The organism is Niabella hirudinis (assembly GCF_051201075.1).
GTDB classification, from domain to species: Bacteria; Bacteroidota; Bacteroidia; order Chitinophagales; family Chitinophagaceae; genus Niabella; species Niabella hirudinis.
Genome location: NZ_JBPEHJ010000009.1, coordinates 170,819 through 227,276, shown reverse-complemented (window position 1 = coordinate 227,276; position 56,458 = coordinate 170,819). Strand labels below are relative to the sequence as shown.

Genomic DNA, 56,458 nt, shown 5'->3' with positions numbered 1-56,458 from the left:
TACCCCTCGACTTGCATGTATTAAGCCTGCCGCTAGCGTTCATCCTGAGCCAGGATCAAACTCTCCGTTGTAAATGAGTTTGATTTACTGACTGTTTCAAAGTTATTTGAAGTCCGAAAACTCCAAATACAAATTAACGTGTCAAAAAATCCAAATGTATTTTGCTTTCTGACTTACCTTTCGTTGTCACACCTTAATGTGACTGAATTGTGCTATTGTTTCCATACTTTCAAAGAACTTTATCACTATCGCCAGAACTAACTGATCAACATGACTTTCGCTGATATCCAAGGACTCGAACCTCATCGCGCGCCTCAACGCTATACCATCTATCTTAAGAACTTATCCCCCTCTCTCCTCATCTTCGGGGTTGCAAAGCTACAAACCTTTTCTCATTCTAACAAAAATATTTTTGAAATATTTTTGACTTTTTTATTGTTTAACTCCCTGAAACCTAAGAACTTAAAAACCTAAACCGCGTTTCAATTGCGGAGTGCAAAGGTAGTGTTCTTTTTGTTTTCTTCCAAATTTATTTTTAAAATATTTTGGAAAATTTCAGCTTCTAACAACTTGTATTTTAAGAACTTATCAGTGTATCGAAGGGATATACTGTTTGATTTGGGAGTGCAAAGATAAGGGCCTTTTTTGTTCTGCCAAATTTATTTTCAAAATATTTCAAAATATCTTTGATCCCCTCTGCAAACCAATGCCTACTTTTTTAAAATCCCCTCCCGCAGGCTTTGCCTTAACAGCGCTTCTGCAAAGGCCCATATACGATCCGACCCCTCAGCAATGACTTTCTTCCTGCCCACCACCTGATCATAACGTACATCAAACTCCTTCCAGGTACCTCCATCATTTGACGCGTTCTGAAGCAAGGGTTCCAGCCGGTCCAGCGCCCGGGCAAATTTTGCCTCGGCAGTTTGCCCCGCTTCAAACTCTTCCCACAGCGCTATCAGCGCCGCCGCCTGCTCCCGGGGCAGTATTCCAAAAATCCGTTGGGCCGCCTTCAATTCCTCCGCTGTATTGCTGTGATTTTTTTTTGTATCGTAAAGGAATACATCACCGGCATCAATCTCAACAATATCATGAATCAGCACCATCTTCAACACCTTCAGCAAATCTACCGGTTCATTGGCATGCTCTGCCAGCACTATGGCCATCATCGCCAGGTGCCAGCTATGCTCCGCATCATTCTCCCTCCGGTCGCTGTGAAGCAGCCGGGTGCGGCGTAATATATACTTAAGCTTATCGATCTCTTTAATAAATGCTATCTGCTGCAGCAGGGATTCAATCATGGCTCATCCTTTTTTTAAACGCCTCTATAAATTGTTCAACCGCTTTTTGAGTGCCTGCATCGGTTATCTGTCCTTCCCCGTCCAGCTTGCCTCTTACCCCCTGTATCAATAATGTGGTAGCTTCCGTAAATGAAGCCCCCACTGTTTGCATAATCAATTTTAACTCCTCATGCCCCTTTGTGCCGCTGGCTGATGCAGTGATGAGCCCAACCGACTTGTCGGAAAATACGGTTGTGGACACACACCATTCAATCGCATTCTTTAACCCACTCGGAATACTGAAAACATACTCAGGCGTACAAATGAGTATTCCTTCAGCTTCTTCAATTTTTTTCCGCAATGAAATAACCGCCTCCGGCGGATCGGCAACGGCAGCCCGGGGATCAAAATGCGGCAAGCTCTTTAATGCATTGTAAAGATCCACTGTAAAAACGGATTTCGTTTGCGCCTCAAAGTACTGCGCCAGCTTTTCACTGCTGGAACCGGCACTGGCGCTGCCGATGAGTACTAATATATTTTTCCGCCGTTTCATTCGCTGTATTTTCTACTTCGTTGTTTTAACCGAATTTAATAAACATCCGGTCAAAATCCAGTGTTCTCTTTTTGAATCTCCGGATCAATAAACTGCAAAAATAATCATAACATGAAGTTTATCCGCCGTTTCATAAGGTAGTTGATTTGTGAGATAGCTGGTTCGTGAGGACACGAACCCGGACACACGAACCAATTCGGAAATATTCAATAGCTTAGCAGTTTAAATCGGATCTTCAATGTTAGAATTTATAAAACAACCCTGGCCCTGGTGGGTGGCGGGGCCACTAATAGGATTAATTGTGCCGGCATTGCTGTTGCTCGGCAACAAACCGTTTGGCATCAGCTCCTCGCTGCGCCATATTTGCGCGGCCTGTATGCCGGCAAACATCCCTTTTTTCCGGTATAGCTGGAAAAAAGAGATATGGAACCTCCTGTTTGTACTGGGTATTCTTCTTGGCGGCACGATTGCGGCTCAATTTCTTTCCGATCCGGAAGCGGTAAAAATGGCACCTCAACTGGCATCCGACCTGGAAAGGCAGGGCGTTACGGATTTTCATAACATGGTACCTGCAGATCTTTTCAACTGGCGCTCCCTGCTTACAGCCCGTGGGGCGATCCTGATGATTGCCGGCGGGTTCCTGGTAGGCTTTGGAACGCGGTATGCGGGCGGCTGTACCAGCGGGCATGCCATAATGGGTTTATCCAACCTTCAATGGCCCTCCCTGGTAGCCACTATTTGCTTTATGATTGGCGGTTTCTTCGCAGCCAATTTATTGCTCCCCTGGGTATTATCCCTTTAACCCCTAAAATTCAACCATGCTTAAAGAAGATAACAAGGCCCGTTTTCCCAAATTCCCGCAGGATGAGTTTACGGCTGCACCAGTTGGCGATGCAATAAAAAAGGGTACTCAATTGCGCTTTCTTATTGCGGGCATCATCTTTGGAATTGTTTTTACCAAGGCTGAAGTCATCAGCTGGTTTCGCATACAGGAAATGTTCCGCCTCCAATCCTTCCACATGTACGGCGTTATCGGGAGCGCGGTGGCGGTAGGAATGATCTCCATCTGGCTGATCAAAAAATTCAGGATCAAAACCATCGATGGAGAAAAGATCGAAATCGAACCAAAAAAATTCAATAAGGGACAGGTTTTTGGCGGACTGATCTTTGGTATTGGCTGGGCTCTTACGGGGGCCTGCCCCGGGCCTCTGTTTGCCCAGATCGGAACGGGAGCTACGGTTGTAACCGTTACACTATTAAGCGCCGTTGCCGGCACCTGGGTATATGGAAGGTTTAGAGAGAAACTGCCGCATTGAGTCATTTGGGATGCATACCATTCTTACCAACTTTTCTGGAGCCAGGTTTCAACCGCAAGGTGCGCAAGGAACTCGCGAGGTTCGCAAAGATATTTGACAACAGCCCGCTGTTGCGGGCATTGCGTATTAGCTGCGTCCCTGGCGTTAAAAAAAGATTACAAAAAATGTTATGCCCGCACGGCGACTTGCTTTAGCTACCCGGCCATTATTGCCCTGCATAATATTTCACTTTCAGCAACTGCCCCGCTTGCTCCCTGGTATTCCACGCGCCATGAATAGCCATCGCGGCACCCACTGCCGTAGCCTGTGATACGGAAGCGGCGTACACATCCAGCTCCGGAAAGACCCGGGCAATAAGATTCATAAACACTTCATTGTGGGCAAACCCTCCGTCTACATATAATTGTTTTACATCCTTATGCTGCAATACCAGTTCTGTAGAATGCTTTTGTTTTTTAACCAGGTGCCGGATCAGATCGTGATAGGCTTTGTCTACGGTGGCCTCGCCCAAAAACGTAAAATGTTCCGGCTCCGGCCCGGCATCCATCGTCTCCACCAGGTGCCGTTCAAAACGGATATTATGAAAATACTTCGGGTTCAAATGATAATATGCGGCAAGTTTTTTTACCTCTTCCTCATGCTCGTTGCCGGCAAAGAGCCGTGATGATTTTAACGGCGTACCGGTATAGGTAAGATAGGACAAACAATCCTGCTGCAATTCCTTTGTTGTTAACGGTGTTTTGTTAAACGGGTTCATCGATATGCTCCAGGTACCGGTAGACAACAATACAAAGGGTTCCTTTATCAGGTTCATATACGGGATAAAGGCTGCAGAACTATCGTGCAGCCCCACACCGCATTTCAGCAATTGCCCTCCCAGCTCCACGTTTATGGCTTTACCGGAAGAAAACAAGGGCGCCAGTTTACTGCGTACACCTTCATCTGTTACCCAACGATGGTAGTCGTTTTCATTAAAATTCCATAAAGCCGTATGACAGCCAATGCTGGTGATATCAGAAAACATTTTTCCATGAACCAGGAACCCGAGATACTGTGGTAAATGTAATGATGTACTGATCCCGCTAAACAGGTGCGGCAATTGTTCCTTGATGCGGTACAGCTGCAGCCCTGAATTCAGGTTGCCCAGGATGGGCGATGCGGTTTCTGTGGCAAACGCTTCCCTTCCCCCGTACCGGTAGTAAAACAGATCACTCAGATCTTCCGGAAACGGCTTTAGATAATTATACAGAGGCGCCACCGGTGCGCCTTCTGCATTTACGTGAACAAAACTGGCACCATAGGTAGAAAAGTTAACGGCCTTTACCTGTACCCGCGGGTCTGCCAGTTTAGCGGCCAGTTTATCCTTTACCCATTTGCCAATCAAAGCGATATCATCACAGGGAAACCCATCATCATCTCTTGTTTCATAAAAGTGCTGCACTTCTTCTTCAACAATTTCATAGTCTTCATTAAAAAAGAAAAATTTTTTATTCGTTTTGCCGATATCAAAAACTGCTATTCCCGGAATCGCGCTCATTTGTATGTTGGACGTTAGATATTAGACGTTAGATGCTAGACGCTGGATATTAGATGCTGGATATTAGATGCTGGATACCAGATGCTGGATACCAGATGTCAGATTCGAGATTTGAGTCGTTCACAAGAAGCGCCAGAGTGGTATCCAACCTGAAACGCCAAACATCAAACCTCAAACCCATCATCCCGGTTACAACCCCGTTGCCACTGCATTTTCGCCCCGCTCTTTTACGAGTTGATCCCGCACTTTCAACTGACGGAAGAGCGCGATAGGGTCCAGCGCCGCGCCGGCTCTTAGCCGCGCTTCAGCCAGGATGGGCCGCACATCCGTACGATAAGCCGCCTGCAGGATCTCCTGCGCCAGGGACACATCGTTTGATTCCCGCGCCGCTTCTAATTGTGCAGGATCTACCAGCAGCGCCTGGGTATAAGCGATCTTGATGGCTTCCACACTTTGCAGCAGGTCTTCCAGCGGATCTTTTACATTGTGGCTGGCGTCAATCATCCATCCCAGGTCCTTTGTATGATCCATTCCCCGGGCATCCATTCCATCTACCAGCTCCCTGAAAATAAGGAATAACTGGTAGGGTTTAATACTTCCCACGGTAAGATCATCATCACCATACTTGCTATCGTTGAAATGAAACCCGCCGAGTTTTTTCTCATTCAGCAGCAGCGACACGATCTGCTCAATATTGGCGTTGGGCAGGTGATGACCCAGGTCTACCAGGGTGTAGGCTTTGGTACCCAATTTGCTGGCAAAGAGGAACGACTGTCCCCAATCACCTACGGTTGTTGAATAAAAATTAGGCTCAAAAGCTTTGTATTCTACAAATACTTTCCAGCTTTCGGGTAATGCATTATAAATTTCTCCAAGGCTTTCCAACGTATTGTTAAAGGCTTTGCGGAAATTTAATTGCCCCGGAAAACAGGAACCATCCGCCAGCCATACAGTCAGTGATTCCGACCCCAGTTCCTCTCCATATTTGATTACTTCAATATTATGATCAATGGCCTGTTGACGCACGGCTTTATCCACATGCTGCAGGGAGCCGTATTTATAACTATGCGCCTGCCCCGGCTGATCCTGGAAGGTATTGGAGTTCATGGCATCAAATTTCAGGTCCAGCTGAGCTGCCAGTTTTTTTAATGCCGCTGCGTCCTTAGGAATATCCCAGGGAATGTGCAGGGAAATGGCGCCGCTGGACCGGTTAAACTGGTGCAGCAAACCTACATCTTCCAGCTTTTGTTCCAGCGTAGACGGCTCCCCCCTTCCGCCAAACCGGCCAAAGCGGGTGCCTCCGTTTCCAAGCGCCCATGAGGGAATGGCCACCTGAAAATCTGTAAGTTTTTTCAATATCGTATCTATCCCCGCTACATTCCCGGAGATGAATTCAAAATTTCGTTGATGTTGTTTCAGCAATGCATCATTATGCTGCTCTATCTGATTTTTTGTTAATAGCATAAAAAATACTTTTGATCTTAAAAAACGAGTTGACCGATTAGAAAATCATCAACTCTTGTATTGCTTGTTATATGAAGACGTTATTATCGTACAAATGCCGCGGCTACCCCGCCATCCACATTCAACACGTTGCCGGTAGATTTATTAAGCAGCCCGCTTACAAATACGAAACAGGCATTGGCTATATCTTCCGGAAGGATCACCTCATTCATCAGGGTACGTTTTGCATAGTAGGCCGGCAGTTCTTCCACCGTAATGCCATACGCTTTGGCACGCCCTTCGGCCCAGCCTCCGGCCCATATATTGGAATTGGCGATTACTGCATCCGGATTTACTGAATTTACCCGTATTTTATCGCCCCCCAGTTCCGCAGCCAGCAGCCTCGAAAGGTGTGCCTGTGCAGCCTTGGCAGAACCATAACCGGCATTATTGGGCCCTGAGACCATCGAATTTTTTGAAACAATATTGATGATATCGCCACCAATTTCCTGCTTACGCATAACGGCAACGCCCTGTTTGGAAACCATAAACTGACCTTTCACCAATATATCATACAAACGGTCCCACTCTTCAATGGTATGATCAGTGATGGATTTTGAAATACTGATGCCGGCATTGTTTACCACGATATCCAACCCGCCAAAGGCCAGTACAGCTGCATCTACCGCTGCACTTATCGAATCATTATTAGTGACATCCAGGACCACAGCAGCGGCGGCATCTTTGCCAAAATCTTTCCGGAATGCTGCGGTAGTTTCATTTACACGCTCTTCATTGATATCATTGATTACCACACAGGCGCCTTCCTGGGCAAATTTGCGGGCTATCGCCTTGCCGATTCCGCCTCCGCTGCCGGTGATCAGCGCGATCCGGCCGCTAAGTGGTTTGGGCTTAGGCATGCGCTGTAATTTTGCTTCCTCCAGCAACCAGTACTCAATATTAAACGCTTCCTGCCGGGGCAGCGATGTATATTCGGAAATGGCTTCGGCCCCGCGCATGACGTTAATGGCATTGGTATAAAACTCCGCAGCCACCCTTGCCGTTTGTTTATCTTTTGAGAAGGTGAACATGCCCACGCCCGGGTAAATGATCACAACCGGGTTGGGATCCCGCATGGCCGGACTATTGGTATGCTTGCAGGTGTTGTAGTAATCGGCATACATTTCCCGGTAGGCCGCAAACAATGGCGCTATCTTTTCTTTAATGGCAGCTACATTACCCAGGTCCTCTGCAGGTTCCAGGTTTAATACCAATGGGCTGATTTTTGTACGCAGAAAATGATCGGGGCAGGAAGTACCCAGCGGCGCCAGCCGGTCCAGATCATTGGAATTGATAAACTGCAGCACGCGCTCATCATCGGTAAAATGCCCCACCATCTTTGTATAGGAAGAACAGAAACCGCGTAAAACAGGCGCCAGGGCCGCCGCTTTATTTATGCGCTCCGCAGCCGGCAATGCGGCTAATTTTTCTCCGCCAAAAACAGGCTTTTCCCCTGCCTGCTGTTCGATATAATCCGCACACTTCTCAATCACCTCCAGGGTATTCACATAGCTTTCATAGGCCGTATTGCCCCAGGTAAACAAGCCGTGAGACCCTAACATAATGCCGCGGATCCCGGGGTTGTCATCCAGGCATTGTTTTAATTGCAGTCCCAGGTCAAAACCAGGTTTTTGCCAGGGCACCCAGCCGATGGTGCCGCCAAATAATTCTTCAGTAATCCTTTTGCCATCCCTGGCCGCTGCAATAGCGATAGCAGCATCCGGATGCAGGTGATCGATATGCCTGAAGGGCAGGAAACCGTGCAGCGGAGTATCGATAGAAGGTGCTTTAGATGCCAGGTCATAAATACAATGATTAAACAATTCCACCATTTCATCCTCATGCTCAATGCCCCTGTAAATTGCTTTCAGGCTCCGCAGGCGATCTACATACAAAGCCGCCAGGCCACTTTTTTTCAACGTACCAAGATCGCCGCCACTGCCTTTTACATACATGATCTCTTTGTCGTCATTGGTAAGCGGATCCTTTGCCGTTACCTTGCAGGAAGTGTTGCCACCACCGTAGTTGGTCAGGCGAAGATCTGCCCCCAACAAATTGGAGCGGTAAATCAGCAGCGCTACTTCATCGCCCGCCATTGCAGCAGCGGCAGCTTCATCCCATAAATAACTTACGTGTTTAAACATTTTCGTTTCTGCACTCATATACTAAATTCTTTTTTTATACTATTTTAATGAGTTTCCGTATCCAACCAGCAGCACGGATACCAGGATAATGATAATCCCCAACACTACGGTGGTAAAGGTTTTCCGGCTCACGCCCTTCCATTCTTTCAGAATCAGCCCCCATACATTGGCAATTAAAATAATAAACGCCATGTGCAGGATCCAGGAGCTGGGTCCATTGCCCAGTTTACTTTCTCCCATGCCGTAGAAGAAGAACTGCAGGAACCAGGTAGTACCCGCCAATGCGCAAAAGATAATATTTGAAAGTAAGGGCGTTTTGCGATTGGTATAATCTCCAAAACTTTTATTGCGTGCGTTTAATACCAGGCACCAGATGAGGTTGGTGGTTAGCCCTCCCCATAAGATGACCACGTAGGATACATTATTCTGATAAAGAAACTCTCCCTGCCCGGGGTGTGCAGCCTTCCATAATTCATTGGCAACATCCGCCATCGGCTTGCCGGCTTCAATACCGAAATTAAAGCAAGCGCTCAGTACACCCGAAACGATGGCCACCACCAACCCGAGGCCAAATTTGTATTCATCTTTCCCCGACAGATGATCATGCTCCTGGCCTGCCAGCTCCTTTTCCTTTCGCATACCGGCCTTACCAGAAATAATGATACCAATGATGCATACAAGCAAGCCCAGCATCACTACCTTACCCCAGCTGCTGCCGAACAACAATCCAATGGTATCCTTTCCATCAGCAGGATTTAGCTGGTAGTAGATAGCGGGGATCAGGGCTCCAAAAACCATACACAGCCCCAGGATAATGCTGCTCCCCAGCGATACGCCCAGGTAGCGGACACCCAGCCCATAGGTAAGTCCTCCGATTCCCCAAAGCAACCCGAAAAGATAGGCATACCCAATGGTAGCCCCACCCGCTGTGCTGATGATTTCGGAAAAATTGGGGATCGTTAACCAGGCAGCCAGCGGAGGTACAATTAACCATGAAAATATCCCGCCCACCAGCCAATACGATTCCCAGGACCACCCCTTTACTTTCTTATAAGGAATGTAAAAACTACCGGAGGCAAATCCCCCGATAAAATGAAATATAACTCCCAATAATGCGTTCATGAATTTCTTTTAAGCAATCATTAAAACTCAAAAATATCCGGTTTAAAACATATCACCGTCATGTACTGTCATGGTTTCTCCTGCGTTTTAACAAAATCTTAAACCCGGCAACGATTGCATTAAAAATAAACCATTGAACGCCCTAAATAAAAAAACCGGGAAGGCGGAAAGTCATTGTTTATCTGACTACCCTGCCCTACCGGCCAAACCCTGTTTTGCTGATCTTCCTAAAACTTATACCCGATCGACAGTCCAAAGTTGTTGTTCTTTAAAACCTCCTCCGGTTTTTTGCCATCCGATTTTGGCTCCAGGTTTGTTAATCCCAGCTGCCCGTTTAGCTGAACCGAAAAGCGATTCATGAACTCATACCCAAAGAGTAAATTTGCACCCACATCGGCCCGCTTACCAAAGCTCATTTTATCGGCATCACTGCTAAAATCATTATAATCGTTGGCAAACTCAAGCTTCCCGGTTTCTGTACCGTAAGCATCTGTTACCCTTTTAAAGTTTCCGCCCAATGCATAGGAAAAATACGGACCGGCTCCAATGAGCAGGTTACCGTTTCCGGCTGCAGGCTTAAAAATAAAGTTTACGGGTACTTCCAGATTATAGGTGTTTAGCCTGGTGTAGTCTCCTGCTGCGGCGGGTGCATAATCATTTGCATTAAAATACTCGTGTGCATTTTTTTCCAGCTTTGCACCCTTCATGCTGAACAGGGCGCCGGGCTGTACGTAAAATTCATCGGCAACCGGAATATCAAATGTAAGGCCGGCGTTAAATCCCGGGGTTAATTTAGCGCCGTCAACGGTTTTTCCGTCTGCATCTTTTATCGTAAGATTTGAAAGATTAACGCCGGCGCGCACTCCTACAGCTACCTGTGCACTAACGGTACCGGCAACCATAACCGCAGCCGCTACCAGGAGGGATTTCAGAACAAGTTTACTTTGCTTCATAACTTAAGATTTTGTTGTTGGTCAAGACACTATATCTTAAGCAATAGCTGCGCCAATCTGGCGAATCACCTGCATTTTAAACATTCATTGACAGTTGAGGGCAGGTAGCGTAAATATTTTCTTAAAATTATGAGGGTCTATTGCATGCAATCTCAAAAGATTTCGCAAGTGCGTCAGGTTAACATGCAAACTGTACCCGCCGCATAGCGGCAGATGAATATTGTAAGAGGGGGGTAACCCGTCTCGCCATCCAGACGAAGGGTTGAGAGCCGTTAGCCCGAAATATCTGCCGTGCCTATGGCACTCACATCTGCCTTTTGGCTGCCAACATCGCGCTAAAGCACTACGTTCCAAAATCTATCCGGGGCTATACCCCTCAAAGCCTTTAATAGCGCGGATTTGCCGGCATGCTTACATCCCCTTAACCTGTGACGTCAATGCAAAAGCTTTCGGCGCAAAGAAGCGGAGGCGCAACGACACGCGGGCCGTCGCCGGCGCAGTTACTCGGAGATTATCTTCATCTCTGTCATGGAGCCGGGCAACTTCTGGCCTATCACCGTTTTACCCGGAACAAACGGACGCCCATCAACCAGCAGGTCCTTTACACGTCTGCCGTTGAATGTCATATTTCCCACGGAATCAATTACCAGTTCCGGAAGCTCCCTCAATAGCTGTTTTGAGGGTACTTTACCAGTCCCAAAATGGAGGGTATCGCCCGCCCGGAGTTGTATTTCAAACACCGTCAATGAGGTCCCTGCCCCGGAGCGGGCCGATGCTGGCGGCGGCGGTGGCGGCAGCGGCTCTAATGGTCTTACACTTTTCTTTTGTTCTTCGGTCATCTTCCCATAAATCGTACGAACGCGCTGCGTCAGCTTTTTATAATCCTCCGTTCCCGCCCGCATTCTTCCCAGTTTACTTAACAATGTCTCATAGGTCTTTACTTCGCTGTCAGTGGCGCCAGTGCCTCGCAACATATCGGCCTTGTCAGCAGTCGTTGGTCGTGGCACACTGTCCGGAAGTGTTACTCCGTATTTTTTTTCAAAAACGGCTCTCTTCTCTTCACTGGAAACATCCTCAATAACAGATTTAAAGCGTTCGAACACGACAATCGCTGTTGAAACCTTTTGATCGCTGGCCTTCAGCACCAGGTTCTTTGCACCCTTTGGCAGTTTCATACTTCTCAGTTGAGAAGAGATGGTATGCCGCCCGTCAAAATATTCGAGGATCACCGGCCACTCCGAAAACTTATGCTGAGTTTCCCATGTAAATGGCGGTGGTGGCGGTGGTGGCAAACGCGATGGAACCGTATCGCCTGCCTTCGAAACTACTGCCCTATCCAGCGCCGTCGTTTGCGCATATACCCTTTCGCTAATGAAGAACACCAATATTGCAAGTAAGGGAATTACCGCTAATCCCAACAGCAGGGACCTCTTTTTGCTAAATTTTTTATTTAACATGATCAATCGTTTTTTTGTGATATAAAAAGTAAAATGGCTTGCGAGCTCCAACGGATACTGCATCATTGTACATTGCAATAAGACCCGCTGATAATGGTGCACATTACCCCATTTTTTTACTACAGCCGCATCTGCCAGGAGTTCATGGTTGATCTTTACAGATCGCTTGTATAAATAAATAACCGGGTTAAACCATGTCATTATCTGCAGCAACTCAATAAACAAAATATCCCAGCTGTGCTTTTGTTTTATATGTGCCCGTTCATGCTCTATTATTTCGGTTTTTATCTTCCCCGCTTCATACTCCTGTTTGTTTAAGAAGATCGTGTTCAGAAAACTATGAGGAGCAACCGGTTCCGGAAGTAACACCAGCCGGATCTTTTGCAGGTACGCTGCGGGGTACTGTACCTTGCGTTGATGCAGCTTTTTGATATTCCTTGAAAACCGCAGCAGCAACAGAACGGATATCATTACATAAAGAACACCCAAAATATAAAAAAGACTGCTGCCATAAACCGGGGCATCGTCCACAACAACATAAGAGGTTTCAGTAAACGACTGCAGCGGCTCAGCTCCGGTTATTGCAGGTAAAACCGGCACCGCTTCCGGAGCCTTTACCGTTATGGAGATCAACGGTACCCCAAAAGACAATACCAATGCTGCCAGCAGATAGATACGGTTGAACACCAGCATTCTTTCTCTTTGAAAAAGCAGGGCGTACAGCGCGTAAAAAGCACTGCTGCATACAATCATTTTTAAAAGATAGAGGATCATTTTTTCTTTTTTTGACCGGGTAACGACTGTATCTGCTGATCTACAATTTTTTTCAGTTCCTCCAGTTGCTCCTTGCTCAACCGGGCCTCTTTGGTAAAAAAGGAAGCAAATTGCAGGACAGAGTCGTCAAAATAATTTTTGATCATACTGTTTACATGCTTCGAAAAATAGTCCGCCTTTTTGATCAACGGGTAGTATTCCCTCGAATTACCATACTGGGTGTAGCTGATTACGCCTTTATCCGTCATGCGTTTCAAAAGCGTAGCCACCGTAGTACTTGCCGGCCTGGGATCAGGAAAGGCATCGATCAGGTCTTTCATAAAGGCCTTCTCCGCCTTCCAGATATATTCCATCAGCTGTTCTTCCGATTTTGATAATTTTATCATTCTACAAATATAGATTTGTTTCTACAAATGTAGAATAAAAATTAAAACAAAAAAATTTTCTTTTATTTCTGCCACAGAAACGCTGAAACGCCGATATCGTTTACCCTGCCGATGCGTTTACGGCGCCCCCATTAGCCCAAACGCTTCTGCAACGCAGTGCTTCTATGGCAACACAGACAGGAGTGCACAAAAAAGCCCCCGCGCTGCGGAGGCTTTATCAAATCATTTTATCCTCTTGATTACTCAGGCATTTTCCGTTACATCCATCCCCTCAGGCACCGGCTCTTTCCAGTTCAGTTGCAGCAGTTCGCAGGTTTCTGTCCGTACCTGGTAGCGCAGCGCATCATTCTCTTCCAGGTTTTGCCCTAAAGAAGGGATCATTGCTTTTAATTTTTGGCTCCATTTGCCATTAAACCGGTCGGGGAAGCAACGTTCCAGCAATGTTAGCATAATAGATACCGAAGTAGATGCACCGGGAGAAGCGCCCAGCAATGCGCCGATGGTGCCATCTTCGCTGGTAACGATTTCTGTTCCAAACTGAAGCGATGCCCCTTTTTCTGCATCTTTATAAATAATCTGTACCCGCTGCCCCGCTTCCTCAAGCTTCCAGTCTTCTGTTTTGGCCCCGGGGTAAAATACCCGCAGCGCTTCAATACGGTCCTCAAAGGAAAGACTCAGTTGCTGCACGAGGTATTTTTCCAGCTCATAGTTCCTGAGTCCCACCCGCATCAGCGAAACAATGTTCCAGTATTTGATCGATTCAAAAAGGTCCCAGTATGAGCCTTCTTTCAGAAACTTGGTAGAGAAGGTGGCAAAAGGTCCAAACAGGATGGAAGTATCTTCTCCCATCACCCGGGTATCCAGGTGCGGCACGCTCATAGGGGGTGCGCCCACCGATGCCTGTCCGTATACTTTTGCATTATGTTTGCGTACCACTTCGGGGTTGCTGCAAACCAGCCACTGCCCGCCTACCGGAAAACCGCCATAGAGTTTGCTTTCGGGGATATCGCTGTCCTGCAGCAGATGGAGGGAGCCTCCGCCGGCGCCAATAAATACGAACCGGGAATAGTAAATTGATTTTTCGCCGGTTGACAGGTCTTTTACCTTTACTTTCCAGCGTCCATCGTCCTGGCGGATCAGGTCATATACTTCATGCAGCAGATGCAATTCCGTATTCCCTTTTTTCACCATATTATCGATAAAGATCCGGGTCAATGCTCCATAGTCTACATCCGTACCTAATCCGGTATAAGTAGTAGCAATCTTTTCCGACCCATCGCGCCCCTCAACTACCAATGGTATCCAGCTCTTAATTACTTCCGGATCTTCGGAATATTCCATCCCTTTAAATAAGTTGAATTGCTGCAGCGCCTTATAGCGTTTCCGGAGATACTTTACATCGTTTTCTCCGCGTACAAAACTCATGTGCGGCACCGTGCGGATAAAATCCTGGGGGTCATCGATCTGGCCATCCTTTATAAGGTAAGACCAAAACTGCTTGGATTGCTCAAACTGTTCCGTAATATCCAGCGCTTTGCTGGTGTCGATGGTTCCATCTTCTTTTTCAGGAGTATAATTTAACTCGCACAGGGCCGCATGCCCGGTACCCGCATTGTTCCAGGCATCGGAGCTTTCACCGGCCACCTTGCCCAGGCGCTCAAAAATATGCATCGAGTGTCCCGGTTCCAATTCATTAATAAAGGCACCGAGGGTTGCGCTCATAATCCCGGCACCAATCAATACCACATCCGTCTCTATTTCTTGTCTTTTAGCCACATTCAGCGATTTTATTCATTAAGTGTGTGCAAAATTAAAAAGAACCGGAGAAAGTATGGCTTACGAAAACGTTATACTTTTTATTTTATTTCAGGAAAAAAGCCCCGAGATACGGTTCATCTTATTTTTTCTGTTCCGATAAGGCAGCGGTTGGTTTGAAACATTTTTTTTCAGTATAGAAAAATTGTTACAGAATTGAAACAGTATCGGATGTAACAAATAAAATTGTTACACTTTTATTGTTACACGCCATCAAATCCTGTTTCTGATCCCATCTATCTAAATCATACCATAAAATGAATGAATGAAAGAAGTCTGTTGACAAACCATAAACGGGATCAGGGAAAGGAATTATTAGAAAATTCAGAGACCGGAGTTTTCAAAGCAGTGTTCTCCCGGTAAAAAATATAAGGGCTGCAACAGCAGATCCTGCTACAGCCCTTACAAACATGTTCCACTTTCCCAAAATCCGGGAGCGGGTTTAGGCTTACTCCTGTGGCTTATTGGCAAACTTCTGGAGCAGCCCGGGAAGCGCAGCAGCAATAGCACCGGTAACCGCCGGGGGCAGTCCAAATTTTGAAGTAAGGGAACCAATCAGCCCGCCTTCAAGTGCGCTGGTTACTGCGCCGCCGGAACCGATTGCATTTTTTAAGGTATCCAGAATACCTCCGCCTTCGGCCGGTGCCGCTGCAGCTGCATTGCTGACATGGCTGGCAATTTCATCATGAATAGCGGCTTCCTGCTCCGGAGTTACAGCACCGGCAATATCCGGGTGCCCCGCCAATTGGCTTTTTACTTCATTTAAGATTTCTTCAAACATGGTAGGATTTTTTTTAAATGGATCGTTAAGTTACATTGATTTCACTATACCCGAAATTAAATTATTGCAAAAATGGACAGGCGGCTCTTTTTAGCGATGAACTATCGGCCGGCAGCTCATCGCTGACACGATCATCTTTGCCGCGATGTACTAATTGATTACTTTTAATAAAAAAGCCATGATCTGGAAAAAACCAGTTGATACAGCGCAGCTGAATCACACCCCTGAATATATGGGCAGCTACCTTGGCATAAAATTTACGGAAGCCACGGATAACAGTCTTACTGCCACCATGCCGGTTACAAAGAAAGTGCACCAGCCTTACGGCATTCTTCATGGCGGCGCATCGGTTGTATTGGCCGAAACGGTTGGCTCTTATGCCAGCAGCCTGGTAGTGGACAACGACCGGTTTATGGTAGTTGGGATGGAGGTCAATGCCAATCACCTGAAACCCGTTGTCGCCGGTTTTGTACAGGCTGTTTGCAGCCCGCTGCACCTGGGAAATAAAACCCATGTATGGGATATCCGCATTTACAATGATGCGGGCGAACTGACCTGCATAAGCCGCCTGACGGTTGCCGTTATTGAAAAACGGGCACTCAGTCCCTCTTAAATTTATAGATAACGGTATTAAAATTATTGCTAACCTCGGCTTTAAACTTATTGGTGCCGGTAAAATAAAGGTTATCAAAATTTTCAGAAAGCAGCTGCTGATCTTCTGTATTGGTGGCCGAAAGCAACAGGCTGTGTTTTTGTTCCGACTGCTGCTTACCCTCGCTGTCAGTTACCGTAACGGTATATTTCTTCAGCCTCCAGGTACCGGTATATTTTGCCCCCGATTGCCGGGTATAAAGAAAGGAACCATCGGACATAAACTGAAACCGGCCTTCGGAATAAACAATTTTTCCGCTGCCAAACCCGGCTTTATTCGTATCATATAGCTCCCATTGCCCGATGATGCGCTCATCATAGGGTTTAAAAAAATCTTTGCTGCAACCTGCAACAATGACCAGAAATAATAAAGGCAGTATTCCGCTCTGCAACAATCGCGCTTGTTTTACAATAGACATTTCCAGGGATTTTGGTGTTCTAAAGTTACACTACCAACAATGTAAAAGCGATTGCCCGGCCTCTTTTAACAAAGATTTCAGTCATAAAAAAAGACCTCCGCCGGAGCGAAAGTCTTTATAATAGCGTTTAACGATCGATTAATTATTTTCCGGAGCGGGGCCTTCTTTGCGTTCCGGACGGGGAATTAACGCCTTGCGGGATAATTTGAATTTTCCGGATTTAGGATCGGTACCAATCAGTTTCACCTTCATGGAATCGCCTTCTTTTACCACACCCTCAAGGGTCTCCAGGCGTTTCCAGCTGATTTCGCTGATATGCACCAGCCCTTGTTTTCCAGGCAGGAATTCAACAAACGCTCCAAATTCCTTGATCCCTTTTACCACGGCATCATAAACCTCGCCTACCACCGGTACGGCAACAATACCCTTGATCCAGTTTTCAGCTTTTTCAACTGCGGCTTTTTCTACACCGAAGATACTGATCTCACCGCGATTGTTTACTTCTTCAATATTGATGGTAGTACCGGTTTCCCGCTGCATTTCCTGAATCACTTTACCGCCTGGCCCGATCACCGCGCCAATAAATTCCTTATCGATGAACATCTTCACCACGCGCGGCGCATGCGATTTCACTTCCTCACGTGCTCCCGGAATAGCTGTGTACATCGCTTCAAGGATATGAAGACGGCCGGCCTTGGCTTGTTCCAGCGCCTGTTTCATCACCTCCATCGGTAATCCGTCTACCTTAATATCCATCTGCACACCGCAGATACCATCGCGGGTACCGGTCACCTTAAAATCCATATCACCCAGGTGATCTTCATCACCCAAAATATCGCTTAAGATAGCAAACTTATCTTCTTTGGTAATCAACCCCATCGCGATACCCGAAACGTGTTTGGGCAGCGGTACACCAGCATCCATTAATGCCAGTGACCCGGCACAAACTGTAGCCATGGAGCTGGATCCGTTCGACTCAAGAATATCGCTTACCACGCGTACCGTGTAACCAAAATCCTCTCCATCTTTGGGCATCATTTGCTTTAGTGAGCGCATGGCCAGGTTTCCGTGTCCTACCTCGCGACGGCCGGGGCCCCGCATCATTTTTACCTCACCAGTCGAAAACGGAGGAAAATTGTAATGCAGGATAAATTTGGAATATACTGATTTGGCAGCAGATTCAATCAGCAGTTCATCTAAAGCAGTACCCAATGTTACTGTCGTAAGCGACTGTGTTTCACCGCGGGTAAACAATGCAGATCCGTGTGGAGAAGGCAATACATCTACTTCCATATCCAGCGGGCGGATTTCGGTAAGCGCCCGGCCATCCAGCCTAACACGCTCATCGAGGATCATATCCCGTACCACATCATATTGCAAATCATGATAGTAGCCCTTTGCCATTTTCTTTTGATCGCCGGTAAAAGGCGCTTCTTCCGTAGCAGCTTCCTCAAAGCTTTTCAGCAATGCTTCTTCAATAGCAGCAAACTGGTCAGTACGCTCATGCTTGCTCAGCTTTCCTTTGGAAACAGCATAAACCTTATCTTTTGCAAAACTGTATACTTTTTCGCGAAGCACTTCATCCTGAGCCGGTTTTGTATAATCACGTTTACCAGCTATGCCTTTTAAATCGCGCAGTTCTTCCTGGGCTTTGATCTGGATCCGGATTGCATCATGCGCCACTGCCAGGGCTGCCACCAGGTCGTCTTCACTACATTCTTCCGACTCGCCTTCCACCATCATCAGGTTCTTTTCAGTAGCCGCGATGATGAAGTCCATATCAGACTGCTCCATTTCGGAGCGGGTTGGGTTGATTTTAAAGGCGCCATTTACACGGCCCACACGCACTTCGCTGATGATCTCCTTAATAGGCACATCCGAAACCGCCAGTGCTGCGGAAGCAGCCAGGCAAGCCAATGCATCCGGCATAATTTCCGGGTCGCTGCTCACCAATGTGATCAGTACCTGCACATCGCAGAGGTAATCATCAGGAAATAACGGACGCAGGGCCCGGTCGATCAGGCGCGAAACCAGTACTTCGTAATCATTCAGGCGGCCTTCTCTTTTAAAGAAGGAACCCGGGATACGCCCCGCTGAAGCAAATTTTTCCTGGTAATCTACTGTTAACGGGAAAAAACTCTGGCCCTCTTTGGGCTCTTTATTAGCTACTACCGTAGCCAGGATGATGCATTTGCCCATGGTTACCGTTACGGAACCATCGGCCTGGCGGGCAAGGCGACCGGTTTCAATGGTCACTTCCCTTCCATCTCCTATATCAAATACCTTTCTTATAGGCTGTTGTAACATAAAATAAATTTGAAATTATTATTAATTATGGATCTGGTCCTGAATGCTTACGCTGGCTCCGATTATTGTTCTTGTTCCGGCATCAGAACCCGCCGCAGTTCTGGTACAGAACGCCGATCCGTTATTGGTGTTCCGGCCAGGACGGTTGTGATTTCTTTCTGGCAAATGCTATTTTCTGAAAGCGCCCCGGCGATAAAAAGTTATTCCCAATATCCGATGGACATTGGGAATAGATATTATAATAGCATTGATCTGCAATAATCAAAAACCGGATAAAATATTCACCAATACCCCTTCGGGATGGTGCATTTATTTTCTCAGACCCAGCTTTTCGATTAAAGCACGGTAACCAGCCAGGTTATGCTTTTGCAAATAAGACAGTAAACGTTTACGCTTACCAACCAGCTGCATCAATCCGCGGTGTGTAGAGAAATCTTTTTTGTTTTCTTTTAAGTGTGCACTGATCTGTGCAATACGCTCAGTAACCTGAGCAACCTGTCCTTCAATAGAACCGGTGTTAGTGGCTTTACCGCCAAATTCGGTAAAAATTGCTGCGTTTCTTTCTTTTGTAATTGGCATCTTTAAACTTTTAAGGGATCATCCGATTTTTTCTATTCAATATTTTGGCTGCAAAGGTAACGCATAAAAGGGAAATTGCCAATTAAATATCAGTCACCGTTTGGGAGGCGTTGCCCAACATTAAATAATTAGATATCAATCCATTACAAAAATCAAATATCCGAATAAAAACCGGAACACAAAAATAAACAAGCGGAAAGGCAGCCAGAGGGCCACACTTCCAAAACGAGACGGCTCTTTTACCTGAATGCACCAGCTGATGCAAAAACATTGCAGGTTCCCTTTATCGGGGATGCCACACACAGGATATGGTTATTACCGGAGAAACCCTGCTAATGCGCCCTGATCCTGGGATGTAACAGTCCGTACCCCGGGCGCCACCCTTAAAACGGCCGGGGATTATATGCGGATCGGTTCTTACCCGAAGGCTGACACTATTGTACTATAATGTACTATAGCTCCATACGCCTCCGGATCCGTTTGGAAATAAAAATAAACCCTGCGCTTCTTATAAAATGATAACACCTTCCCAACAGGTTTATATTTGGGTAAAGGCGGCATACAATATACATCAGGTTCTTCATGGTACGCGGACCATTAAGGATCCACTGCAGAATACCCTCTTTATTGGTCGTTTTATAAAACAACCTGCGGGGTATCTTTACCGCACCCGGGTCGGGAGCCGACACACCCAATTGCAATAATACTTTACAGGCATAGTCGAACAGGTCTTCTTTTTTTTCTTCAACGGCCAGCTGCCGGGCCTCCTGCCAGATCCATTCATTCATTTGCGGGTTCAGCACAGCTATATCAATGACCCAGTTCAGGTTATCCTTATTCCCCATATCACCTGCATGAATCAGGATCATAAACACCTCAAAGGCCAGGAAAGGTTTTTTTCCCCCGGGCAAAGCCGGACAGGGCGCCAGATTACCCCATAGCAGGTCCGTAAACCTTCGGGTACAGTTTGATCCTATCCTCCAATGAAGATCCATGTAAGTGTCATTGCTTTGATTGGTGCAGGAAATAGCGTGCGTAAAATCGGACGACAGACGGGGCACTTCTTCCAGGCACCGGATTGCTAAAATATCGGGTGTAAAGTTCAATTGCCGCAGCGCCGCAAAGGCTTCCGGAAGCTGCCGTTCCCGGATCAGCAGATCAAAATCGGCCATCGGTCTTAACTCTGCCCGCTCATAATACTGCCGGAGGGAGGCTCCTTTGATTACCACGGCTTCAATACCCGCAGCCAGGAGGGCCCTATGTACCTGTTGAAGCTGGTTACTGATATGCTGTGTACGCAGCCACCAGTACTTATAAATCACTTTAAGCCGTTTATCATGCCGGCAGCGGATCCCCTCCTGCTGATTTTTGTGCAGCAGGTAGGGCACCAACCGCAAAGAACTAAAATCCAGCTCCATGATCTGCACGGCATCCTCCCAGGCGCGTACATACCCTTCCCGCGCGGTCTTATCCCCCGCCAGGCATGCACGTACCAGTAATGTTTGTGCCACACTCAGATTGTCAACGGGATCAGAAAGAACGGATTTCATCGGCAATGGATTCAAAACCTGGTTGATGACTAATGATAATAATGATCCTATCTTTTTTTAGATGAGCGATCTCCTGCCTCAGTACCCGGATCGCAGATTCATCCAGATGATTGAGCGGTTCATCAAGGATCAGCACCTCATGCGAACGCAGCAGTTCACGGATCAGCGCGATGCGTTTTGCCTCCCCGCCGGACAACCCCTCGCCCCGTTCACCTACATGACGGCTGTTGGGATCACTGCCCGAAGGCAGCAGGCCATACAGCCAGGAGCTGCCCAGGCCGGCCCAGGCCCGTTCGGGTTCCTCATGACCAAAAACCGTATTCTCTTTAATGCTGCCCATAAATATCGGGGCATCCTGATCTAAAAAACCAAACCGGGAACGCAATGTTTTCAATACCTCCCAGCCGGCCGGCTCCCCATTCAAAAACAGGCTACCCTCCTGGGGCTCCAGCAATCCCAGGAGCATGTGTGCCGCGGTGGATTTTCCGCTGCCATTGCGTCCCTGCCACAGGTAGATCTTACCCCGCACCAGGTCCAGATCGAGATCCTGTATTCCTGCGCCACCGTTGTACAGATAGCCTACACCTTTAAAGGACAGTTGTCCGATGGCCCCGGGAGGAACCGGTTCCGGATCCGGAACCGGTTCCTCCACAAGATCGAAAAAGCCAGACAGGGTAACCGCCGCATCCTGCCCCTCCATCAGTGCGCTTACCGCTCCGGGAACCTGCATCAGATTACTTTGCACAACGCTTACGAGCAACAGTACAATGAGCAGTTCACTAAACTGAACATATCCCTGTTGCAGCCAGAATATGCCCACCAGGAAGATCAGCACTCTTACCAGGTTGCCCGCCGCCTGATTCGCAATACGCCACCGCGATTGCTGGCGGAGCTTTTCAGAATTGGACTCAAGGAACTGATCGGTTTCCTCCCGGTTCTGGTTTGCAGACCGGGCATACCCCCTGCCCATTTTTATAAGATCGAACTGATCCACGCTCTTGGCCACCCAATGATGTTGGCGGCGCCAGGCGGCATGAAACTGCTGAATACAGGGACGCTGTTTTCGCATAGAATAAAGATGCAGCCCCCCCAGTACCGCCAGTGCACCCAGGCATAACAGGAACAAGGGAAAGCTGATCAGCGCAATCACCACAATAAGGGCAACCGCAACAATACCGTTAATGGCAAGTACTTCCAGTACTGCACCCATGGCGCCACGCAGGCGCCAGGCTTCCACCATCATCATATCAAAATAGTATACCCGGCTTTGCTGGTGAAAGGTAAGCCAGTTGAGCGCATGCATTTTTTTCCAGATGCGCTCCGTAAGCTCCAGTGAAAAGGTCTTGAGCAGCTCAATATTGATGGCGGATTGCCGGTAGGAGGCAACACCACTCCCTATAAATAATAAGAGCACGGCAAGCACTCCCGGCACCAGTTCGGTAACATGCGGTAATGTACTATCCTTAAGATACCGGTACAGGAAATAAGGCCATATTGTTGCAGCTATTATGCGGAATATCCCGTAAGCAAGCGTTGACAGCAATTGCTTTTTGGGAATCATCCGGAGAAAGCCGGTCCACTTCAAATATCTATTGATCCGATCCGCGGGCATCTGTTTGAGGTTTTCTCTTTTCATCTAAATGCGCTTTTATCAATCCCAGGAATGCTGATTTATCCACACCAAGGGTCGTGTTATGATCGTGTACCCTGCGGTAGGCCAGCACCTCCTCCAGCATGATCTGCTCCAGGCCGGCCCTTATGATCCGGCTAAACCATTCCACAAAATCACCGATCCGGACCTGCTGGTCAAAACCGCCATAGGTTTCAAAGAGTTTTCTTTTTCCTAAAAAGGCGATCTTTGAATATCCCTTTAGTGGTCCTGAACGGGCCTGCTGAGTGCCTGCCCGTTCCTTTGCGAGACTTTCAAATTCGCGGATCAGGCAAAAACAGACTTCAGCCGTGCCGGTGCGTAATGCCTTCATTTGCTTTTCCAGCTTCTCCGCCTCCCATAGGTCATCGGCATCCAGAAAGGCAATAAAGGGCGCCGAACCATATTCTATGGCCGCATTAAGTGTAGCAGATACGCCCCGGTGCGGGTATTTTAATAACTCAATACGATGATCATCCAACATCAGGGATTCAACAATGGCCGTGGTCTGATCTTCGGAGCCGTCATCGGCAACAATGATCCGGAGCTCCTTCCAGGTTTGAGCCTGTACCGATGCAATGGCCTCGCCAATAAATTGCCGGCCGTTGTATACGGCAATAATAACGTCGATCAGCGGGGCGCTCATTGATTTTTGATTTGCCGGTGAAGTAAACCCAGTATCTCCCTGCGCATTACGGCTTTGTTAAGGCTGGCATTGGCACCGTGATACCATTTCCGGAGCAGCAGGCGATCTACATTCTTTTCCGCGAACCCCGCTTTCCGGAGCCGGCGGATCAGATCAAAATCACTGCTCACATCCAGCGATTCATCAAAATTATGCACCTGCAGCAATGCCTGTTTACGGATCAGCAGCGCGCTGGGCACCAGCCCCCGGTGCTCCTCAAGGAGCTTTTCACTAAAGTTGGCAGGAAGTACAATATCATCTGCACAAACAAAATACTGGTTGCAGGTAACAAATGCGCAATACGGATCCTGCTGAAGCACCTCCCATTGCTGGCGCAGCTTATCCGGCATCCATTCATCATCCTGATCCAGAAAAGCGATGATCTCCCCGCCGGCATGATTGATCCCTTTGTTGCGGGCAGCGGCCACACCTGCATTCGGCTGCTGTATGATCCGGGCCCGGGGAAAACGCCCGCGGATAAATTCGGCACCTCCATCGGTTGATCCGTCATCAACCACCAATAGTTCCCAATGGGTATAGCTTTGGTCAAGCACACTCCCGATCGATTTTGTTACCAGATCTTTGCCGTTGTACAGGGGAAGGACAATACTGATCAACGGATCTTCCTTCCGGATCCGGTAATCTTTGAGCTGTGGTATGTGACTCATTTTTGTATTATTTTTTCTGCGCTGTGCCGCTTTATGCAACACCTTTAAAAGCTGCAATTCCTTAATACTTTTATGCACCGACATATTACCGCCATGTACATGATATAAAAGCGTGGTAGCTTCCAGAAGAATGATCTTAACCTGCTGTTCTTTTAAACGGAGCCACCAGTCTATATCTTCGCTGTAACGGAGGCTTTCGTCAAAAAAGAACGATTGTTCAAAAATACGCTTCCGCACAAGCAGGGCCCCCAGGTGCACATGGCTCAGCCGGTTTTCATCGTCTTCATATTTTATATGAAGATCGGGGGTACCATTCCGGAGCAGGTACTTTATTTTCCCGCCCGCCACGTCCACTTGCGGATCCTCCAGTACAGGCAGCAGGAGACTGAGCTTGTTCAATGGCCATTCATCATCAGCATCCAGGAAACTGATCAGTTCTCCCAGGGCGGCCCTGATACCGGTATTACGGGCGGCCGCCGGGCCCTTTTGCACGGCATGAGAAATAAGCCGTACCTGTGGATACCGCTCCTGAAGCTCCTGTAAAAACGGCCGGGCAACGGGCCCCGATGCGTCATTGACTACGATAATATCCAGCTGGCACCCGCTATTGCGGACAAGATCCTGTTGCAGGAGGCTTTGTACAGCCCTGAAGAGCTCGGGACCGTTATTGTACGTGGGTATAATAACGCTGATCTCAGGATAATGCATCTGAATATAATTGATCAAATGATTGTTCAAACCGTTTAGGATCGGTTCCCAAATTCCAACGGAACCCGGGCAATACCGCGCTAACCTGCATCAGCTTCTGATAAGCCGCCTCACGGTGGTGCGGCAAATGATGCAAGGTGGTGGGCGCCATAGCCAGCAATGTTTGGCTGGGTTTTACAGGTTCAAGACACGAATGTTCCTGGTGCATGACCCTGGGCAGCAGCACGGCGCTCAGGGTTGCAAGGTTTATAAACGAACCGGCCCACAGCTCCCTGACATAAAAAATGGCTTTTTGCTGCTCCAGCAATTCTTTGTTGACCACATGGGGCATCCAGTCCGGAAAGCGCTTCCTGAGGTTCTCCGGTTCCACTTTAGCCGTTTGATAGAGGGTATATACTTTTGGATCGCTCCCTAATTCGATCCATACATAATCATCGCCCAGATATTGATAACCGCAGCGCAGCAGTGTAAGACAGGAGGTAGATTTTCCGGATCCGCTGGGCCCCGTGATCAGCACCCCTTTGCCTCCTTTGGCAATAGCGCCGGCATGTATCAGCTGCGCCGGCAGATCCCGTGTCCAGAAATGAAAAATGACCCGGAAAGGAAAGCTGGCCTCCCACCAGGGAAGATCCTCCGGCGTTTGTACCCAATAAATTCCGGTACGGCTTTGTCTCGAATAGAGAAAGAGCTGCCGTTGCCAGGGTTGAAAAAAGAGCTGCACCTCTTCCTGATCCAGTGTGGTATTGAATCCCTGGGCATTAAACCCTGACCATGGCGGTGCCGTTATCTTACCGGGCAGATCCGCGTCCACGGCATACCAGATCGTTAGTTCGGCAGCCGCATCCCCGGCATCAACGATCAGATGCGCCAATGCCGGGATCAGCCTGCTTTGTAAAATATCAGATGGGGTATTCAGCCGCACAGTTCTGCCAGCCAGCAATAAACAGTCGGTATAGTAGGCCGGCAATGCTGTAAACAGGGAAAGAATACGTGAAAAATAATCATTAAGCGTCAAAACAATTGCATTTTTAGGAATCCTTCTGTACCACCCAACCTTCCTCATCCACATCGTGAATCGGGTCTAACATCAGAAGGTCCTGCATATCCGCATACTTATTAAACTTCGGCGCCTGATAGTCAGCCGGAGCATCCGTCAGTGGCCTGGCAGCAATACCGGTACCATCCACTTTCCGGATCACATCTTCCTCCAGCAACTGACGGAAAACAGGCATCAGCTCCGCTTCAATCGCAGTTGCATGTTGCGGCATGGCGTCACAAAGAAAACGGACCGGCTCTGTTTCGTCCTCAAACGGAAGCGCTTTAAGCAGGAAAACAGCGAGGCCCTGTACACTATAGTAAAGTCCTGTATCTAAATTGGCTATAATATATTCTCCATCAAATATATCCGCAGCAAGGCGTGAGTTTAGTGTGAACATACAGCAAGAGGTCTGATTTTTTGCCCAAAGTAGTAATAAAAAACGGAATAACGGGTATTGATCCATCGCAATTCGTCCCTGCCCGCCGTTTTTAGCGATCTTATGAAAGGGCTCCCTCTGATTCATCCTGCCTATTCGGATATAATTTCTTTAATTTCGCCGGCATGGAGTTTTCTCAGGACACAAAGAATATTTTAGGCTTGCAGCTCCCGACTGACCCCCGTTGGGTAAACCTGGCCGAGATTTCGCTGGAGGCGATCCTCACCGACCATGCCTACTGTGAGCAAAAAGCGGCCACCAGTTGCATTTCGCTCATCCAGCGTTATAGCGATAAGGAACAGCTCGTAAAAGCATTGGCGCCTATTGTTACCGAGGAATGGGGACACTTCCGGCTGGTATTGCAGGAGCTGGAAAAAAGAGGTCTGAAACTGGGTCGCCAGCGAAAAGATGAATATGTAAATGCCCTGTTACAGTTCCAGTTAAAAGGCGGAAGCCCCGAAGAATTTTTCCTGGACAAGCTATTGACCATGGCTATGATTGAAGCGCGCAGCTGTGAGCGTTTTAAACGACTGAGCGAAGGTTTGAACGATGCTTATATGAGCAAATTTTACCGGCGTTTTATGGAAAGCGAGGCCGGGCATTATACGCTCTTTATTGAACTGGCAGAAACATACCTGCCCAAAGAAAAGGTCCGGAAACGCTGGACTGAGTGGCTGGCGCATGAGGCGGTAATCATGCAGGAAATGGAACTGCGCGGAGACCGCATTCATTAGGCCCAGGCATTACAGGGGGATGCGCATGTGATGATGCGGCACACTTACTTCCAAAAATGGCTCGCCATAGATCTCAAATCCGCTCTTCAGATAAAAAGGAATCGCGGTGTCCCGTGCATGGCAAATGATCTCCTGCAGGCGCTGCGTCTTTGCAAACGTCAGCAATGCCTCAACCAGCATCCGGCCGATGCCCCGCGATTGGTTTCCTGTTTCAACAGCCATCTGCTTTAGCTGCGCCCCTCTATCTGCCAGCGGCACCAGGATCACGCACCCAACCACCGCATCCTTTTCCACTGCTACAAAATGCCAGGCTTTGTGGTCGTCCATCTCCCAGCCATGATCCGGCAAACCAATCGGACGCAGCAGGATACGGTTCCGCAGGTCCTGTTCCTGTTTATAAAAAGGATGGCTCATTTCTATTTGTTCAACTGCGATCATCTTTATTCATTTAATACCCTCAATGCACCTGAGATTGCAAACATAACGGAGACTCCGGATTATTTTTATTTAAAATACCGGCAATAAGCGCATTTTGCGCGGATCCTACCGTTTCTTTTCCTCCTCCCCCGCATGAATAGCGTCCAGCGACCAGGGCCCGTTACTGGCAACCAAAAAATAAACCAGCAGCAGCAACACCACAATTGTTAATAGCAGGTTGGAAAAAGGATGCAGCGCATTGCCCGCTCCGGCAAAGAATACAGCCCCCAGCAGGATGGGCAGCTGCATCAGGCAGGCCGCCCTTGTCAGCAATCCCAATGTGAGCAATACCCCTCCCAGGATATGTGCCCCCACAATATAATGCCCAACCATGATCGTCAGGAAGGCGCTGAATGACATCCATTCCGGCATAAGGTCCATCAGCACATTGTAGTTATTAACAAACTGAACCCCTTTGGCAACCAGGAAAACGCCCAATGCGATGCGGACGATATCCATCCAGGCAGGGTGATGTCTTTCACCCCAGAACTCAATACGTTGAATCAGTGTCATCTTTTTGTATTTTAAGGTGAATGAATAAACTAAAGAACCTCTGCAAAGTTACAAATCCGATAAAGGGAAATCCAAAATTTAATTTTCAACGGGCGCAAATCCGAACGGGTTTCAGGTCCTGTTTGCCGGTTGCATGATTAGATGCCGCAACCACCTGATATACCGATGATACCGGGTAGTGATCAGATGTGTGGCCGGATGGATAGTCCGGAACCACAGCCGCCACATCGGTCCTGACCCTTACGGACCCTCTTCTATACCAATCCATCATTTTCCCCGAGACGATCTGCTGGTCAATCACGGAATTGGGAAAGTTAATAGTCGACTGGTATCCCGGAACATTTAAGGATAAGGTAACCGGACTATAGCGGGCCGGTTCTGCGATAAAATTTTTATAGGGCGATGCCGAATCCGGAACGATGCTGCCATTAAGATGATCGTTAAAGTCGCCCAATATCATGCAGTGCTGTCCCCCAAAATAGGCGTCCAGGCTGTCTTTCAGCTCACGGGCGCCATCCCTGCGTTGCTCATAAGCCTCTTTTCCGCTACCTGCCTTTGCATGAAGGAGGATAAAATGCACGGTATTTCTTTGGCCGTTCACCACCACATCGGCAGTAAACAGGAATGGGAAACGCCCGGAAGCAAAGTGCACGGCAGCCGTTGCGCTTGTGCTCATAAACGGCCTTGCACGGGCATTCCTGAAAATATTCCGGTTATATACCAGGGCCAGTTTCTGCTCAATTCTTGGATAAGGGCTGATCACAAACCGGAATTCATCGCCCAGATAATGCCGGACCATGCTTCCAAAACGCGCCGTATCCACCACTTCGCAGATCCCGTACAAGTCTGCGCCCAGGTAACGGAGGACGGCCCCGGCATTTGCTTCCTGCACATCAGGAGCACTACCCGATCGGCCGGAACCGAACCATTCGATGTTCCAGTTTACAATAACAAGCTCCTTGTTATAATTTTTTAAAAGCATGGAATCTTCAGCCGGGAGCGAAGGCTGAAATCTGTCTTTTGCGCAGGACCAACAGGTAGCCAGCAACAATAGCGCGGGTGCCAGGTGTTTCATAGATTATTTTTTTCTACCCCAAATTTAACAAATCCGGGTTATTCTTTTACGCCTCAGGATATTTTTTTATCAACCTTCAAACCCCGGCCCTTTATGTCCTTGCCCCAAACAACAGGCTCCCCACCCGGATCATGGTGCTGCCGTATTCCAGCGCCAGTTCATAATCGCCGCTCATGCCCATGGATAATGTTTCAAGTTTCAGGTTTGGGGTTTCAGATTTTGCGTTCCTTTCAAAAATTGTCTTCATTGCCGTGAACTCCTGCTTCAGCTTATTGGCATCCTCCGTAAAACTTGCCATGGCCATCACTCCCTTTACCTGAATATTGGGCAACACCAGTGCTCCGGAACCGATCCTGTCGATCAGTGCCGTAACCTCCGCCCCATCAAAACCAAACTTTGTTTCTTCCTGCGCTATATGCACCTGTAGCAGGCAGTCGATAACACGGTCGTTCTTGCCTGCCTGTTTATCAATTTCAATCAGCAGCTTTTCACTATCCACTCCCTGGATCAGATGCACAAAGGGCGCCATGTATTTTACCTTGTTGGATTGCAGGTGGCCGATAAAATGCCAGCGGATATCTGGCGGAAGCTGTGCTTGTTTTTCCACCAGCTCCTGCACATAATTTTCGCCAAAATCCCGTTGTCCGAGATCATACAGGGCTTTTATATCACTTACCGGTTTTAGCTTGGAAACGGCTACCAATGTTGCCCCTGCTGCTTTTGTCTTTGCCAGAATGGCTTTATAATGCTGTTCATTTACCGACATGGGGTAAAAATACAGATTCTATTTTTAAAGAGGTTCTCAGAGGTTGTCTAAAAACGGGTTTTAACCTGTTTATCAAGCCAGCCAAAGAACAATGCTCGGAGCATGATAATGACAGGCCGTACCTACGACACCCAGGGGACCACAGCGCCCTTTAAAGCCGCGCTAAAGCACGGCTTTAAAGATAACAACGCGCCAATAGCGCTTATAAGGACTATCCAAATGCCATTTTCTAAAAATATAGTAACAATTATCTCCCGCTCCCGATAGCCGCATACGCATCAAGCTAAGAACAGGTCTATTTCCACAAAATGCAGTGCGGGTAAGCCTTTCAGACCAAAAAAATCGTATCATTTAATGGTAAACAGGCGCAGCGCGCCGTTGACCCTTATAACGATGAACCTCCAAAACCTCCCGTAGCCGCAGCGCGGCGGTAATTTCCTGTGCACAGCTTGTACAAACCGCAATGATTACCGGTGCACTGCACCTTTATACCCGTATGGTCGTTTACTAAAAGGATCAACGCTGCGCTGCAGCTCCCGGGGGCAAAAATTAACCTGACTCAGATGGATAGTCGGGACGCAGATGTGCGCAGAAGCACATTTTTGAATCTGCGTTTTTCGGTCCCGATTCGAATCGGATAAAATCAAGTGAAATGACGGTTATGATGCCGGGGAGAGCGACACCAAAAAAGGCTGACGGTTATCGGGAGCGGGAACTGTATCAGGAAAGTTCTATTTTCAGACAACTTCAGAGAAGCGGCTAATTCTTATGTTTCACTTATACTGGAACACATTATACGGCAGCGATACACCTTTTATACGCAACACCACTACCCCATGTGCCGGCACCTCAAACGACTGTTCTTTATTTACAGAGCGAGAATATTCCTTCTTATTCCACAAATCCCGCATGGTATATCCTTTTTTTGAATTGATGCTTAGTGAATCGGGACTAAAGTTAATAAGTGCCTTTGTTTTGGCCCTGTTAAACAATGCTACTGCAACTTCCCCGCTCATGGTATGCTTCAATGGCCGGGCCCATACTTCCTGATCGCCATTGTCCCGCAGGCGGCGGGCCTGGTATACCAGGGGATCCTGGTTAATAGCAATCATTTCTTCATTGGTGAGGATACCCAGTGTTTCCTTCGACATTTTTGTAAGATCATTCCCCGCCAGTAAGGGCGAGTTCAGCATGCACCACATAGAAAAATGCGCTTTATCTTCTTCATAGCTCATCCCCCGGCCCACCTGCAGCATATCCATATCGTTTACATGACCCGGACCGCAATAAGGCCACAGATCAGCATTCAGGTCAATGATCTTTGCAATGGCATCAAATTGCTCCCCTATATCGCCGGATACCCGCCAGGAGTTAGCCACGTTTACTACCCATTTACCCGGAAATTTCCAGCGGCATACATTATACAGGGCCTGTGGTTTTATGGTTTTGATCAGCCGTCCGATTTCTGTATACCGGGTTTGTTCATCAAGGCCCAGCCATTCACCGCCGCACCAGTCTACTTTTATAAAATCGAACCCCCATTGGTTTAGCATCAGCTCCAGGTCCTGCCGTTCATGTCCATAAAGTCCCATACCAATTCCTATGGAATCTTTGTCCCAATAAGAACCGCAGGTGTTGATGCCTGCATCACTGTAAGTGCCCGCTTTTAATCCCCTGGAATGAATATAGGTCGCCAGCGCCCCCATTCCCCTGGGAAAGCGTACAGGGTGCGTCTTTATCCTTCCATCCTGATCCCGCCCCCCGTAAAAGCCATCATCGATATTGATAAACGTGTAGCCCGCCGTTTTCATACCGCTGGCCACCAGCGCATCGGTTTGCGCCCGGATGATTTGTTCATTAATATGAACCCGGAAGTTATTCCAGCTGGCCCAGCCCATCATGGGCGTATGACGGCCCTGGATTGGCTTAGGGGGTTGTCCCGAAACACCCGAGACAACCAGTAAAACGGCCCAAAGAATGATCTGTTTTTTCATTAGCGACACTTTTAAAAAAACCTGAAAACTCAATAATGGACCCGATGCCTGGGTGATAGCCATCAGGCCCGCTCCCGACTGACCGGGTTAAGGAAACTGTATCAATTCCGGACTCTCAAACACCATGGACTGACCCATTGCTAAAGGCCCGCAGCCCACTGGTTAATCTTCCAGTGTGGTCAGGTCTACCTTTGGCTTGGGCAGGTTCATTGCTGCGATCTCCTTCCTGCAGGCATCCGCCATCTCCTGCGTCAGTTCATAATCATAGTTCCCGTAATCGCCGATCTTAAATGATCCCACATAAAAAAAGCCATACTTTTCAAAAAAATCCGTCAGGTCCGTCTTTCCCACTTTGCAAACCGTCTTTACAAAGTTCAGCTGATAGAGTGCAGGATTTTTGCCCCGGTTACCCCAGCCCCCGGAACGGTGCTCCTTATTGCTTTCGGCTGCTCCCTGCTGCCGGAATGCTTCAAAAAGATCGGGGTAAAAGTCAGGATTTGCACCCGCCCCCGTAAAATATAATTGCAGCTGCCAGAAGGGGATCAGCCGGTTAAACACATCATTATCCTGCAGGTAGCAGATTCCGCGGGCAATAATGCTGTCGCGTGCTTTCTGATAATTTTTTTGTTCAGACACCCTGCTTTTGTTTCCAAAAGACGTGGTTCCGTAAAGCGAAAAAATATTGTTGCTTACTTCACCCAACCCGCCCCAGTTGAGGTAGGGCCGCAGCTGGTGCACATGCCCCACTTCATGGCTAAAGCCCCAGCAGGGGTCGCCTTTAATTACCCGGGCGGGATCTACCACCAGCGGCATCGCGTTGCCCGGCTTGGTGCCCATATAGGCCACCCCATCCCCATCGCGAAACATATAGTAGTTATAGTTAACCCGCGCCAGGATGTGATTTTTGGGCACTTTATTGTATTTGATCAGTCCCAGGATCCGGTGTTGACGATATACCAGCGAATCATAGTTGCTGATTAGTTCCACTCCCTTTCCGTATGCATATTTTTTGCAATCCTCCGCCGGGTAGGCAATCTGGATATGGCGTCCTTTTGCATCGATCACCGGGTACACCGCATGATCGATCAGCCGGTTCCAGTCTGCATCATTATTTTTTGCGATATCAAAATAGCCATTCACCTTCCCGTTCACAAAATGAACCCGGATGGGCCGCTCTTTTTCGGGCTCATCAGAATAGTAATCAATATAAGCCAGTCCATCGTGCTTTTCCAGTTCGATGATGTTCACGCCGTTCTTCAGCGGGAATACCTGCCGTTTGATTCCCCAGCCCGCGGGGTCCTTTGTAGGTTCTACCCCCTCCGGGGCACGCCGGTTCCAGTTGGGCACCAGCAGCCGTACTTCTTTTCCTTCGGCAATACCATCAACCAGCACCACCTGCCTTCCCACGGGAAGATAGATACCCGTGATGCCTTCATACTTGCTATAGCCATCCCCAATCGTCAGTTCCCGGCCCAGGGTGGTTGGTTTCAGCCATGCAGGGTAGTCCGCCATACGGTAGTCCACATCATACTTCTTATCTGCCATTAATAAGGCCGCAGCCTTCAATTGCGGATCCTGTATTTTTTCAATGTCTTTTTTCTTTACCCTCTTTTTTAGCTGTAATGCCATCGGCGTTTTAAAAACAGCCAGATCCTTTTCGACCTGTATCATATCCGGAGTTTGCGCCCTCGCAACCAACCAACCCAAAAAGCAAGCAATAAGCAGCCCGATCCTCATAGTTTTAATAATTTGATGATGCGGGAAAATACAGATTATGTATGGCTAAAAAATGCGCAAACGGTTGTGCAGAAAAAAATGGAATTTGAAAATGTGGAAATGTGGAAATGAAGATGCCGTTAATGCTCTCCCTGATCTTCCTCCTGGTCCATATTATACAGGAAATAGGGAATGGCGAGTAGTGAGAAGTTTGTACATGAAGTATAAAAAATGCCTCCAAACATCGAGTGCAAGGCGAAATCCGACCTGAAACCTGGAACTTGAAACCTTACTGAAACCTTAAACCTCAAACTTGAAACCTGGAACTAAAATGTGTTACTTCAAAATTCCCCGGCTGATCACGATCCGCTGTACTTCACTGGTGCCTTCATAAATCTGGGTAATCTTGGCATCGCGCATCAGCCGCTCTACATGATATTCTTTTACAAAGCCATAGCCCCCGTGTACCTGCACGGCTTCCACGGCAGCCCACATGGCCGTTTCGGATGTATACAGTTTTGCCATCGAGGAACTGATATCATAATTCAGGTGCTGGTCCTTTTCCCAGGCTGCTTTCAAGCACAGCAGCCGCGCGGCTTCTATTTTCAGCGCCATATCTGCCAGTTTAAAGGCAATGGCCTGGTGATTCATAATTTCTGTTCCAAAAGATTTTCGGGTTTTTGCATAATCCCTGGCCCGTTCAAAGGCGCCACCCGCAATACCCAACGCCTGGGAAGCAATTCCAATGCGCCCCCCGGCCAGGGTTTTCATGGCAAACTTAAATCCAAACCCATCCTCCCCGATCCGGTTTTCCCTTGGCACTTTCACATCCGAAAAAAGGATCGTATGCGTATCGCTTCCGCGGATGCCCATTTTATTTTCCTTGGCGGCCACCGTTACACCAGGCCAGCTTTTTTCCACGACAAATACATTGATGCCTTTGGAGCCTTTCGACCGGTCGGTCTGCGCGATCACCAGGTACACCGAAGCGCTGCTGCCGTTGGTGATCCAGTTCTTGGTACCGTTCAAAAGATAATGATCTCCTTTATCTTCCGCCGTTGTCTGTTGCGAGGTAGCGTCACTGCCCGCTTCCGGTTCACTCAGTAAAAATGCACCAATGTACAACTGTCCTTCCTTTTTGCCCTGGGCCAGCGGTACCAGGTATTGCTGTTTCTGGGCTTCGGTACCAAACTCCTGCAGTCCGTAACAAACCAGGCTGTTGTTTACGCTCATGCACACACTTACGCTGGCATCTACTTTCGAAATTTCCTCCATAGCCAGCACATAGCTGATCGTATCCAGCCCGGCGCCGCCATATTCCGGTTTTACCATCATGCCCATAAAACCCAGGTCGGCCAGTTTTTCGATCTGTTCCCTTGGAAATTTTTGTTGCTCATCGCGCTCTATGACCCCCGGCAAACATTCCTGGTTGGCAAAATCGCGGGCAGCCTGCCGGATCATTTGCTGTTCTTCTGACAATTGAAAATCCATACGTGCATCGTTTAAGTCCTGCAAATATAAAAGACAGTTTTCTTAAACGAACAAGTGTTCATATATTTACAGCCTTAAAATTGATGCAAAACAAGCGGGGATACCCGGTATGGGATGCTGGATACTGGATACTGGATCAGCATCGAGAAGCAAGCATCGAGCGCCAAGTATCGAGCATCGAGCATCGAGTATCGAGCATCAAGCATCGAGTATCAAAATAAAAAATGGAAGCAAAAAAGATTTATACAGACAGTAATATACCGGTAAATACCCTGTATACAGCCGCAGATGCGCCCCAGCAGGAACCCGGGCAGCCTGGCCAATTCCCGTTCACCCGCGGCATACAACCCGATATGTACCGCGGCCGCTTATGGACCATGCGGCAATATGCAGGGTTCAGCACGGCCGCAGAAAGCAATAAACGATACCACTATTTATTATCGCAGGGTGTTATGGGGCTCAGCGTGGCCTTTGACCTGCCCACACAAATCGGCTACGACAGCGACCATCCCCTGGCGGAAGGCGAAGTAGGCAAAGTGGGCGTGGCCATCGACAGTATTGAAGACATGGCGGAACTGTTTAACGGCATCCGGCTGGAGGAGGTGTCTACCAGTATGACCATCAATTCCACGGCTTTTATCTTACTGGCACTGTATGTGGCGCAGGCCAAAACACAGGGTGCGGATCTTTCCAAAATCTCCGGCACCATCCAAAATGATATTCTAAAAGAATATGCGGCCCGCGGCACCTACCGCTACCCGCCAAAGCCTTCCATGCGCATCATCACCGATATTTTTGAGTGGTGCTCCAAAGAGCTGCCCAAGTGGAATACCATTTCCATCAGCGGTTACCACATTCGTGAGGCCGGCAGCACGGCAGCACAGGAAATTGCTTTTACCCTCAGCAACGGCAAAGCCTATGTGCAGGCTGCCCTCAACAAAGGGCTCGACATAAATGTATTTGGCAAACGCCTCTCCTTCTTTTTTAATGCGCACAACGACTTGTTTGAGGAAGTAGCCAAGTTCCGTGCCGCACGCCGCATGTGGGCGCAAATCATGAAGGACCTGGGCGCTACCGACCCCAGGGCGCAGATGCTGCGCTTTCACACGCAAACCGGCGGCAGTACGCTTACCGCCCAGCAGCCGCAGAACAATATATCCCGGGTCACCATCCAAACCCTGGCCGCCGTATTGGGGGGCACCCAATCGCTGCACACCAATGGTTTTGATGAAGCCCTGAGCCTGCCCACCGAAGAAGCAGCACGGATTGCCTTGCGGACACAGCAGATTGTAGCCTTTGAAAGTGGTGTTGCAGGCACGGCAGACCCCTTGGCCGGTTCTTATTTTGTGGAGACACTGACCCGCGAAATGGAACAAAAAGTGCAGGAAATCATCGACCAGGTAGATGCCATGGGAGGCAGCATTACAGCCATCGAGGAAGGCTTTATGCAGGAGGCCATCGCGCGCAGCGCCTACGAATACCAGCAAAAAATTGAAGCACACCAAAAGATCATTGTAGGCGTCAACCGCTTTCAAACAGCAGAAGCCAATACCACTCCTATATTCAAAGTAGACGATAGCATTGGTGCCCTGCAAAAGCAAAAGCTGGAGCAACTTCGTAACAACCGCAATCAATCCGAATGCGATCGCATATTATCGCTGCTCCGTTCCAAAGCCTCCGGTACAGAAAACATGATGCCATCCGTGATCGAAGCCGTAGAAGCCAAATGCACCCTGGGAGAAATTGCAGGCACCCTCGTGGAGGTTTTTGGTGAGTATCAGTAATCTGCCCTTCGGGAATGTAAAATACCCAATGAAGAATGTAAAAGGTACAGGGGAAAAGGTACAAAGAGTATTCTTTTAGGAAAAGAAGCTTGTTGATTTTTGATAGCATCCACTTTTGCATTTTACATTTCCTGAAGTCCCTATGAAAGAACGGTATTCTATAACGAATCGATCCACCTTTTTTATTCATTGGACCAGCATAATTAGGGCCTGCTGTTTCACCGGTATTCAGGCAAATTAGACGGTAAGACAATAAGTTTTGGTTGTTAAGGAGCGAAGATGATGCAAGCAAAATGCAGCCACCCTGCAAAACCCTTGCAGTTAATTTTCTTGTAGCCTTTTTGTTTGCCCAAAAGGCTGCTGCTGGAAGGCTGTCATAACCAGGCCTGCAACGCAGATTTTATCGGTTCCGCCGTAGCCGCAATATCCTCCGCTATTGGATTACAATTTGGCGGAATTGCCCGTGGCGGACTAGATTTTTATTCGCTGATTTATTATTTTTTTAATGGACCTTACGAGCTCCCTTCGGTCGGTTGCTCCTCTTTTCATTCCCGATTGATCGCATTGGCGTCAGGTTAACTTTTGCCCTGGGAGCTGCAGCGCAGCGCTGATCCTGTTAGTAAGCAACAATACGGGTAATAAAGGTGCGATCTTTTTAACGTGAAAGGCTTACCCGTACTACATTTCATGGCAATATGATCTGTTCCTAACTTGACGCACATGCGATACATCGGGAGAAAAGTGGAAGAAAAAAGCCTGGATACTCGAGTTAATCAGCAGGCCCTAATTATACCGGTCGTACATCATTTTTTCCATACCCGCATCGGCATCGCCATCTTCTTACCGGGGAAAATTACTACTTCTACATTCTATATTCGATATTTTACATTCTCCATTTTTGCAGGTTTCCCTATTTTTGGCGGATGCGACAGATTTTAGTATTGTTTTTTGTTATTCTATTAAACACCATCTGCTTAGGCCAGCTGACCATCAAAGGCACCGTTGGGGATGAAACCGATTCGCCGCTTGCCGGCGCCACTATCGAATTTTACAGAAGTAACCAGGCCGCAAAAATAATTGCCGCCGATGCATCAGGAGCTTTTCAAATCGATGCCCTCAGGGCCGGGGAGAAATACCTGTTACAAATATCCGCAGTGGGCTACCTGGACCAGGCGCTGGCCCTTCAGTTGCAGGGCGATACTACGCTTCGGATCGTTCTCACACGCAGTAATACCCTGTTAAAGGATGTAACCGTAACAGGTAAAGCAAAATTGATCGAAATAAAGCCTGACAAAACAGTCGTAAACCTGGCAAACAACCTGGCTATTGTGGGCAATAATATTGCAGATGCACTTGGAAAAATCCCCGGCCTGCAAATGAACAGCGACCGGGTTAGCATTCCCGGAAAAGGAGAAGTACAATTAATGCAGGACGGCCGGCTGATCCAGCTTTCACAAAAAGACCTGGTCAACTATTTAAAATCCATCCCTTCTGCAAATGTGTCAAAGATCGAAATCATTACCAATCCTTCTGCCGCTTATGACGCAGCAGGAAACGCCGGCCTGATCAACATCATTACCAAACGCAGCAAACAACAGGGCTACAATGGCAGCATACAGGCCGGTTATAAACAATGGCAGCAATACCCCGGCATGGATGTTACCGGCAATATCAATTACAATTCCGGAAAATGGAATCTTTATGCCAACGGCAATCTTTTCCGGATCCGCCATAAGTACGGCTTCCGCTGGGAAGAATATTACCCGGACCGCTCCTGGGTGATGAGCGATACCGGAGATTATAAGCAGCACAATCTGGTGTTGAATGCAGGGGCCGACTACCAGCTTTCGTCAAAATCGCTGATTGGCTTCAGCGCCGGCTTTTCAAGATATTACGAAGGGGGTGCCGACTATGTGCGCAATCCCTTTTACAATGGACAGGGCAAAGCCGATTCGGTATTAACCACCTACGCAACCTATATTCCCCTGGCAAAAGCACAATCCTATAGCCTGTACTACAAAACAAAACTGGATACCACCGGCAAAACCTTTTCAATGGATGGCAGTTTCCTTACTTTTTACCGTACAGATGAATCCGATGTTATTGCAAAAACCTTTACACCGGAAGGCGCGCTGATTGCTCCCTCAACCGCACTCTTTTACAACAACACCATGCAGAACATCAACATCTACGCATTAAAGGCGGATATGGAGTTTCCCACAAGGGTAGCCAAACTGCAATGGGGCGGTAAAATTAATTTTATTGAAACCTACAACAACATGCGTTATTACCGTGTGTCCGGCGGCGACAAAAATTTTGATTCCCGGTTAAGCAATGAATATAAATACAATGAAAATACCCAGGCGCTCTATTTAAATGGAAGCCGCGACGCGGGCAACTGGACCTTCCAGGCGGGCCTGCGGGGAGAGCTTACCCAAACCAACGGCTACTCTTATACCCGGCAACAGGGCAATGCCAACAACTACGTAAAATTATTCCCCAATGCCTTGATCAATTTTAAAAAAGACGACCAGAACAGCTTTGCCCTTAGCTACAACAAGCGGGTACGCCGTCCTACATTCTGGAACCTGAACCCCTACATTTCCATACTTACAGCATACAGCTATTATGAGGGCAACCCCTTCCTGCAACCGGAATACAACAGCAATTTCCAGCTGCAGCACAATTATGACAACAAGCTCACCAGCGCTTTCTTTGTGGCCCTTACCAACAATGGATTTGATGATATCACCATTGCACGTGCGGACACCAATTTTGTGATGCGCACTCCCAAAAATTTTGTCAACAGTACACGTTTCGGCATTTCTGAAACCTATAACTTCTCCGCTATCCGGTGGTGGGAAAGCAATAACCTCTTTAACCTCTATCATACCAGCGGAAAATCAAAACTGGATTATGTTGAGGGCAAGAAAGGCTGGGGCGCCTATTTTTCCAGCAGCAACAACCTGTATTTAAACCCCGGTAAAACCTTAGCCGCCGCCGTAAATTTCTGGTACCAGTTCCGGGAAGTAACGCTGGTAAACCAGTCCGATGCCTACTACAATATAGACCTCGGTTTGAATGCGCAATTATTTAAAAATAAACTATCACTTAACGCCAACGTGCAGGATATATTGGGCACCAGCGCCCCGTCTTATACAACCGTAATCAACGGCATCCGGCAGCGTTATGCCGTGTTGCAGCTGAACCGGAATTTTTCGCTGACCCTGATCTTTAAATTTGGCAAAAAAGGGATGCCGGCAACGGAGCATACCCATAGCAACCAGGAGGAGCGGGAACGGATGTAAAACGGCCGCCGCGAAGGCCCGAAGACACAAAGCGCCACAAAGGTTCCCATTTCCCTTTGCGCCTCTGTTTGCCACAGAGAGATTCTGAAATGGCAGCAGCCATCTGCCGGGAAAACCGCTGCGTCCCTGCTCCTTTGCGCCGCCGCGGGAAATAAACAAACATAGAAGACATAGAAAACTTTAGACTTTTCTACATTAAAAACAGCCGTTATTTTTGTAGCCCTAAAAGAATCTGTGTTTCAGCGGCAATAACACAGCATCTTTGTGGCCACACATCAATCGTTAAAACCATGAATCGATCCGGTTTAAAAACAACGGGGTTAATATGCCTGTTGCTTTGCTCCTTGTATGCATCCGCACAAAAAGCAGCAAGGATCCACAACAAAGCCATCCTCATTGATGGGCATAATGATGTAACCTCTGCATCCGTAGTGCGCGGAAGAGATATTACGGAACCCCAGCCAGACCGGCACACGGACCTTCCCCGATGGAAAAAAGGCGGGCTGGATGTGCAGTTCTTTTCCATTTTTACCGGTCCCGTGGCACAAAACCCCAAAGGTGTATACGCCGATGCCATGGACCAGATCGACTCCCTGGAAGCCCTCGTGCACCGCCACCCGCAACAGCTGATGCTGGCCAAAAGCTATCAGGAAATACAGCGCGGCATCAAACAAAAAAAGCTGGTGGCCCTCATTGGCGTTGAAGGCGGCCATATGATTGAGAACAACCTGAATAAACTGGACAGCCTGCAAAAAAGAGGGATGCGTTACCTGACCCTTACCTGGAACAACAGCAACGCATGGGCTACAAGCGCCCTGGATGAAACGCTCCATGCCGACACACTACAACATAAAGGCCTTACCGCATTTGGCAAATCCGTTGTACAGCGGCTCAATCAACTCGGCGTATTGGTGGATCTGTCCCATACCGGCGAACAAACCTTTTATGACGCCATTGCCGCCAGCACCAAACCCGTTATTCTATCGCACAGCTCCGTTTACAATCTCTGTCCCGTCTTCCGCAATGTAAAAGACGATCAGATCAGGGCCGTAGCAAAAAACGGCGGGGTCATCTGCATCAATTTTTACTCCGGCTTCATCAGCAGGAAATTTGATCAAAAGCTGGCTTCACTTTCCGAGCCGGTAAAAAAACAGTTCATCGATTCCGTTTCCCGGCAAACCGGAGATTCGCAACAGGCCCTCGCGCAATGGGACCGCTATTTTAAAAAAGAAATGGAAGCTGCCCGCCCCACGCTTTCGGACCTCGCAGATCATATTGATTATATTGTAAAACTGGTGGGTGATGATTATGTGGGCATCGGGTCTGATTATGATGGTATCGGGTCTGTACCCATCGGGCTTGAGGATGTAAGCACCTACCCCCGTATCACCGCCGAATTGCTGAAACGGGGCTATAGCAAAAAATCGATCCGGAAAATACTGGGCGGAAATGTGCTGCGGGTGATCCGGGCCAGCTTCTAACGATCGTTAACACTCAACCGCAAAGAACGCCAGTTTTTTTCAATGTTCGCAAAAGGTCATAGCGATCCTTGCGGGTCCTTCGCGCACTTTGCGGTTAAGTTCTAACCACAAAGAACGAAAGGGTTTCGCAAGGAGCCTTACACATCGCGGTTAACACCCAACCGCAAAGAACGCCAGTTTTTTTTTTGCAATGTTCGCAAAGGGTCATTGCGATCCTTGCGGGTTCTTCGCGCACTTTGCGGTTAAATTTTAACCACAAAGAACGAAAGGGTTTCGCAAGGAGCCTTACACACATCGCGGTTAACACTCAACCGCAAAGAACGCCAGGTTTTTTCGCAATGTTCGCAAAGGGTCATTGCGATCCTTGCGGGTCCTTCGCGCACTTTGCGGTTAAGTTTTAACCACAAAGAACGAAAGGGTTTCGCAAGGAGCCTTACACACATCGCGGTTAACACTCAACCGCAAAGAACGCCAGTTTTTTTTTTGCAATGTTCGCAAAGGGTCATTGCGATCCTTGCGGGTCCTTCGCGCACTTTGCGGTTAAGTTCTAACCACAAAGAACGAAAGGGTTTCGCAAGGAGCCTTACACATCGCGGTTAACACCCAACCGCAAAGAACGCCAGTTTTTTTTTTGCAATGTTCGCAAAGGGTCATTGCGATCCTTGCGGGTCCTTCGCGCACTTTGCGGTTAAGTTCTAACCACAAAGAACGAAAGGGTTTCGCAAGGAGCCTTACACATCGCGGTTAACACCCAACCGCAAAGAACGCCAGTTTTTTTTTTGCAATGTTCGCAAAGGGTCATTGCGATCCTTGCGGGTCCTTCGCGCACTTTGCGGTTAAGTTCTAACCACAAAGAACGAAAGGGTTTCGCAAGGAGCCTTACACATCGCGGTTAACACCCAACCGCAAAGAACGCCAGGTTTTTTCGCAATGTTCGCAAAGGGTCATAACGATCCTTGCGGGTCCTTCGCGCACTTTGCGGTTAAGTTTTAATCCCTTCAGGTGGTTATCTTTGCACCACTGAATAACATTATGATGAAAATAAAAGTCTTACTGTTGGCGGCCTTAGTAACAGGTGTACATATATTGGGAAATACTCAGGTAGCCTTTACCGGCAGCCCGGTTTATAAGATCACCTACGGCTCCGGATTTAACGGAAAAATGCCGGAAAAACAAAACAAGACCTGGGTGTTTGCCGGGCCACATCAGACATTGATCACTACAGAAAGGGATTTTACCGGGAAGGCCTCCTACCCCTTTGAGCTATCACTGGTTGACCGTGCAGCTAACCAGCAGCAGCTTTTCGCTTTTTTAAACGAAAGGGAACGTATTTCTACGATCGACACCGCATTGCGTACCCAGCAATTTGAATTGCTGAATGAGACCAAAGAGCTATTGGGCTATCGCTGCAAAAAGGCAAAAACTGTTGTAAACTCCAATACGATCGAACTATGGTATACGGACCAGCTCCCGGTAAAGGGGGCACCTACCATATTGGGGCAAAACCTGGGCCTGGTACTGGAGCAGGTCCGCAATGGCAATAATGTGATCCGTGCCGAAAAAATTGAGTTGCAAAAACCGGAGCTCCCCTCCTTCCTGGCACAGAAAACACAGCCAACGGACCTGCTGAGCTATCGCGATGCCATCTGGAACAGCCGGTTTACCACCATCCCCTTGTTTAGCGATCAGGTTATCAACTTTTCCGATACCAGCAAATCAACCGGTGATGTAATGCGATTTGCCAGCGGCACCATCATTGTAAAAAAAATAAAGATGCCGGTAGTCGATAGTGGTAGTCGCATTTTCCTGGACCTTAAAGAGCAATCCAATGGTGATGCATACGACCGCACGGGCACCGTATTTCTGATCCCCACAGACAAAAAGCAATCCTTCATGGATGGGTTAAAAAACGGTGTAAAAACCCTTCCGGCCTATACGAATGGTAACGGAAAAAGCTACCAGGGCGTAACTGCCACTGCGGACTATACGCCCCCGCTGGAACTGATGCGTTTCTTTACACCCTTTGGTATAAAACAGTTTAACCACATCCAGCTTAAAGGAAAACAATGGCAGGAAGCCGTTCCTTACCGCCAGGACCTTACAGATCTTGCTTCAATGTTCAGCAACAAAGAAGTCTTTATCGGCGTATTCATTGGCAACTATGATAAAGGCGGGCACAAGGTAACCGCGCATCTTACCATTCATAAGGGCGGACCCGACAAACAACCCCAACAGGTTCGTTCCCTTTTTAATACACTCAATATTATGGAGATGGCCGGGCAGGATTATGCTACAATGTTTGATAATGATAAGGGGCTGATCGTGCATTTCCGGGTTGATACCCCCCTAAAAAACGCTCATTTACTTTATACCACCACCGGGCACGGAGGCTGGGGCAATGGCGATGAGTTTGTGCCCAAACAGAACACCATCCGGCTCAATGGTAAAGTAATCTTTGACCTGGTGCCCTGGCGGCAGGACTGCGGCAGCTATCGCCTCTTTAACCCGGCATCGGGCAATTTCAGTAACGGGCTATCTTCTTCCGATCTGAGTCGCTCCAACTGGTGCCCGGGTACGGTAACCAACCCCTTCCGGATCAGCCTCGGCAACCTTGAAGCGGGGGAATATACTCTGCAGGTAACCATTCCACAGGGGAAACCCGAGGGGACCAGCTTCAGCGCATGGAATGTTTCAGGGGTGCTTATAGCAGACTGATCCGGTTCCAGGTTTCACATTAGATCCGGTTTTATACTCCATGAGCCGTTCATCGTTTTTTGTTTGATGTTTGAGGTTCAATATTAACCGGGTTCTTCATATATTAGTAGGTTCATCAGAAATCAGAAAAAACCGCATCTTTCCGCAAGATTTGCCCCATGAAGGCGTCTTATAGACTTGATAGCCACCATTTAATTATTCAACTAAATAACATTCGTTTGAACCGGTTCCCAACGTTACTCTTCTTGCTGCTGACACTGAGCATCCTGGCTTGCAATGAAAAGAAAAAACCGGCCCCGTCTGGTCAGAAAAAAGATGCAGCCCGGGTGGATGCATTTATCGTAAAAACAGAGTCGTTTGCCGAAAACATTGAAACACCGGGAACCATCGTTGCCAATGAGGTAACGGAGATCCATCCCGAGGTATCGGGCCGGGTGGTTCAGCTCCACCTGAGGGAAGGGCAGTTTGTGAGCCAGGGAACGGTGCTGGCCAAAATTTATGACGGCGATCTGCAGGCACAGTTAAAAAAGCTGGAATCACAACTGGCTATTGCAAAAGTTAACGAGGACCGGGCGCGGCAACTGGTAGGCATACAGGGCATCAGTAAGCAGGACTATGATAACAGCGTGCTGACGCTGCAGAATATCCAGGCTGATATGGCCCTGATCCGGACCGAAATTTCGCGCACTGTAGTACGGGCGCCCTTTAGCGGAAAAATGGGTTTGAAGGCGATCAGCCCCGGCGCCTATGTAACGCCCGCAACCGTTATTGCCACCATCAATCAGACCAGCACCCTTAAGATCGATTTTGTGGTTCCCGAAAAATACACGACAAAAATAGCTGCCGGCCAAATTGTAAGTTTCACAGTTGAAGGCAACAATACCAATTATACGGCCAAAGTGATGGCCACCGAATCCAATGTAGCCGTCAGCAATCGCAGTTTAACGGTAAGGGCCCAGGTTACAGGACCGGTGCAGGGGCTGATTCCCGGTGCTTTTGCTAAAGTAAAAATAGGATTCGCTCCAAAAAACAATGCCATTTTTATTCCCACCCAATCCATCCTGCCCACGGCCCGCGGCAAACAGGTAATCCTGGTAAGCAATGGCAAGGCGCTCTTTTCAGATGTGGAAACCGGCAGCAGGGATTCTGCACGGATCGAAATTACAAGAGGCCTGAAAACAGGAGACACAGTCCTTGTAACAGGCGTAATGGCTACAAAGCCTCATGCAAAAGTGAATATCAACAAGATCGTCAACTGAAAAAAGAGATGACAGATCATCTAATATATTATTGATGAATATTTCTGAGCTAAGTTTGAGGAGACCGGTTTTGGCCATTGTGATGAACCTGGTTATTATCGTGTTTGGGTTCATTGGGTTTAAATTCCTGGGGGTGCGTGACTACCCGGCTATTGACCCACCCAATATCAGCGTAAGGACCAGCTACCCCGGTGCCAATGCCGACATTATCGAAAGCCAGATTACCGAGCCCCTGGAAGACGCCATCAACGGTATTGCCGGTATTCGCGATATTACCTCCAGCAGCAGCAACGGCACCAGCAACATCAATGTAGAGTTTGAAGTGGGCGCCAACCTGGAAACGGCTGCCAACGATGTGCGCGACAAGGTATCTGCCGCACAGCGCCAGCTGCCTCCCGATCTTGAAGAACCATCCGCCGTTACAAAAGCCGATGCCAGCGCCGAGCCCATCCTTGCCATGACCGTACAGAGCGCCACCAAAAATCCGCTGGAGCTTACAGAATATGCTACCAACAGTCTGATAGACCGGCTGCAAACCATTCCCGGAGTCAGCAGTATCGATACCTGGGGCGAAAAACGCTTTGCCATGCGGCTTTGGCTGGACCCCAACAAGATGGCTGCCTTTAACATTACGGCATCCGATATACAGTCGGCCCTGCAGCGCGAAAACATCGAACTCCCCTCCGGAAAATTAACCGGCGAAAATACCGAGCTGACCATCCGTACTTTCGGGAGGCTCGACACCGAGGAAGAATTTGCAAACATCATTATAAAAAATGACGGGGGAGCCGATATCCGCGTTAAAGATGTAGCCAACGTGGTACTGGGACCGGAAAACGAAGAATCGGCCTTAAAAGAAAGCGCCATTCCCATGATTGCCCTGGCCATTATCCCCCAGCCGGGCGCCAATTATGTATCCATCTCCAATGAATTTTATAAAAGGATGGAAACAATTAAAAAGGAAGTGCCTGATGATATCAAACTGAATATTGCCCTGGACCAAACTCAATACATCAAAAAATCCATCACCGAAGTAGAAGAAACCCTCTTCATCGCCATTGGCCTGGTAGTGATCATTATTTATTTATTTTTCCGCGACTGGATCCTTTCGATACGTCCGCTGATCGATATCCCGGTATCGCTGATCGGCGCTTTCTTTATCATGTACTTTATGGGCTATACCATCAATGTACTGTCCCTGCTGGCTATTGTGCTGGCTACGGGGCTGGTGGTAGATGATGGTATTGTGGTAACGGAGAACATCTTCAAAAAACTGGAGCAGGGCATGAGCAAGCGAAAAGCGGCACTGGAAGGCTCCAAGGAAATCTACTTTGCCGTTATTGCCACATCCATAACCCTTGCGGTGGTCTTTTTGCCCATCATCTTCCTGCAGGGCTTTGTGGGCAGCCTGTTCCGCGAGTTCGGGATCGTGGTAGCCGGTGCGGTACTCATTTCCGCATTTGTATCATTAACCCTTACACCGGTGCTTAATGTGTTCCTGTCTAAAAAGAACGTACACAAACACTCCTGGTTCTACAATAAAACAGAGCCTTTTTTCCGCGGGCTCGAGTACTACTATGAGCGATCACTCAAAGCCTTTATGAAAGTACGGTGGGTATCCTGGCTGATCGTGGTTGCCTGCTTTTGTATTATTGGAGTCATCGGGCGCAATATCCAGTCGGAGCTGGCCCCCATGGAAGACAAGAGCCAGTTCCGGTTAAACCTTACCGCGCCGGAGGGTACTTCTTTTTATGCGATGGACTCCTATGTAGACAAAGTATCGCAATTCCTGATCGACTCCATTCCCGAAAAAGAGATTGTACTTTCCATTACGGGATCCCGCCGGAGCGGCAGCTCCAATTCCGGCATGGTGCGGGTGCGCCTGGTGCCCCCCAATGAACGGGATCGTTCTCAAAAGCAGATCGTGGATTACGTAAACCGGCACCTGTCGAAGTATACGGAAGCCCGCGCCTTTGCAATACAGGATCAAACCATTCAGGTAAACCGCCGTGGCGGGCAGGATGTACAGTTTGTAATCCAGAATAATGATTTTGAAAAGCTTTCGGAAATGCTGCCCCGGTTCCTGGAAGAATGTAATAAAAGCGATATCCTGCAGCAGGTGGATGCCGACCTGAAATTTAATAAGCCGGAATTAAGAGTACATGTAGACCGGTTAAAAGCCGCACAGCTGGGCATAACGGTCAGCGATGTATCGCAGGCCCTGCAAACCGCATACAGCAACCAGCGTTTGGGTTATTTTACCCGTAGTGGGAAGCAATACCAGGTAATGGCGCAGGTAGACCGTATTGACCGCGATGACCCGAATGACCTTAAAAAGATTTTTGTACGGAACAACCAGGGCCAGCTCATCAGCCTGGACAATATCACCAACGCTGTAGAGTCTACCACCCCGCCCACAATCTATCACTTTAACCGGTACAAATCGGCCACCATATCTGCAGGGCTTACCGAGGGGCACACCGTGGGCGATGGGGTAAAGGAAATGAACCGGATTGCACAAAAGATGCTGGATGAATCGTTTACCACCTCGCTGAGCGGCTCCGCCCGGGATTTTGCAGAAAGCAGCAGCAATACCAGCTTTGCTTTCCTGCTGGCGCTGGGTCTTATATTCCTGATCCTTGCGGCACAATTCGAAAGTTTTATTGATCCGTTTATCATTATGATTACCGTGCCGCTGGCCCTGGCCGGCGCCCTGTTGTCGCTTTGGATCTTCGGGCATACCCTGAACATTTTTTCGGAAATCGGTATGATCATGCTCATTGGGCTGGTAACCAAAAACGGCATCCTGATTGTGGAGTTTGCCAACCAGAGCCGCAAGAAAAACATGGGCAAGCGGGAGGCGGTAATATTTGCGGCGGGTCAGCGTTTGCGGCCCATCCTTATGACAAGCATGACCATGGCCCTGGGCGCGCTGCCCATTGCCCTGTCGCTGGGCGCCGCCGCCACCAGCCGCATTCCGCTGGGGATTGTGATTGTAGGGGGTATCATCTTTTCGCTGATACTTACCCTGTATGTAATTCCCGCTATTTACAGTTATCTTTCATCCAATAAGAAGAATAAAGAATTTGATGAAATGCTCCGGCTGGAAGATAAAACGCTTTAATAAATGAACAACGATCTTTATAAAATACGGCAACTATCGGCAGGAAGAAACCAGCCAACCTGTTTTCATAAAGCGCAGATACTGATACTTATCCTGGGCTTACTGGTATTTTCCGGATCGGTTTGCGCACAACGAACATTAACTTTAGAAGAAGCCATTGCCACCGCCCTGCTCAATAACTACCAGATACAATTGTCGAAAAACGATTCAACCATCGCCGCTATCGACTACAGCTATCGCAACATGGTGTTCCTCCCCAGTGTAAACGGCAATGCCGGGCTTACCAATACCAACAACAACCAGAAGCAGACGCTGGCAGATGGCACGCAACGCAAATCCAGTAATATCCGGAGTAATAACCTGCAGGCTAATGTGGCGCTTAGCTGGGTACTGTTTGACGGGCTTAAGATGTTTGCCACACGCGATAAAGCCGCGGCGCTGCTCGAAGCCGGTGAATACACTATCAAAGAACAGGTTGTTAATACCATTGCTGCCGTCATCAACAACTACTACGCCATTGCCAGGGGCAAGCAGCAGATCGGGGCCACCGATGTACAGATCAAACTCAACCAGGAGCGGGCCAGGCTGGCACAGAACAAACTTGATATCGGAACCGGCGCCAAGCCGGATGTGCTGCAAAGCAAAGTAGATCTGAACAGCCAGCGGTCGCTGCGCATGCAACAGGAAGTGCAGGTGGCACAACTTAAAGAACAGCTGGCCCAGGCCATGAACAGCCAGATCAATGGTGCGGCATTTGATATACCTGATACGATCCCGCTCAATTATGATCTTTCACTGGGAAATATCCTGGATGCGATTGAACAAAAAAACCCCTCGCTGCAACTGGCCAAAACAAGGATCCAGGTTGCCCAATATGGTGTAAAGGAAAGCCGGGCGGATCTTTACCCTACTTTGTCCTTTAACTCCATGTATAATTTTACCCGTACAGAAAACAAGAAGGTCATTAACCCCTTCTCCACCCTGTTTAATCAAAGTCATGGATACAACTATGGACTAACCGCCAGCATTCCGATTTTTAACCAGCTGTCGGCAAGGAGGAATATCAAACAAAGCCAGTGGGGTTTGAAGATGGAAGAGCTAAACTACGACAACCAGCATTCCCTCATCCGGCTGAATGCCATTAACTCTTATAAAAACTATGATCAGCAAAAGCGGGCGCTGAAACTGGAAGAGGAAAATATAGAACTGGCAAAGGAAAACGTGGACATTGTTTTTCAAACCTACAAGTTGGGCATGGCCACCCTGGTACAGTTGCGCGAAGCACAGCTCAGCCTGGCGCAGGCCTACGACCGGCTTATTGAGGCGCGGTATAATACCAAGTTATCCGAAACAGAACTGATGCGGCTGGAAGGGGATATATTGAGATGAGCGTTGAGCAGTCAGCGTTTAGGAGGGTTTAAAGTTTCACGTTCAAGGTTTCACGTTAGATTTTACACTGGTCCGGGGATTTGCTCTTCTAAGAAGATCGCGGGTTACTCATTTAACAACATGCATCCGGGGCTTGTTTAAAGTTCCAGGTTATTATAAAAAAATGATTAATAAAACAGACCTATACATTTCCCGCAACGATGCAAAGGAGCAATGACGCAAAGATTTAGCTGGACTGAAAATGAATTGAGTTTGCCGTCTGCCAACATTAAATGAATGTCGTAAGCGTGTCTGATTTTGTTCCTCAAATCATCAATCGGGTTTGCTGTTTGAGAGAAGCGAACTAAACTCATTATTTTTGACACTGTTTCAGCAGACCGCTAAAGTCTGCCCAGTATCCTTATCAAAAAGTTCGGGAATCCCATAATGTAAGAGCGGCTACCGTAGGTTCCGTTCAACATCGCTTTCATTGTTCGTCCTGCGGACGCAACGAAAGCTTAGTTATTGGAGGCAGGTTTATATCGTCATGATGTGAGTTGTCTTACTTCGAATATTGTCAATGCTTTCAAAAAAAGGAACTAACTGAGGGTCTATCCATTCTACTAAATTGTAGAGTTTCGTTCTTATGTCTAAAGCTAAAGAACAATCAATATTATGTCCGTTAAAGCAGAGTGGCTCACAATGGTTAACTCTATTTCTAAAACTCTTGATGTCGTCAAGCTTGTCATAAATGCTTGCTCTATTTTCTGTTATTGGTTTATGAGGGAATATGTGTATTGGTTGCCCGCCAACTAATGAATAATGATGCGACAAAAAGAACGCTAACCAAAATCCAAAAGTTTGGTCAGATATTATTTTACCGCTTGTTACAGGAATACCTCGTTTTGTTAGTTTGATCTCGTTTTTTTGAACACAGCTTCTCAAGAAATAATGGGAACTTCTCAAGGAATTATCTCTCATAAAACCAGTTTTCTGATTGATAATCCAGTCTGGGTCAGTAAAATGTGCTACTAAGATAATGTTTAGGCTATTTCTCAGAACGACCTCAAATTGGCTTAAAATAGGGTGAAATGATTAGGCTAATCGTATGTTAGCGTTGTATAGCTTTTTCGCTCTAGCATTATTATTTCCTGTCGCATTGAGATATCTATTATATCTTGGTCTTGAAAAATATTTATTCCTTAATTCTAATTTCATATTTGGCAATATCGGCTATTCTTTTTAAATTTGTATCATATAGACTTGGTAAAGCCTCTTTCTTTCATGGAAATGTAATCAAGTAAAAGATTTAAAGGAACTCATTTCGGGTTCCTTTTTCATTTATACACTTTCTTGTAAACGTTGGGTGTCGCTAAAACTTACTGCCAATGAGCCGGGTGTTTGCGAAGTGGCAAATGAAAAAAGCCCGTCTATTTTATTTTTGCCTTAGTTTAAGTTTTTGCCAGTTATAGAGATATGGCTTTTTTCATCTTGAAACGGAAGCAATACACGGGAGTTGCCATTTAGCAAACACCAGGTTGAACGAAGGTTGCCACGGGATTGCCTGTTTGATTATATTGAAAGTTGAGGCAGCTACCGTGTAAACCCGGCTCGTTGGACAAAAGCTAGATACGGGAAGCCTTGAGGTACGAAAGGCGAAGCACCGTGTGTGGCTGCCGGGAGTAGCAACTTTTGTTCAACTCGAAAATACACGCAATTAACATAGCCCCAACACCTCGTTTTCAGTCAGTCAGAGTAAAAGCAGTGTCGCTGTCCAAAATAAATGGTGCTCTTCCTGGAAGATCGCGAATGTGGCATCAGAAACAAGAAACCAGTATCCGGAAGCCGGCATCAGGTAGGGTAGTCTAAAGTTTAAGGTTCAATGTTTCACGCCGAATCCAACCTGAAACATTGAACCTTATATGTTAAGAAATAAACTCCCCAAGCATACAAACGGATCCAACTGAAACCTGGAACTTGAAACCTGAAAACCTGGACCAAAACCTTACACCACAAAATCCCACCATTTCTGATCTGATTGTGCAGAGGCCACAACATTGTCGATAAATGCCATGCCCCTTACGCCATCATCTACAGAAGGAAAATCAAGGCTTTCCTCAGACGGGGTTTCACCATGCAATTTGGCTTGCAGCGCCTGGGAAAAATTCCGGTAGTGATTGGCAAATGCTTCCAGGTATCCTTCGGGATGGCCTCCCGGAGTACGGCAATTATGTTTTGCATAGTTGCCCAGGTAACCGCTGCCGGCCCGGTACACCTGCGTGGGGGCATCCAGCCATTTTACCAGCAAGGTATTGGGCTCCTGCTGATGCCATTCCAGTCCGCCTTTTTCACCGTAGATTCTGATCTTTAATGCATTTTCCTCACCCGCTGCCACCTGGCTCGCTATCAATACACCGGATGCGCCCTGGTCAAACTTCAATAGTACCGCGCCATCATCATCCAGATTGCGACCTTCCACAATCGTGTTCAGATCTGCACAAAGTTTTGAAATATGCTGGCCGGTAATATATTCTGCCAGGTTGGCCGCATGGGTACCGATGTCGCCCATACAACCGCTCTTCCCGCTCTTTTTGGGATCGGTACGCCAGGCAGCCTGGGCATTGCCTTCCCGCTCCGACAAACGGCTCAGCCAGCCCTGGGGATATTCTACATAAACTTTTCTGATCTTGCCAAAAGCGCCTTCCGCTACCATCTGCCGGGCTTGTTTTACCATCGGGTAACCGGTATAGGTATGGGTAAGGCAAAGCATCAATCCTGTTTCCTTCACTTTCTGCTGTAATTGTTTGGCCTCATCCAAACTAAACACCATCGGCTTTTCGATCACTACGTTAAACCCATGCTCCAATGCCATCATGGCCGGCGCAAAATGCACAAAATTGGGCGTTACGATCGATACAAAATGTATACGCTTATCTTCCGGCAGCTGGCTCTCTTTGCGGATCATTTCCTCATAGTTCATATAAATACGATCTTCCGGAAGGAACAGCATTTCGCCGGATTCTTTGGCCACTTCGGGATGAATGCTCAACGCCCCGCAACACAGTTCTATCTGCCCGTCCATATTAAATGCCAGGCGATGGATGGCCCCGATGAAAGCGTCCTTTCCCCCGCCAATCATACCAACGCGCAACTTTTCTCTTTTCATATAGTAATTTTTATTTAACGTAAATGGTTACGAATATACATCTTTCTAACAGAAACCAGGCTTTACAAAAACAAGGATATCTTACATAAAAGCCATCGATATCTGGAAGGAGTTCGCCGGAATTAGCGATAAAAATTTAAAACAGCGATAACCTGTCTGTATCTTTTTTTACCGATATTGCATTGCAATTTTTATTTTAAAATGAACCGCCATTTCCTAACTGCTGCAGTCGTTTGTATATTGTTTACCGCCTGCAGGCAGATCGAAAAAAAGACCACCAACACCGCCACCGGAGCCATGCCAAAAGACACGGCCGGGGTGCCGGAACCGCCCCGCCTGAGCTACCGCTTTATGCAAAAAAAAGAATGGCAATCCTTAAAGGATAGCTTTGAAGGTGCCCGGCATCTTGATCTTTTAATTGCTATTAACCGAACCGACTCCAACCATATCCGGCGCCTGGACAGCATTCTGGTGCCCAGCAACTTTTCATTATCCCGTACCGCCTACCTGCCTTTTCCGGAGGAAGTTGACTTTTTAAAGGACATCCACAAGATCATCCTTTTTTCGCTGCATGCCCAGGCATTTGCAGCCTATGAAAACGGGAAACTGGTTTTAACAGGGCAAACCAATACGGGCCGCAAAAGCAAACCCACACCGGCACGGCTTTATTTCACCAACTGGAAGGCCCGCAAAACCACCAGTACCGTCAATGACGAATGGGAACTCAAATGGAATTTTAATGTGCACAACAGCTGGGGCATTGGCTTTCATGAATATGCGCTTCCGGGTTACCCGGCATCTCACAGCTGTATGCGACTGCAGGAATCTGATGCCCGGTACCTGTACGGCTGGGCCGAACAATGGATCCTTAAAAACAACCAGCAGGTGGCTGCCGGCACGCCCGTAGTCGTATTTGGCCAGTATCCTTTTGGAGCAGCCCGCCCCTGGTTTCAACTTGCTAAAGACCCCGCAGCGCTCACCATTCACCTGGACAGCCTCAAAAACTACCTGGCCACCTCCCTTCCGGAAATCAGAAAACAACAGCAACAAAGAGATTCCCTGTTATACACGGCAGGGGATAAAAAAGTGAATGGATCAGCGATAAAAAACCGTTCTTTCATAAAGGCTGCAGAAAATGTAAAATAATTGATACTGATTTCCTAAAAAATCACTCGTCCATCCCCGTTTATGGGGCAAAGTATAATTAATGGAGAAACCCTCGGATGATGGGTTTTGAGCGGGTTACAGTTTCAAATTCAAAAGCAGCTAGCTGTGATTGCTTCAAATTTTAGCAATAATCAATATTTCTTTTCAGCCTTAACTAAAGTTACGTTCAAAAAAAGGGCACATTAAAAAAAATTCGACAAATCCCCGGATTTTAAAGACGAACGCGGGTTTTATTTCGCCAGGCGCCCCGTTCTCGCGATCCCCTCATTCAAAAACAATAACGGCATCGCCACCTACCGGGTAACCCTGGCAGGTAAGTACACGGCCTTTTGCTATTTCATCATCCGTCAGCACCTCATTATAGGCCATCCAGATCTTTCCCGAAGTACAGGTAGCCACACAACTGCCGCATTGCCCCGACTCGCAACTATAAGGTAATGTAATGCCCGCTTTTTTGCCGGAGGCCGTAATCGTATCCGGATACTGTACCATCAGCTCCTGCATGGTGCGGCCAATCCGAATGGTAACCTTGTGCGCATCCAGATCCGGCGGCTTCGGTTTTAACAAGCGCGGCATGGGGTAAAAGTCCTCTTTAATGATCTGCTTGCCCACAACCCCGTTACTCTTTAATGAAATGCCGGCCATCAGCATATAATCATAAGGGCCGCAAATATAAAACAAGGTACGCGCCCTTACCGGCTGGGGCAGGTACTGCTCCACAAAATGCGTCAGCACCCAATGGCTGAGCCGCTTCTGCAGTACATCCGGATGATTGCTAAACAGGAAATGGATCCGAAGTCGATCTTCATACTCTTTTTGCAGCTGCAGCAGCGCTTCATAAAAAATGACAGCTGCCGCTGACCGGTTGCTGTACACCAGGGTTACCGGTACGGCCGTTGTCTTCAGCAGGGTTTTAATTAAGGAAAAACAGGGTGTAATGCCGCTCCCCGCGGCTAGAAAACAAAACTCCTTTTCTCTGGCATTTACGGGTAACACAAAAAAGCCGCTGATACCGGAGGTTTGAAGCACATCGCCGGTTTGCGCCTTATAAATAAGATAACGGCTAAACTCGCCATTATCAAGTTTTTTTACCGTAAATGCAAGTGGCTCTCCCACATCGGGGCTCGAAGAAATAGAAAATGAGCGCCGTTGCGCTCCCAGATGATTCTGAAAAACCAGGGTAAGAAACTGTCCGGGTTTATAAACAGGCTGCCAGCCCTCCAGCGGCTCCACGACAAATGTTTTTGCATCCGCTGTTTCGCGTATAATATTGGTAATCTTTATTTTTTTTATAACTGCATCATTCATCCTGCTAAATGTACTAATATCCGATTAGAATCCTGCAGGTTTTGATGCGACACCTCATCAAAAAAGCGCCCGGTATAAACCGGAGCGCCTTCTTTGCCTCTAAGTGTTTGCCTATTGCTTTATAAATTTTATATCCGTTTTGTTATTGCTAATGAGATCCTGAAGATAAATTAACCGGGGCCGGTTCGTTTTCAGCAATGGCCCAAAAGGCAATAACTGTCGGTCAAAACCGCCCTTTAATGGTTCATTAAGCGTAAAGCGGGGGGAAAACCGATGACCGGTGCCCGTTCTCACAAAACCGAAAGAAACCCCCGAGCAAAGTATATAGCACCGCAACACATCTTCTTTCCCCACATTCTCACATTTCCACATTTCCATATTTTCAAATTTTCAAATTAAACTATATTTACCTCCATAACGGATCTCTTCAACCCACAATAAAAGCATGAAAAAAATACTGCTGCCTGCAATCTTTTCTTGCATCGCCTATATCTCATCGGCCCAGACCCCTTCTTTTGTCAGCGACAGCCTCAACAACTATATCAAAAAAGGCATGAAGGAATGGCAAATTCCGGGATTGGCCATCGCTATTGTAAAGGATGGCCGGGTTATTCTTGAAAAAGGTTATGGCGTACGTAATATGAATAAGCCGGAACCGGTGGATGAAAACACACTTTTCATGATCGCCTCCAATTCAAAGCTGT

At 47.7% G+C, this 56,458-nt stretch carries 43 protein-coding genes and 1 rRNA gene (1 of these 44 only partly in view); 13 read left to right on the top strand and 31 right to left on the bottom strand.

Annotation, left to right across the window (positions count from 1 at the left end):
- From GGU45_RS17020 to GGU45_RS17010, 3 genes are all read right to left on the bottom strand, one after another.
- Positions 1-71 (bottom strand): 16S ribosomal RNA (locus tag GGU45_RS17020); the annotation flags it as partial.
- Positions 72-710: 639 nt separating this feature from the next.
- Positions 711-1,298 (bottom strand): HD domain-containing protein, encoded by a 588-nt coding sequence (locus GGU45_RS17015; protein WP_435226755.1) that lies wholly within the window; start codon positions 1,296-1,298, stop codon positions 711-713.
- Complete coding sequence (locus tag GGU45_RS17010; RefSeq protein ID WP_435226753.1) at positions 1,291-1,830, bottom strand: NADPH-dependent FMN reductase; 540 nt, start codon at positions 1,828-1,830, stop codon at positions 1,291-1,293. The genes GGU45_RS17015 and GGU45_RS17010 overlap by 8 nt, the downstream gene beginning before the upstream one ends.
- Before the next feature lie 238 nt (positions 1,831-2,068).
- On the opposite strand from GGU45_RS17010, the gene GGU45_RS17005 reads away from it, so the two are divergent.
- Together GGU45_RS17005 and GGU45_RS17000 are read left to right on the top strand one after the other, a co-directional pair.
- Positions 2,069-2,632: a YeeE/YedE family protein gene (locus GGU45_RS17005; protein WP_435226751.1), complete on the top strand. Its 564-nt coding sequence runs from the start codon at positions 2,069-2,071 to the stop codon at positions 2,630-2,632.
- A gap of 16 nt (positions 2,633-2,648) precedes the next feature.
- Entirely contained in the window at positions 2,649-3,146 is a 498-nt protein-coding gene (locus GGU45_RS17000) for a DUF6691 family protein (protein WP_435226750.1), read from the top strand.
- 205 nt (positions 3,147-3,351) lie between these two features.
- Here the strand turns inward: GGU45_RS17000 and GGU45_RS16995 are convergent, their stop codons facing one another.
- From GGU45_RS16995 to GGU45_RS16955, 9 genes are all read right to left on the bottom strand, one after another.
- A complete protein-coding gene (locus tag GGU45_RS16995; RefSeq protein WP_435226748.1) occupies positions 3,352-4,683 on the bottom strand; it encodes an FGGY-family carbohydrate kinase in 1,332 nt (443 codons plus the stop codon).
- Positions 4,684-4,872: 189 nt separating this feature from the next.
- Positions 4,873-6,147 (bottom strand): sugar isomerase, encoded by a 1,275-nt coding sequence (locus GGU45_RS16990; RefSeq protein WP_435226746.1) that lies wholly within the window; start codon positions 6,145-6,147, stop codon positions 4,873-4,875.
- A gap of 83 nt (positions 6,148-6,230) precedes the next feature.
- Positions 6,231-8,348: a bifunctional aldolase/short-chain dehydrogenase gene (locus GGU45_RS16985; RefSeq protein WP_435226745.1), complete on the bottom strand. Its 2,118-nt coding sequence runs from the start codon at positions 8,346-8,348 to the stop codon at positions 6,231-6,233.
- Positions 8,349-8,369: 21 nt separating this feature from the next.
- Positions 8,370-9,452: an L-rhamnose/proton symporter RhaT gene (gene rhaT / locus GGU45_RS16980; protein ID WP_435226743.1), complete on the bottom strand. Its 1,083-nt coding sequence runs from the start codon at positions 9,450-9,452 to the stop codon at positions 8,370-8,372.
- 227 nt (positions 9,453-9,679) lie between these two features.
- The gene (locus GGU45_RS16975; protein WP_435226742.1) at positions 9,680-10,405 is read right to left on the bottom strand and encodes a porin family protein; all 726 of its coding nucleotides are present in this window, start codon (positions 10,403-10,405) and stop codon (positions 9,680-9,682) included.
- Positions 10,406-10,905: 500 nt separating this feature from the next.
- Positions 10,906-12,636, bottom strand: a complete 1,731-nt coding sequence (locus GGU45_RS16970; protein ID WP_435226740.1) for a M56 family metallopeptidase — start codon at positions 12,634-12,636, stop codon at positions 10,906-10,908.
- Positions 12,633-13,022 (bottom strand): BlaI/MecI/CopY family transcriptional regulator, encoded by a 390-nt coding sequence (locus GGU45_RS16965; protein ID WP_435226739.1) that lies wholly within the window; start codon positions 13,020-13,022, stop codon positions 12,633-12,635. The genes GGU45_RS16970 and GGU45_RS16965 overlap by 4 nt, the downstream gene beginning before the upstream one ends.
- 243 nt (positions 13,023-13,265) lie before the next feature.
- Positions 13,266-14,798: a malate dehydrogenase (quinone) gene (gene mqo, locus GGU45_RS16960; protein WP_435226738.1), complete on the bottom strand. Its 1,533-nt coding sequence runs from the start codon at positions 14,796-14,798 to the stop codon at positions 13,266-13,268.
- Positions 14,799-15,285: 487 nt separating this feature from the next.
- Positions 15,286-15,618, bottom strand: a complete 333-nt coding sequence (locus GGU45_RS16955; RefSeq protein ID WP_435226737.1) for a hypothetical protein — start codon at positions 15,616-15,618, stop codon at positions 15,286-15,288.
- A gap of 178 nt (positions 15,619-15,796) precedes the next feature.
- On the opposite strand from GGU45_RS16955, the gene GGU45_RS16950 reads away from it, so the two are divergent.
- On the top strand, positions 15,797-16,231 hold the full coding sequence (locus GGU45_RS16950) for a hotdog fold thioesterase (RefSeq protein WP_435226736.1): 435 nt from the start codon (positions 15,797-15,799) through the stop codon (positions 16,229-16,231).
- Here the strand turns inward: GGU45_RS16950 and GGU45_RS16945 are convergent.
- The 9 genes from GGU45_RS16945 to GGU45_RS16905 all read right to left on the bottom strand — a co-directional run bounded on the left by GGU45_RS16945 (position 16,218) and on the right by GGU45_RS16905 (position 26,395).
- Complete coding sequence (locus GGU45_RS16945) at positions 16,218-16,688, bottom strand: hypothetical protein (RefSeq protein WP_435226734.1); 471 nt, start codon at positions 16,686-16,688, stop codon at positions 16,218-16,220. The genes GGU45_RS16950 and GGU45_RS16945 overlap by 14 nt on opposite strands.
- Positions 16,689-16,826: 138 nt before the next feature.
- Positions 16,827-18,995: a polyribonucleotide nucleotidyltransferase gene (gene pnp, locus GGU45_RS16940; RefSeq protein ID WP_435226732.1), complete on the bottom strand. Its 2,169-nt coding sequence runs from the start codon at positions 18,993-18,995 to the stop codon at positions 16,827-16,829.
- 309 nt (positions 18,996-19,304) lie between these two features.
- Positions 19,305-19,574 carry a 30S ribosomal protein S15 gene (gene rpsO, locus GGU45_RS16935; protein WP_435226730.1) on the bottom strand — a complete coding sequence of 90 codons (270 nt, stop codon included), beginning with the start codon at positions 19,572-19,574 and terminating at the stop codon, positions 19,305-19,307.
- Positions 19,575-20,026: 452 nt separating this feature from the next.
- Positions 20,027-21,124, bottom strand: a complete 1,098-nt coding sequence (locus tag GGU45_RS16930) for a nucleotidyltransferase family protein (protein WP_435226728.1) — start codon at positions 21,122-21,124, stop codon at positions 20,027-20,029.
- Positions 21,105-22,760 (bottom strand): ATP-binding cassette domain-containing protein, encoded by a 1,656-nt coding sequence (locus GGU45_RS16925; protein ID WP_435226726.1) that lies wholly within the window; start codon positions 22,758-22,760, stop codon positions 21,105-21,107. The genes GGU45_RS16930 and GGU45_RS16925 overlap by 20 nt, the downstream gene beginning before the upstream one ends.
- Positions 22,714-23,418: a glycosyltransferase family 2 protein gene (locus GGU45_RS16920; RefSeq protein ID WP_435226724.1), complete on the bottom strand. Its 705-nt coding sequence runs from the start codon at positions 23,416-23,418 to the stop codon at positions 22,714-22,716. Before GGU45_RS16920 ends, GGU45_RS16925 begins: the two co-directional genes overlap by 47 nt.
- Positions 23,415-24,833 carry a glycosyltransferase family 2 protein gene (locus GGU45_RS16915; RefSeq protein WP_435226722.1) on the bottom strand — a complete coding sequence of 473 codons (1,419 nt, stop codon included), beginning with the start codon at positions 24,831-24,833 and terminating at the stop codon, positions 23,415-23,417. Before GGU45_RS16915 ends, GGU45_RS16920 begins: the two co-directional genes overlap by 4 nt.
- Positions 24,820-25,848 (bottom strand): HPr kinase/phosphorylase, encoded by a 1,029-nt coding sequence (locus tag GGU45_RS16910; RefSeq protein ID WP_435226720.1) that lies wholly within the window; start codon positions 25,846-25,848, stop codon positions 24,820-24,822. Before GGU45_RS16910 ends, GGU45_RS16915 begins: the two co-directional genes overlap by 14 nt.
- Before the next feature lie 13 nt (positions 25,849-25,861).
- Positions 25,862-26,395, bottom strand: coding sequence for a hypothetical protein (locus GGU45_RS16905; RefSeq protein WP_435226719.1), 534 nt, complete (start codon positions 26,393-26,395; stop codon positions 25,862-25,864).
- Between the two features lie 38 nt (positions 26,396-26,433).
- Between GGU45_RS16905 and GGU45_RS16900 the strand changes: the two genes are divergently transcribed.
- Positions 26,434-27,042 carry a MiaE family protein gene (locus GGU45_RS16900; protein WP_435226718.1) on the top strand — a complete coding sequence of 203 codons (609 nt, stop codon included), beginning with the start codon at positions 26,434-26,436 and terminating at the stop codon, positions 27,040-27,042.
- 9 nt (positions 27,043-27,051) lie between these two features.
- Here the strand turns inward: GGU45_RS16900 and GGU45_RS16895 are convergent, their stop codons facing one another.
- From GGU45_RS16895 to GGU45_RS16865, 7 genes are all read right to left on the bottom strand, one after another.
- The gene (locus tag GGU45_RS16895) at positions 27,052-27,480 is read right to left on the bottom strand and encodes a GNAT family N-acetyltransferase (RefSeq protein WP_435226716.1); all 429 of its coding nucleotides are present in this window, start codon (positions 27,478-27,480) and stop codon (positions 27,052-27,054) included.
- Between the two features lie 105 nt (positions 27,481-27,585).
- A complete protein-coding gene (locus tag GGU45_RS16890) occupies positions 27,586-28,032 on the bottom strand; it encodes a DoxX family membrane protein (protein WP_435226715.1) in 447 nt (148 codons plus the stop codon).
- Between the two features lie 85 nt (positions 28,033-28,117).
- A complete protein-coding gene (locus GGU45_RS16885) occupies positions 28,118-29,107 on the bottom strand; it encodes an endonuclease/exonuclease/phosphatase (protein WP_435226714.1) in 990 nt (329 codons plus the stop codon).
- Between the two features lie 91 nt (positions 29,108-29,198).
- Positions 29,199-29,873 (bottom strand): YggS family pyridoxal phosphate-dependent enzyme, encoded by a 675-nt coding sequence (locus tag GGU45_RS16880; RefSeq protein WP_435226712.1) that lies wholly within the window; start codon positions 29,871-29,873, stop codon positions 29,199-29,201.
- A 773-nt stretch (positions 29,874-30,646) separates the two neighbouring features.
- Positions 30,647-31,867, bottom strand: a complete 1,221-nt coding sequence (locus GGU45_RS16875; RefSeq protein WP_435226711.1) for a glycoside hydrolase family 27 protein — start codon at positions 31,865-31,867, stop codon at positions 30,647-30,649.
- Between the two features lie 162 nt (positions 31,868-32,029).
- Positions 32,030-33,538: a M60 family metallopeptidase gene (locus GGU45_RS16870; RefSeq protein ID WP_435226709.1), complete on the bottom strand. Its 1,509-nt coding sequence runs from the start codon at positions 33,536-33,538 to the stop codon at positions 32,030-32,032.
- A 381-nt stretch (positions 33,539-33,919) separates the two neighbouring features.
- The gene (locus GGU45_RS16865) at positions 33,920-35,074 is read right to left on the bottom strand and encodes an acyl-CoA dehydrogenase family protein (RefSeq protein WP_435226707.1); all 1,155 of its coding nucleotides are present in this window, start codon (positions 35,072-35,074) and stop codon (positions 33,920-33,922) included.
- Positions 35,075-35,298: 224 nt separating this feature from the next.
- Here GGU45_RS16865 and GGU45_RS16860 point away from each other — a divergent pair, with 224 nt between their 5' ends.
- The 7 genes from GGU45_RS16860 to GGU45_RS16830 all read left to right on the top strand — a co-directional run bounded on the left by GGU45_RS16860 (position 35,299) and on the right by GGU45_RS16830 (position 50,134).
- Complete coding sequence (locus GGU45_RS16860; protein ID WP_435226706.1) at positions 35,299-36,858, top strand: acyl-CoA mutase large subunit family protein; 1,560 nt, start codon at positions 35,299-35,301, stop codon at positions 36,856-36,858.
- Between the two features lie 923 nt (positions 36,859-37,781).
- Complete coding sequence (locus GGU45_RS16855) at positions 37,782-40,166, top strand: outer membrane beta-barrel protein (RefSeq protein ID WP_435226704.1); 2,385 nt, start codon at positions 37,782-37,784, stop codon at positions 40,164-40,166.
- Positions 40,167-40,456: 290 nt separating this feature from the next.
- Complete coding sequence (locus tag GGU45_RS16850) at positions 40,457-41,647, top strand: dipeptidase (RefSeq protein ID WP_435226702.1); 1,191 nt, start codon at positions 40,457-40,459, stop codon at positions 41,645-41,647.
- Between the two features lie 1,032 nt (positions 41,648-42,679).
- Positions 42,680-44,362, top strand: a complete 1,683-nt coding sequence (locus GGU45_RS16845) for a PNGase F N-terminal domain-containing protein (protein WP_435226700.1) — start codon at positions 42,680-42,682, stop codon at positions 44,360-44,362.
- A 218-nt stretch (positions 44,363-44,580) separates the two neighbouring features.
- Positions 44,581-45,621: an efflux RND transporter periplasmic adaptor subunit gene (locus GGU45_RS16840; protein ID WP_435226698.1), complete on the top strand. Its 1,041-nt coding sequence runs from the start codon at positions 44,581-44,583 to the stop codon at positions 45,619-45,621.
- A gap of 34 nt (positions 45,622-45,655) precedes the next feature.
- Positions 45,656-48,745, top strand: coding sequence for an efflux RND transporter permease subunit (locus tag GGU45_RS16835; protein WP_435226696.1), 3,090 nt, complete (start codon positions 45,656-45,658; stop codon positions 48,743-48,745).
- 3 nt (positions 48,746-48,748) lie between these two features.
- Positions 48,749-50,134: a TolC family protein gene (locus tag GGU45_RS16830; protein ID WP_435226694.1), complete on the top strand. Its 1,386-nt coding sequence runs from the start codon at positions 48,749-48,751 to the stop codon at positions 50,132-50,134.
- 516 nt (positions 50,135-50,650) lie between these two features.
- Here the strand turns inward: GGU45_RS16830 and GGU45_RS16825 are convergent.
- Entirely contained in the window at positions 50,651-51,094 is a 444-nt protein-coding gene (locus GGU45_RS16825; RefSeq protein WP_435226693.1) for a hypothetical protein, read from the bottom strand.
- 1,024 nt (positions 51,095-52,118) lie between these two features.
- Complete coding sequence (locus tag GGU45_RS16820) at positions 52,119-53,279, bottom strand: Gfo/Idh/MocA family protein (protein ID WP_435226691.1); 1,161 nt, start codon at positions 53,277-53,279, stop codon at positions 52,119-52,121.
- A 201-nt stretch (positions 53,280-53,480) separates the two neighbouring features.
- Here GGU45_RS16820 and GGU45_RS16815 point away from each other — a divergent pair, with 201 nt between their 5' ends.
- A complete protein-coding gene (locus GGU45_RS16815) occupies positions 53,481-54,425 on the top strand; it encodes a L,D-transpeptidase (protein ID WP_435226690.1) in 945 nt (314 codons plus the stop codon).
- 285 nt (positions 54,426-54,710) lie between these two features.
- On the opposite strand, the gene GGU45_RS16810 is transcribed toward GGU45_RS16815, so the two are convergent.
- Positions 54,711-55,754: a flavin reductase family protein gene (locus GGU45_RS16810; RefSeq protein WP_435226688.1), complete on the bottom strand. Its 1,044-nt coding sequence runs from the start codon at positions 55,752-55,754 to the stop codon at positions 54,711-54,713.
- A 445-nt stretch (positions 55,755-56,199) separates the two neighbouring features.
- Here GGU45_RS16810 and GGU45_RS16805 point away from each other — a divergent pair, with 445 nt between their 5' ends.
- Positions 56,200-56,458 carry the 5' end (the start) of a serine hydrolase gene (locus GGU45_RS16805; RefSeq protein WP_435226686.1) on the top strand. It continues 1,280 nt past the right edge of the window, so only the first 259 of its 1,539 coding nucleotides appear in the window; the start codon lies at positions 56,200-56,202; the stop codon falls past the right edge of the window.

Excerpts from the sequence above, each read along its gene's own strand:
- GGU45_RS17015 (WP_435226755.1), bottom strand. The coding sequence starts at position 1,298 with ATGATTGAATCCCTGCTGCAGCAGATAGCATTTATTAAAGAGATCGAT.
- GGU45_RS17010 (WP_435226753.1), bottom strand. The coding sequence starts at position 1,830 with ATGAAACGGCGGAAAAATATATTAGTACTCATCGGCAGCGCCAGTGCC.
- GGU45_RS17005 (WP_435226751.1), top strand. The coding sequence starts at position 2,069 with ATGTTAGAATTTATAAAACAACCCTGGCCCTGGTGGGTGGCGGGGCCA.
- GGU45_RS17000 (WP_435226750.1), top strand. The coding sequence starts at position 2,649 with ATGCTTAAAGAAGATAACAAGGCCCGTTTTCCCAAATTCCCGCAGGAT.
- GGU45_RS16995 (WP_435226748.1), bottom strand. The coding sequence starts at position 4,683 with ATGAGCGCGATTCCGGGAATAGCAGTTTTTGATATCGGCAAAACGAAT.
- GGU45_RS16990 (WP_435226746.1), bottom strand. The coding sequence starts at position 6,147 with ATGCTATTAACAAAAAATCAGATAGAGCAGCATAATGATGCATTGCTG.
- GGU45_RS16985 (WP_435226745.1), bottom strand. The coding sequence starts at position 8,348 with ATGAGTGCAGAAACGAAAATGTTTAAACACGTAAGTTATTTATGGGAT.
- rhaT (WP_435226743.1), bottom strand. The coding sequence starts at position 9,452 with ATGAACGCATTATTGGGAGTTATATTTCATTTTATCGGGGGATTTGCC.
- GGU45_RS16975 (WP_435226742.1), bottom strand. The coding sequence starts at position 10,405 with ATGAAGCAAAGTAAACTTGTTCTGAAATCCCTCCTGGTAGCGGCTGCG.
- GGU45_RS16970 (WP_435226740.1), bottom strand. The coding sequence starts at position 12,636 with ATGATCCTCTATCTTTTAAAAATGATTGTATGCAGCAGTGCTTTTTAC.
- GGU45_RS16965 (WP_435226739.1), bottom strand. The coding sequence starts at position 13,022 with ATGATAAAATTATCAAAATCGGAAGAACAGCTGATGGAATATATCTGG.
- GGU45_RS16955 (WP_435226737.1), bottom strand. The coding sequence starts at position 15,618 with ATGTTTGAAGAAATCTTAAATGAAGTAAAAAGCCAATTGGCGGGGCAC.
- GGU45_RS16950 (WP_435226736.1), top strand. The coding sequence starts at position 15,797 with ATGATCTGGAAAAAACCAGTTGATACAGCGCAGCTGAATCACACCCCT.
- GGU45_RS16945 (WP_435226734.1), bottom strand. The coding sequence starts at position 16,688 with ATGTCTATTGTAAAACAAGCGCGATTGTTGCAGAGCGGAATACTGCCT.
- pnp (WP_435226732.1), bottom strand. The coding sequence starts at position 18,995 with ATGTTACAACAGCCTATAAGAAAGGTATTTGATATAGGAGATGGAAGG.
- rpsO (WP_435226730.1), bottom strand. The coding sequence starts at position 19,574 with ATGCCAATTACAAAAGAAAGAAACGCAGCAATTTTTACCGAATTTGGC.
- GGU45_RS16930 (WP_435226728.1), bottom strand. The coding sequence starts at position 21,124 with ATGAAATCCGTTCTTTCTGATCCCGTTGACAATCTGAGTGTGGCACAA.
- GGU45_RS16925 (WP_435226726.1), bottom strand. The coding sequence starts at position 22,760 with ATGAAAAGAGAAAACCTCAAACAGATGCCCGCGGATCGGATCAATAGA.
- GGU45_RS16920 (WP_435226724.1), bottom strand. The coding sequence starts at position 23,418 with ATGAGCGCCCCGCTGATCGACGTTATTATTGCCGTATACAACGGCCGG.
- GGU45_RS16915 (WP_435226722.1), bottom strand. The coding sequence starts at position 24,833 with ATGCATTATCCTGAGATCAGCGTTATTATACCCACGTACAATAACGGT.
- GGU45_RS16905 (WP_435226719.1), bottom strand. The coding sequence starts at position 26,395 with ATGAATCAGAGGGAGCCCTTTCATAAGATCGCTAAAAACGGCGGGCAG.
- GGU45_RS16900 (WP_435226718.1), top strand. The coding sequence starts at position 26,434 with ATGGAGTTTTCTCAGGACACAAAGAATATTTTAGGCTTGCAGCTCCCG.
- GGU45_RS16895 (WP_435226716.1), bottom strand. The coding sequence starts at position 27,480 with ATGATCGCAGTTGAACAAATAGAAATGAGCCATCCTTTTTATAAACAG.
- GGU45_RS16890 (WP_435226715.1), bottom strand. The coding sequence starts at position 28,032 with ATGACACTGATTCAACGTATTGAGTTCTGGGGTGAAAGACATCACCCT.
- GGU45_RS16885 (WP_435226714.1), bottom strand. The coding sequence starts at position 29,107 with ATGAAACACCTGGCACCCGCGCTATTGTTGCTGGCTACCTGTTGGTCC.
- GGU45_RS16880 (WP_435226712.1), bottom strand. The coding sequence starts at position 29,873 with ATGTCGGTAAATGAACAGCATTATAAAGCCATTCTGGCAAAGACAAAA.
- GGU45_RS16875 (WP_435226711.1), bottom strand. The coding sequence starts at position 31,867 with ATGAAAAAACAGATCATTCTTTGGGCCGTTTTACTGGTTGTCTCGGGT.
- GGU45_RS16870 (WP_435226709.1), bottom strand. The coding sequence starts at position 33,538 with ATGATACAGGTCGAAAAGGATCTGGCTGTTTTTAAAACGCCGATGGCA.
- GGU45_RS16865 (WP_435226707.1), bottom strand. The coding sequence starts at position 35,074 with ATGGATTTTCAATTGTCAGAAGAACAGCAAATGATCCGGCAGGCTGCC.
- GGU45_RS16860 (WP_435226706.1), top strand. The coding sequence starts at position 35,299 with ATGGAAGCAAAAAAGATTTATACAGACAGTAATATACCGGTAAATACC.
- GGU45_RS16855 (WP_435226704.1), top strand. The coding sequence starts at position 37,782 with ATGCGACAGATTTTAGTATTGTTTTTTGTTATTCTATTAAACACCATC.
- GGU45_RS16850 (WP_435226702.1), top strand. The coding sequence starts at position 40,457 with ATGAATCGATCCGGTTTAAAAACAACGGGGTTAATATGCCTGTTGCTT.
- GGU45_RS16845 (WP_435226700.1), top strand. The coding sequence starts at position 42,680 with ATGATGAAAATAAAAGTCTTACTGTTGGCGGCCTTAGTAACAGGTGTA.
- GGU45_RS16835 (WP_435226696.1), top strand. The coding sequence starts at position 45,656 with ATGAATATTTCTGAGCTAAGTTTGAGGAGACCGGTTTTGGCCATTGTG.
- GGU45_RS16830 (WP_435226694.1), top strand. The coding sequence starts at position 48,749 with ATGAACAACGATCTTTATAAAATACGGCAACTATCGGCAGGAAGAAAC.
- GGU45_RS16825 (WP_435226693.1), bottom strand. The coding sequence starts at position 51,094 with ATGAGAGATAATTCCTTGAGAAGTTCCCATTATTTCTTGAGAAGCTGT.
- GGU45_RS16820 (WP_435226691.1), bottom strand. The coding sequence starts at position 53,279 with ATGAAAAGAGAAAAGTTGCGCGTTGGTATGATTGGCGGGGGAAAGGAC.
- GGU45_RS16815 (WP_435226690.1), top strand. The coding sequence starts at position 53,481 with ATGAACCGCCATTTCCTAACTGCTGCAGTCGTTTGTATATTGTTTACC.
- GGU45_RS16810 (WP_435226688.1), bottom strand. The coding sequence starts at position 55,754 with ATGAATGATGCAGTTATAAAAAAAATAAAGATTACCAATATTATACGC.